At 68.7% G+C, this 55,714-nt stretch carries 51 protein-coding genes (2 of these 51 running past the window's edge); 24 read left to right on the top strand and 27 right to left on the bottom strand.

The genetic code is table 11. From position 1 onward, the window contains the following. The 4 genes from AVME950_RS06085 to AVME950_RS06070 all read left to right on the top strand — a co-directional run. Positions 1 to 611, top strand: partial view of a metallophosphoesterase family protein gene (locus tag AVME950_RS06085; protein WP_284429115.1) — the 3' portion only. 199 nt of this gene lie to the left of the window's left edge; only the last 611 of its 810 coding nucleotides appear in the window; its start codon lies beyond the left edge, outside the window; it ends in the stop codon at positions 609 to 611. 48 nt (positions 612 to 659) lie between these two features. Continuing rightward, on the top strand, positions 660 to 1,631 hold the full coding sequence (gene corA, locus AVME950_RS06080) for a magnesium/cobalt transporter CorA (RefSeq protein WP_284429114.1): 972 nt from the start codon (positions 660 to 662) through the stop codon (positions 1,629 to 1,631). A gap of 199 nt (positions 1,632 to 1,830) precedes the next feature. Next, a complete protein-coding gene (locus AVME950_RS06075; protein ID WP_372588181.1) occupies positions 1,831 to 2,952 on the top strand; it encodes a TRAP transporter substrate-binding protein in 1,122 nt (373 codons plus the stop codon). After that, positions 2,952 to 5,627, top strand: coding sequence for a bifunctional diguanylate cyclase/phosphodiesterase (locus AVME950_RS06070; protein ID WP_284429113.1), 2,676 nt, complete (start codon positions 2,952 to 2,954; stop codon positions 5,625 to 5,627). Before AVME950_RS06075 ends, AVME950_RS06070 begins: the two co-directional genes overlap by 1 nt. A gap of 145 nt (positions 5,628 to 5,772) precedes the next feature. Here AVME950_RS06070 and AVME950_RS06065 read toward each other — a convergent pair whose 3' ends face one another. After that, positions 5,773 to 6,681, bottom strand: coding sequence for a DMT family transporter (locus AVME950_RS06065; protein ID WP_284426497.1), 909 nt, complete (start codon positions 6,679 to 6,681; stop codon positions 5,773 to 5,775). 134 nt (positions 6,682 to 6,815) lie between these two features. Between AVME950_RS06065 and AVME950_RS06060 the strand changes: the two genes are divergently transcribed. From AVME950_RS06060 to AVME950_RS06045, 4 genes are all read left to right on the top strand, one after another. Next, complete coding sequence (locus AVME950_RS06060) at positions 6,816 to 7,802, top strand: quinone oxidoreductase family protein (RefSeq protein WP_284429112.1); 987 nt, start codon at positions 6,816 to 6,818, stop codon at positions 7,800 to 7,802. Continuing rightward, positions 7,799 to 8,620 (top strand): NUDIX hydrolase, encoded by an 822-nt coding sequence (locus AVME950_RS06055; RefSeq protein WP_284429111.1) that lies wholly within the window; start codon positions 7,799 to 7,801, stop codon positions 8,618 to 8,620. Before AVME950_RS06060 ends, AVME950_RS06055 begins: the two co-directional genes overlap by 4 nt. Positions 8,621 to 8,978: 358 nt before the next feature. Continuing rightward, positions 8,979 to 10,208, top strand: a complete 1,230-nt coding sequence (locus tag AVME950_RS06050) for a hypothetical protein (RefSeq protein ID WP_284429110.1) — start codon at positions 8,979 to 8,981, stop codon at positions 10,206 to 10,208. Positions 10,209 to 10,694: 486 nt separating this feature from the next. Further along, the gene (locus AVME950_RS06045) at positions 10,695 to 11,288 is read left to right on the top strand and encodes a hypothetical protein (RefSeq protein ID WP_284429109.1); all 594 of its coding nucleotides are present in this window, start codon (positions 10,695 to 10,697) and stop codon (positions 11,286 to 11,288) included. 51 nt (positions 11,289 to 11,339) lie between these two features. Here the strand turns inward: AVME950_RS06045 and AVME950_RS06040 are convergent, their stop codons facing one another. After that, positions 11,340 to 12,284 (bottom strand): LysR family transcriptional regulator, encoded by a 945-nt coding sequence (locus AVME950_RS06040; protein WP_284429108.1) that lies wholly within the window; start codon positions 12,282 to 12,284, stop codon positions 11,340 to 11,342. A gap of 96 nt (positions 12,285 to 12,380) precedes the next feature. On the opposite strand from AVME950_RS06040, the gene AVME950_RS06035 reads away from it, so the two are divergent. After that, complete coding sequence (locus AVME950_RS06035; protein ID WP_284429107.1) at positions 12,381 to 13,451, top strand: bile acid:sodium symporter family protein; 1,071 nt, start codon at positions 12,381 to 12,383, stop codon at positions 13,449 to 13,451. Between the two features lie 37 nt (positions 13,452 to 13,488). On the opposite strand, the gene AVME950_RS06030 is transcribed toward AVME950_RS06035, so the two are convergent. Then, on the bottom strand, positions 13,489 to 13,644 hold the full coding sequence (locus AVME950_RS06030; protein ID WP_284429106.1) for a hypothetical protein: 156 nt from the start codon (positions 13,642 to 13,644) through the stop codon (positions 13,489 to 13,491). 81 nt (positions 13,645 to 13,725) lie between these two features. Next, positions 13,726 to 14,085: an HPF/RaiA family ribosome-associated protein gene (locus AVME950_RS06025; protein ID WP_284429105.1), complete on the bottom strand. Its 360-nt coding sequence runs from the start codon at positions 14,083 to 14,085 to the stop codon at positions 13,726 to 13,728. A gap of 412 nt (positions 14,086 to 14,497) precedes the next feature. On the opposite strand from AVME950_RS06025, the gene AVME950_RS06020 reads away from it, so the two are divergent. Further along, positions 14,498 to 15,472: a BclA C-terminal domain-containing protein gene (locus tag AVME950_RS06020; protein ID WP_284429104.1), complete on the top strand. Its 975-nt coding sequence runs from the start codon at positions 14,498 to 14,500 to the stop codon at positions 15,470 to 15,472. Between the two features lie 45 nt (positions 15,473 to 15,517). On the opposite strand, the gene arsC is transcribed toward AVME950_RS06020, so the two are convergent. Both arsC and AVME950_RS06010 read right to left on the bottom strand, forming a co-directional pair. Continuing rightward, complete coding sequence (gene arsC / locus AVME950_RS06015; protein ID WP_349816844.1) at positions 15,518 to 15,910, bottom strand: arsenate reductase (glutaredoxin); 393 nt, start codon at positions 15,908 to 15,910, stop codon at positions 15,518 to 15,520. Between the two features lie 80 nt (positions 15,911 to 15,990). Continuing rightward, on the bottom strand, positions 15,991 to 17,661 hold the full coding sequence (locus tag AVME950_RS06010; protein WP_284395241.1) for a Na/Pi cotransporter family protein: 1,671 nt from the start codon (positions 17,659 to 17,661) through the stop codon (positions 15,991 to 15,993). 266 nt (positions 17,662 to 17,927) lie between these two features. On the opposite strand from AVME950_RS06010, the gene AVME950_RS06005 reads away from it, so the two are divergent. Beyond that, on the top strand, positions 17,928 to 19,313 hold the full coding sequence (locus tag AVME950_RS06005) for a hypothetical protein (protein ID WP_284429103.1): 1,386 nt from the start codon (positions 17,928 to 17,930) through the stop codon (positions 19,311 to 19,313). Positions 19,314 to 19,369: 56 nt separating this feature from the next. Here AVME950_RS06005 and AVME950_RS06000 read toward each other — a convergent pair whose 3' ends face one another. From AVME950_RS06000 to AVME950_RS05970, 6 genes are all read right to left on the bottom strand, one after another. Beyond that, positions 19,370 to 20,212, bottom strand: a complete 843-nt coding sequence (locus AVME950_RS06000; RefSeq protein WP_502869365.1) for a phosphodiesterase — start codon at positions 20,210 to 20,212, stop codon at positions 19,370 to 19,372. Further along, on the bottom strand, positions 20,209 to 21,273 hold the full coding sequence (locus AVME950_RS24300; protein WP_349817227.1) for an ABC transporter ATP-binding protein: 1,065 nt from the start codon (positions 21,271 to 21,273) through the stop codon (positions 20,209 to 20,211). Before AVME950_RS24300 ends, AVME950_RS06000 begins: the two co-directional genes overlap by 4 nt. After that, the gene (locus AVME950_RS05985; protein WP_284429102.1) at positions 21,263 to 22,060 is read right to left on the bottom strand and encodes an ABC transporter permease; all 798 of its coding nucleotides are present in this window, start codon (positions 22,058 to 22,060) and stop codon (positions 21,263 to 21,265) included. The genes AVME950_RS24300 and AVME950_RS05985 overlap by 11 nt, the downstream gene beginning before the upstream one ends. A gap of 13 nt (positions 22,061 to 22,073) precedes the next feature. After that, positions 22,074 to 22,892, bottom strand: a complete 819-nt coding sequence (locus AVME950_RS05980; RefSeq protein WP_284429101.1) for an ABC transporter permease — start codon at positions 22,890 to 22,892, stop codon at positions 22,074 to 22,076. Positions 22,893 to 22,896: 4 nt separating this feature from the next. Next, positions 22,897 to 23,910, bottom strand: coding sequence for an ABC transporter substrate-binding protein (locus AVME950_RS05975; protein WP_284429100.1), 1,014 nt, complete (start codon positions 23,908 to 23,910; stop codon positions 22,897 to 22,899). A 67-nt stretch (positions 23,911 to 23,977) separates the two neighbouring features. Then, positions 23,978 to 24,970, bottom strand: a complete 993-nt coding sequence (locus tag AVME950_RS05970) for a LacI family DNA-binding transcriptional regulator (RefSeq protein WP_284429099.1) — start codon at positions 24,968 to 24,970, stop codon at positions 23,978 to 23,980. Positions 24,971 to 25,449: 479 nt separating this feature from the next. Here AVME950_RS05970 and AVME950_RS05965 point away from each other — a divergent pair, with 479 nt between their 5' ends. Next, the gene (locus tag AVME950_RS05965; RefSeq protein ID WP_284429098.1) at positions 25,450 to 26,394 is read left to right on the top strand and encodes a hypothetical protein; all 945 of its coding nucleotides are present in this window, start codon (positions 25,450 to 25,452) and stop codon (positions 26,392 to 26,394) included. A 54-nt stretch (positions 26,395 to 26,448) separates the two neighbouring features. Here the strand turns inward: AVME950_RS05965 and lspA are convergent, their stop codons facing one another. From lspA to AVME950_RS05950, 3 genes are all read right to left on the bottom strand, one after another. Beyond that, positions 26,449 to 26,958, bottom strand: a complete 510-nt coding sequence (lspA, locus tag AVME950_RS05960) for a signal peptidase II (protein WP_284429097.1) — start codon at positions 26,956 to 26,958, stop codon at positions 26,449 to 26,451. Beyond that, positions 26,958 to 29,831 carry an isoleucine--tRNA ligase gene (gene ileS / locus AVME950_RS05955; RefSeq protein ID WP_284429096.1) on the bottom strand — a complete coding sequence of 958 codons (2,874 nt, stop codon included), beginning with the start codon at positions 29,829 to 29,831 and terminating at the stop codon, positions 26,958 to 26,960. Before ileS ends, lspA begins: the two co-directional genes overlap by 1 nt. A gap of 109 nt (positions 29,832 to 29,940) precedes the next feature. Beyond that, on the bottom strand, positions 29,941 to 30,981 hold the full coding sequence (locus AVME950_RS05950; protein ID WP_272564649.1) for a bifunctional riboflavin kinase/FAD synthetase: 1,041 nt from the start codon (positions 30,979 to 30,981) through the stop codon (positions 29,941 to 29,943). Positions 30,982 to 31,147: 166 nt separating this feature from the next. Between AVME950_RS05950 and AVME950_RS05945 the strand changes: the two genes are divergently transcribed. The 4 genes from AVME950_RS05945 (at position 31,148) to AVME950_RS05930 (ending at position 34,743) form a co-directional block, all read left to right on the top strand. After that, positions 31,148 to 31,705, top strand: a complete 558-nt coding sequence (locus AVME950_RS05945; protein ID WP_284429095.1) for an HNH endonuclease — start codon at positions 31,148 to 31,150, stop codon at positions 31,703 to 31,705. 114 nt (positions 31,706 to 31,819) lie between these two features. Next, positions 31,820 to 32,803, top strand: coding sequence for a TRAP transporter substrate-binding protein (locus tag AVME950_RS05940; protein ID WP_284429094.1), 984 nt, complete (start codon positions 31,820 to 31,822; stop codon positions 32,801 to 32,803). Between the two features lie 120 nt (positions 32,804 to 32,923). Further along, the gene (locus tag AVME950_RS05935; protein ID WP_284429093.1) at positions 32,924 to 33,439 is read left to right on the top strand and encodes a TRAP transporter small permease; all 516 of its coding nucleotides are present in this window, start codon (positions 32,924 to 32,926) and stop codon (positions 33,437 to 33,439) included. Between the two features lie 20 nt (positions 33,440 to 33,459). Then, positions 33,460 to 34,743: a TRAP transporter large permease gene (locus AVME950_RS05930; protein ID WP_272564644.1), complete on the top strand. Its 1,284-nt coding sequence runs from the start codon at positions 33,460 to 33,462 to the stop codon at positions 34,741 to 34,743. 77 nt (positions 34,744 to 34,820) lie between these two features. Here the strand turns inward: AVME950_RS05930 and AVME950_RS05925 are convergent, their stop codons facing one another. Next, positions 34,821 to 36,134, bottom strand: coding sequence for a tetratricopeptide repeat protein (locus AVME950_RS05925; protein WP_272548716.1), 1,314 nt, complete (start codon positions 36,132 to 36,134; stop codon positions 34,821 to 34,823). Positions 36,135 to 36,348: 214 nt separating this feature from the next. Then, complete coding sequence (locus AVME950_RS05920; RefSeq protein ID WP_284429092.1) at positions 36,349 to 37,656, bottom strand: glycoside hydrolase family 18 protein; 1,308 nt, start codon at positions 37,654 to 37,656, stop codon at positions 36,349 to 36,351. 176 nt (positions 37,657 to 37,832) lie between these two features. Between AVME950_RS05920 and AVME950_RS05915 the strand changes: the two genes are divergently transcribed. Further along, positions 37,833 to 38,960 (top strand): esterase-like activity of phytase family protein, encoded by a 1,128-nt coding sequence (locus AVME950_RS05915; protein ID WP_284429091.1) that lies wholly within the window; start codon positions 37,833 to 37,835, stop codon positions 38,958 to 38,960. 28 nt (positions 38,961 to 38,988) lie between these two features. Here the strand turns inward: AVME950_RS05915 and AVME950_RS05910 are convergent, their stop codons facing one another. The 3 genes from AVME950_RS05910 to AVME950_RS05900 all read right to left on the bottom strand — a co-directional run bounded on the left by AVME950_RS05910 (position 38,989) and on the right by AVME950_RS05900 (position 42,135). Further along, entirely contained in the window at positions 38,989 to 40,104 is a 1,116-nt protein-coding gene (locus AVME950_RS05910) for an acyl-CoA dehydrogenase family protein (RefSeq protein WP_284429090.1), read from the bottom strand. Positions 40,105 to 40,152: 48 nt separating this feature from the next. Beyond that, a complete protein-coding gene (locus AVME950_RS05905) occupies positions 40,153 to 41,358 on the bottom strand; it encodes an acyl-CoA dehydrogenase family protein (protein WP_284429089.1) in 1,206 nt (401 codons plus the stop codon). 63 nt (positions 41,359 to 41,421) lie between these two features. Then, positions 41,422 to 42,135, bottom strand: a complete 714-nt coding sequence (locus AVME950_RS05900) for a YceH family protein (RefSeq protein ID WP_284429088.1) — start codon at positions 42,133 to 42,135, stop codon at positions 41,422 to 41,424. Between the two features lie 21 nt (positions 42,136 to 42,156). Here AVME950_RS05900 and purN point away from each other — a divergent pair, with 21 nt between their 5' ends. Next, complete coding sequence (purN, locus tag AVME950_RS05895) at positions 42,157 to 42,741, top strand: phosphoribosylglycinamide formyltransferase (RefSeq protein WP_284429087.1); 585 nt, start codon at positions 42,157 to 42,159, stop codon at positions 42,739 to 42,741. A 27-nt stretch (positions 42,742 to 42,768) separates the two neighbouring features. Here purN and AVME950_RS05890 read toward each other — a convergent pair whose 3' ends face one another. After that, positions 42,769 to 43,827: a sensor domain-containing diguanylate cyclase gene (locus AVME950_RS05890; RefSeq protein ID WP_284429086.1), complete on the bottom strand. Its 1,059-nt coding sequence runs from the start codon at positions 43,825 to 43,827 to the stop codon at positions 42,769 to 42,771. A 314-nt stretch (positions 43,828 to 44,141) separates the two neighbouring features. After that, positions 44,142 to 45,209, bottom strand: a complete 1,068-nt coding sequence (gene xopAW / locus AVME950_RS05885) for a XopAW family type III secretion system calcium-binding effector (RefSeq protein WP_284429085.1) — start codon at positions 45,207 to 45,209, stop codon at positions 44,142 to 44,144. 256 nt (positions 45,210 to 45,465) lie between these two features. On the opposite strand from xopAW, the gene AVME950_RS05880 reads away from it, so the two are divergent. Together AVME950_RS05880 and AVME950_RS05875 are read left to right on the top strand one after the other, a co-directional pair. After that, positions 45,466 to 46,194 (top strand): response regulator, encoded by a 729-nt coding sequence (locus tag AVME950_RS05880; RefSeq protein WP_284429084.1) that lies wholly within the window; start codon positions 45,466 to 45,468, stop codon positions 46,192 to 46,194. Positions 46,195 to 46,250: 56 nt separating this feature from the next. After that, positions 46,251 to 47,354, top strand: coding sequence for an ATP-binding protein (locus AVME950_RS05875; protein WP_284429083.1), 1,104 nt, complete (start codon positions 46,251 to 46,253; stop codon positions 47,352 to 47,354). A 107-nt stretch (positions 47,355 to 47,461) separates the two neighbouring features. Here AVME950_RS05875 and AVME950_RS05870 read toward each other — a convergent pair whose 3' ends face one another. Further along, positions 47,462 to 48,127, bottom strand: coding sequence for a hypothetical protein (locus AVME950_RS05870; protein WP_284429082.1), 666 nt, complete (start codon positions 48,125 to 48,127; stop codon positions 47,462 to 47,464). A 192-nt stretch (positions 48,128 to 48,319) separates the two neighbouring features. Continuing rightward, entirely contained in the window at positions 48,320 to 48,586 is a 267-nt protein-coding gene (locus AVME950_RS05865) for a DUF1653 domain-containing protein (protein WP_284429081.1), read from the bottom strand. 39 nt (positions 48,587 to 48,625) lie between these two features. Here AVME950_RS05865 and AVME950_RS05860 point away from each other — a divergent pair, with 39 nt between their 5' ends. The 3 genes from AVME950_RS05860 (at position 48,626) to AVME950_RS05850 (ending at position 53,209) form a co-directional block, all read left to right on the top strand. Continuing rightward, positions 48,626 to 50,482 (top strand): M48 family metallopeptidase, encoded by a 1,857-nt coding sequence (locus AVME950_RS05860; protein WP_284429080.1) that lies wholly within the window; start codon positions 48,626 to 48,628, stop codon positions 50,480 to 50,482. 52 nt (positions 50,483 to 50,534) lie between these two features. Continuing rightward, a complete protein-coding gene (locus AVME950_RS05855) occupies positions 50,535 to 51,857 on the top strand; it encodes an RsmB/NOP family class I SAM-dependent RNA methyltransferase (RefSeq protein WP_284429079.1) in 1,323 nt (440 codons plus the stop codon). Positions 51,858 to 51,994: 137 nt separating this feature from the next. Further along, a complete protein-coding gene (locus AVME950_RS05850) occupies positions 51,995 to 53,209 on the top strand; it encodes a DesA family fatty acid desaturase (protein ID WP_284429078.1) in 1,215 nt (404 codons plus the stop codon). A gap of 64 nt (positions 53,210 to 53,273) precedes the next feature. On the opposite strand, the gene AVME950_RS05845 is transcribed toward AVME950_RS05850, so the two are convergent. Beyond that, positions 53,274 to 53,681, bottom strand: coding sequence for a hypothetical protein (locus AVME950_RS05845; protein ID WP_284429077.1), 408 nt, complete (start codon positions 53,679 to 53,681; stop codon positions 53,274 to 53,276). Between the two features lie 220 nt (positions 53,682 to 53,901). On the opposite strand from AVME950_RS05845, the gene AVME950_RS05840 reads away from it, so the two are divergent. Further along, the gene (locus AVME950_RS05840; RefSeq protein ID WP_284429076.1) at positions 53,902 to 55,407 is read left to right on the top strand and encodes an aminotransferase-like domain-containing protein; all 1,506 of its coding nucleotides are present in this window, start codon (positions 53,902 to 53,904) and stop codon (positions 55,405 to 55,407) included. A gap of 123 nt (positions 55,408 to 55,530) precedes the next feature. On the opposite strand, the gene rpmG is transcribed toward AVME950_RS05840, so the two are convergent. Together rpmG and rpmB are read right to left on the bottom strand one after the other, a co-directional pair. Beyond that, positions 55,531 to 55,701: a 50S ribosomal protein L33 gene (rpmG, locus tag AVME950_RS05835; RefSeq protein ID WP_008904999.1), complete on the bottom strand. Its 171-nt coding sequence runs from the start codon at positions 55,699 to 55,701 to the stop codon at positions 55,531 to 55,533. 11 nt (positions 55,702 to 55,712) lie between these two features. Beyond that, a protein-coding gene (rpmB, locus tag AVME950_RS05830; RefSeq protein WP_087496789.1) for a 50S ribosomal protein L28 crosses the window boundary here: on the bottom strand, positions 55,713 to 55,714 show a 2-nt sliver of it. 232 nt of this gene lie beyond the right edge of the window; just 2 of its 234 coding nucleotides fall inside the window; its start codon lies beyond the right edge, outside the window; its stop codon straddles the right edge of the window (only 2 of its three bases are visible, at positions 55,713 to 55,714).

The raw sequence follows: 55,714 nt of genomic DNA, 5'->3' as shown, positions 1-55,714 counted from the left end.
TCATGCCCGGCAACCACGACGTGCCGCTGTTCGCCTGGTGGGAGCGGCTGGGCCGGGCCTACCGCCGCTACGAGCGCTGGTGGGGGCGCGACCTGGAGCCGGTGTGCGACGTGGACGGCTTCCTGGCCGTGGGGGTGAACACCACGCGACCCTGGCGGCACGAGCGCGGCAGCCTGTCGCATGCCCAGATCGACGCGGTGGCGCAGCGCCTGGCCTCGGCCCCGCGCGACCGCTGGCGCATCGTGGTCACGCACCACCCGCTGGTGGTGCACCCCACGAGCGACACCGAGCACCGGCCCCACCGCGCGGGCGAGGCCCTGGCGCGCTGGCGCGAGGCGGGTGCCCAGCTGCTGCTGTCCGGCCATGCGCACGAACCAGGGCTGGCCGAGGTGCTGCCCGGCCTGTGGGCCGCCCGGGCGGGCACGGCCGTGTCGGTGCGCCTGCGCGCCCATGCGCCCAACAGCCTGGTGACGCTGGAGTGCCCGGCGCCCGTGCGGTCCGGCGCCGAGGTGCTGCCCGCGCGCCACCGGCTGACGCGCTGGGACTACGACGCGCGTCTGCAGGCTTTTTTGCCGCTGCCGCCCAGGGACCTCGGGAGCGCCGGAACGTAGCGCCGGCATGGCAAGATCCAGGCCGTTGCCGTCGACCTGAATTGCCCCATGCTGATCAATTGCGTTGCCTACCAAAACGGTGCCAAGCTGGCCGATATCTCGGTCGACCACATCAGCGATTACGTCTCCCTGCCAGGCTGCTTCGTCTGGGTGGCCCTGGCAGATGCGACGCCGCAGGAGCTTGCAGAGATGCAGCAGGAGTTCGGCCTGCACGAACTCGCCGTGGAGGATGCCCAGCACGGCCACCAGCGCCCCAAGATCGAGGAATACGGCAACTCGCTGTTCGCCGTCCTGCACCTGGTCGAGCCCGACGCGGAGCAGGGCGGCATCAACGTGGGCGAGGTCGATGTCTTCGTCGGCAGCAACTACGTGCTGTCGGTGCGCAACCGCAGCAAGCTCGGGTTCCTGGGCGTGCGCGAGCGCTGCGAGCGCCAGCCGGAGCTGCTGCGCACCGGGTCGGGCTTCGTGCTGTACGCCCTGCTGGACGCGGTGGTGGACCGCTACTTTCCGGTGATCGACGCGCTGGAGGTGGAGCTCGAGCAGATCGAGCAGCAGATCTTCACCAAGGGCGCGCCGCACAACAACATCCAGCGCCTTTACGAACTCAAGCGCCGTGCCATGGTGCTCAAGCGGGCGGTGGCGCCGCTGATGGAAGGGGTGGGCAAGCTGCACGGCGGGCGTGTGCCCCAGGTGTGCATGGGCTCGCAGGATTACTTCCGGGACGTGCTCGACCACCTGAGCCGCATCAACGGCTCGATCGACGCCATGCGCGACACCATCGGCACCGCCATCCAGGTGAACCTCTCGATGGTGACGATCGAGGAGAACGAGATCACCAAGCGCCTGGCGGCCTGGGCCAGCATCTTCGCGGTCTGCACCGCGTTCGCCGGCATCTGGGGCATGAACTTCGAGGGCATGCCCGAGCTGAAGTGGACCTACGGCTACCCGGCGGCGCTGGTGCTCATCCTCAGCGTGTGCGGCTACCTGTACTACCGCTTCCGGCGGGCGGGCTGGCTCTGAACCGCGGGTCGGTGAACGCGTGCCGGCGGCGGCCGGCCGCCGGGCATCCGGTGGCGCACCGTGCCGTGCGCGCGGGTGTTGTCAAACGGATCGCTCCTGGGTCGCTGCCCATTGGTCAAATCGCGGCAAGATGGTACAAAAGCCGGGGAGGGAGAAATCTCTGGCGGCGACACGGCAACAAGAACCACGGCGTTCCTTCATGCAACACCTTTTCCTGACCCGCGCACTGTGCCGACTGGCACTGGCCTGGCTCTGCTGCGCTACTTTGACAGGGCACGCCCAGAGTCCCCCGGCCGCCAGCGCCGGCGGGCCGGGCGCATCGGCACCGGCCCCCACCCCTGCGCCGTTCATGCTGCGCGTGGTCGGCAGCCTGGGTGCCCTGTCGCAGTACACGCAGCGCGAGGCACCGTTCTGGACGCAGGAGCTGGCCCGGCTCAGCAATGGCCGTTTTTCTTCCACCATCGTGCCCTTCGACCGCGCGGGCGTGCCGGGCATGGAGATGCTGCGCCTGGTCGAGCTGGGCGTGGTGCCCTTCGGCACCGTGCTGATGAGTTCCCTCACCGCGCAGTACCCGCAGTACACGGCGCCCGATCTGCCGGGCCTGAGTCCCGACATCGCCAGCCTGCGCACCACGGTCGCCGCGTTTCGACCCTATCTCCAGGCGTCGCTGCGCCAGGAGCGCAACATGGAGATGCTGGCCATCTATGTCTATCCGGCCCAGGTGATCTTCTGCAAGAACGCCATGACGGGCCTGGCCGACCTGTCCGGCCGGCGCATCCGCGTGGCCTCGGCCTCGCAGGCGGACTTCATCAGCGCGGTGGGCGGCATTCCGGTGCACACGGGCTTCGGCCAGATGGTGGCCAGCCTCAAGGCCGGCGACAGCGAATGCGCCGTGACCGGCACCATGTCGGGCAACACCCTGGGGCTGTACGAGGTGACCCAGTACGTCTATCCCATGCCGCTCACCTGGGGCCTGTCGATCTTCGGGGCCAATCGCGACGTGTGGAACTCGCTGCCCCCCGACCTGCGCACCCTGCTGCAGCGCGAGGTGCCCCGGCTGGAGGCCGCCATCTGGGCCGATGCCGAGCGCGAGACGACCGAGGGGCTCGCGTGCAACACGGGCCGGCCCACCTGCGTGAAGGGCGCCAAGGGTTCCATGGTGGTGGTGCCGGTGTCGGCGGCCGACGATGCGCGGCGCGTGGAGATCCTGCGCACCACCGTGCTGGCGAACTGGCAGCGGCGCTGCGGCCCCGCCTGCGTGGATCTCTGGAACCGTACGGTCGGCCCCGCGCGCGGCATCGCCGCCCCACGGGCCCCGTGATGTCCTCCATTTCCAGGCGCATCCGCATCGCCGTGGGCGGCGTCGTGGCCTTGTTCCTGCTGGCCCTGACGGGGGCGGCTGCATGGCTGGTATGGAGCACGCGGCACTCGGCGCTGGCCGAGAGCGAGGCGCAGGTCACGCGCTTTGCCACCGGCGCCGAGGCCGCGGTCAACCGGTCGCTGCTCGGCCTGGATGTGCTGCTGGCCAGCACCGCCGACCTCATGGCGATGCGCGAGCAGGTGCACGAATCCCGCGATCCCGGCGCGGTGAGCCAACTGCTGCGCGCGGCCGCCCGCCAGAACCTCATGGTGCGCTACGTGGCCCTGCTGGATGGGCAGCGCAAGGTGGTCGCCTCGTCGGATGCGGCCGGCGCCCGCGTGGGAATGGAGCTGCCCTCCGGCTTCTTCGAGGAGGTCATGGGCCAGCCCGTGCCCACGCTGGCGATCAGCGTGCCGACCATCAGCTTCGCCAGTTCCGAGCGCGTGGTGTACGTGGCCCGCCACGTGCGCTCACTGGGCGGAGAGCGCCTGATCGCCGTGGCCCAGGTGCCCACCAGCATGCTGGTGTCGGTGCTCACGCAGGCGGTGGACATTGCCGGGCTGGAGGTCACGCTGGAGCGCGGGCAGGGGCAGATGCTGCTGGGGTTCTCGGGCCGGGGCGATGCGCGCCACCGCGCGCGGGTGCATCCGCTGAGCGAGGTCGGCGTGCCCATCAGCGCCTGGGGCCAGGGCGCCCGCATCACCGGCGTGTCGTCGCTGGTGGTCGCGCGGCCCATCCTGTATCCGGATTTCTGGATCTCGGCCAGCCTGCCCGAGGCGGCGGCGCTGTCGTCCTGGCGCAGCGAGCGCACGGCCATCTTGCTCGTGGCGCTGTTCTTCGGCGTGACCGTGGCTGCTGCGGGGCTGTTCACCATCGCCTACCTCACGCGCATGAACCGCGCGCGCCTGGCGCTGGCCAGTTCCAAGGCCACGCTCGACCAGGCGCTGGGCTCCATGGTCACCGGCTTCGTGCTGCTGGGCCGCAACCTGGAGGTGCTGCAATGGAACCGCCGCTTCGAGGACATGTTTCCCTGGCTGCGCGGCGTGATGACCGAGGGCCTGCCGTTTCGCGCGCTGCTGGAGGCGACGGTGCTGCACCACCTGCCCGAGGCCACCGAGCGGCAAAGGCGCGAATGGGTCGACCAGCGCCTGGCGCTGCAGCGCCACCCGGAGGGCACGCATGAGCAGATGCTGCCCAACGGGCACTTCATCCAGATCACCGAGCGCGCCACGCCCGAGGGCGGCCTGATGATTTCCTACCACGACGTGACCGACCTGCGCCTGGCCAGCGCCGAGATCGAGAACCTCGCCTTCTACGACTTGCTGACCGGCCTGCCCAACCGGCGCCTGCTGCTGGACCGGCTCAACCAGGCCGCCGCCACGGCGGCGCGCTCGCGGGAGCTGGGGGCGCTGCTGTTCCTCGACCTGGACCATTTCAAGACCCTCAACGACACGCAGGGCCACGAAGTGGGCGACCTGCTGCTGCAGCAGGTGGCGGTCCGCCTGAAGGACTGCGTGCGCACCACCGACACCGTGGCGCGGCTGGGCGGCGACGAGTTCGTGGTCATGCTGTGCGACCTGGCGCGCGACCCGCAGGAGGCCGCCACGCTGGCGCGGCGCATCGGCGAGAAGATCCTGCTGGCGCTCAGCAAGCCCTACCAGCTGCGGGCGCAGACGCACCACAGCAATTGCAGCATCGGCGCCACCGTGTTCGGCGACTCGCGGCAGTCTGCGGCCGAGCTGCTCAAGCAGGCCGACATCGCCATGTACCAGGTCAAGGCCCGGCGCGGCCACGGCCTGTGCTTTTTCGATCCGCAGATGCAGGTGGTCATCACCCAGCGCGCGCAGCTCGAAGTGGACCTGCAGGTCGCCATCCAGCAGGGCCAGTTCGTGCTGCACTACCAGCCGCAGTTCACCTTGCCCGGCACCATGGTGGGCGTGGAGGCGCTGCTGCGCTGGCAGCACCCCGAGCGCGGCCTGGTGGCCCCCGGCCACTTCATCGCGGTGGCCGAGGAGAGCGAGTTGATCGTGCCCATCGGCATGTGGGTGCTGCGCACGGCCTGCGAGCAGCTGGCCGAATGGCAGCGCGATCCGCGCCTGCGCAACGTGCACGTGTCGGTGAACGTGAGCGCACGGCAGTTCCGCCACCCCGACTTCGTGGCGGGCGTGGTCGAGGTGATCCAGGAGACCGGCATCCGCCCGCACCTGCTGGAGCTGGAACTGACCGAGTCGCTGGTGCTGGACAACGTGGAAGACTCGGTCGCCAAGATGCACCTGCTGCGCACCAAGGGCGTGCGGTTCTCGGTGGACGACTTCGGCACCGGCTACTCGTCGCTGGCCTACCTCACGCGGCTGCCGCTGCACCAGCTCAAGATCGACCAGTCGTTCGTGCGCAATCTGGGCGTGCGCCCCACCGACGACGTGATCGTGCAGACCATCATCGGCATGGCGCGCAATCTGGAGCTGCAGGTGATCGCCGAAGGCGTGGAGACCGTCGAGCAAAAGGACTTCCTGGCGCTGCACGGCTGCGACCTGTACCAGGGCTATCTCTTCGCACGCCCCCTGCCGGTCGGGGAACTGGTGGAGCGCTTTGCCAGCACCGCCGCGCCGAGCGCACCCCTGCCCGGGCCGCTCTGAACCGCTCTAAACCAGCCGCGCCTGTGCTTCGGGCCGGCCGCGTCAGCGACCCGGCCCGCGGGGGAATCGCCGGCTTGCTATATTTTTAATAGCGGTATGCCCTAGTATCGATTGCGCTGGAGGCCGTTTTGCCTCGGATGGCCGGTCAGGCCTTGTGGGGCCGGGACGAGGCGACGATGCCGCCCACGATCAGCAGGAACGCCGCCGCGTGGTAGGGGCGCGGCGTCTCGCCCAGGAACATCGCCGACATCACGGCGGCAAAGAGCGGCGTGAGGTTGATGAAGAACCCCGCCACCGCCGGGCCCGCGCGCTGCACGCCCACGCCCCAGCACCGGTAGGCGAGGATGGCCGGCCCGAGCGCGATGAAGGCCAGCGCCGCGGCCAGCGGCCAGCCCCATTCGATGTGCGTGTGGCCCAGCGCCCATTCGCCGCTGGCGAAGGCGCCCGACCACGCCAGGCCGAACACCATCTGCGCCATCAGGAACGCCGCCCAGTCCGAGCGCACCGTGGCCGGCTCGTGCGTGCGCGACAGCAGCCAGCTGTAGAACGCCCAGGAGATCGTCGCCAGCACCATGAACAGGTCACCGGGCACCAGGCGCAGCGCGAGCAGCTGGCCCCATTCGCCCCGGCTCAGCACCAGCAGCACCCCGGCCATGGACAGCACCGCGCCGATGAGTTGCGGGCGCCGCACGGGCGCGCCGAAGCACAGCGCGCCCACCGTCAGCATCCACAGCGGCAGGCTGGAGCCCACCAGCGTCACGTTCAGCGGCGTGGAGGTCTGCAGCGCCATGTACTGCAGCGCGTTGTAGCAGCCGATGCCCAGCAGCCCGAGCGCCGCATAGCGCCGCCAGTGCGGCCACAGCGGGCTTTGCGGCCCCAGCACGCGGAACGCCAGCGGCAGCAGCACCAGGAATGCCAGCGCCCAGCGCATGAAGTTCAGCGTGACGGGCGGCACCAGCGTGTGGACCAGCCGGCCCACCACCGCGTTGCCGGCCCACAGCAGCGGCGCGGTGGCCAGCAGGGCGATCGTGCCCGGGGTGAGTCGTTGCGTCATGGGCGAGGACTGTAGCGCCTCGCTCCGGCAGGCCGCGGCAAAACATGGCAGGATTCACCCGCTTTCCGTCAGCCGGTCGCCCGCTTTTCGTTCTCTCGTTCCTTCCCCCTTCTCAGCTTGCAGGAGTGTTCCCCATGAGCCTTGCCGTCCAGATCCGCCAGCATGGCGGCCCCGAAGAACTCCATGTCGTCGATGTGGACGTCGGCGACCCCGGCCCGGGCGAGATCCGCATCCGCCACCATGCGGTGGGCCTGAACTTCATCGACGTGTACCACCGCACGGGCCTCTATCCGCTGTCCATGCCGGCCACCCTCGGCATGGAGGGCGCGGGCATCGTCGAAGCCGTGGGCGAGGGCGTCACGCACCTGAAGGCCGGCGATCGCGCGGCCTATGCCAGCAACCCGCCCGGCAGCTACTCCGAAGTGCGCGTGATGCCCGCCAAGACCGTCTGCAAGCTCCCCGACGCCATCGGCTTCGAGACCGGCGCGGCCATGATGCTCAAGGGCCTCACGGCGCAGTACCTGCTCAAGAAGACCCTGCCCGCCGAGGGCCTGCAGCCCGGCGACCACGTGCTCTTTCACGCGGCCGCCGGCGGCGTGGGCCTGATCGCCTGCCAGTGGGCCAAGGCCCTGGGCCTGCAGCTCATCGGCACGGCCGGCAGCGACGAAAAATGCCGCCTCGCGCTCGCCAACGGCGCGGCCCACGCCATCAACTACCGCACCGAGGACTTCGCCGCGCGCGTGAAGGACATCACCGGCGGCAAGGGCGTGAAGGTGGTGTACGACTCCGTGGGCAAGGACACCTGGGAGAAGTCGCTCGACTGCCTGCGGCCCTTCGGCCTCATGGCCACCTTCGGCAATGCCTCGGGCCCGGTGCCTGCGTTCCCGCCCGGCCTGCTGGGCGCCAAGGGGTCGCTGTACGTCACGCGGCAGACGCTCTTCACCCACATCGCCACGCGCGAGGCCACGCAGGCCATGGCGGACGACCTGTTCGCGGTGGTGCAAAGCGGCGCGGTCAAGATCCACATCGAGCAGCGCCACCCCCTGCGCGACGTGCAGCAGGCGCACCGCGACCTGGAGGCCCGCAAGACCACAGGCTGCACCATCCTCACCCTCGAATGAGCGGGCAGCCCGTGCCGGGCTGGGTGCCCGCCGCGCGCCGCCAGGCGCAGCAGCCCCCCGCCGCGCCGCGCCTGCCGTTCGTGGTGGCCGGGCATGCCGTGGGCTCGGTGGCCGAGGGCGTTCTGGATGAAATTGCCCTCACGCCGGGGGATTCTTTGCCCTGTTTGCTATCAAAAAAGGAGCATCACGGTGCGGCTGCATGGCACCTCGATGCCCCGGCCGGCGACGTGACCGCCGCCCTGGCGGCCTTGGCGCAGGCGCTGCGCCAGGCCGGCCGCTGCGGGGCCTGGCGCGACGAGCAGCTCGCCGTGTGCAACGCCGCCGGCGAGCGCATCGGCACCGTGGAGCGTGGCGCCGTGCGCCCCTTGGGGCTCGCCACCCAGGCCGTGCATCTGGTGGGCAGCGCGCCGGGGGGCTGCCTGTGGGTGCAGCAACGCGCCTTCGACAAACCCACCCACCCTGGAAAGTGGGACACGCTCATGGGCGGCATGGTCAGCGCCGCCGACACGCTGGACACGGCCCTGGAGCGGGAAACCTGGGAAGAGGCGGGCCTGCGCACCAGCGCGCTGCACGCCGTGGCGCACGGCGGCCACGTGGACTTCGCCCGGCCCAGCAGCGACGGCGAAGGCGTGGGCTACATGGTCGAGCGCATCGACTGGTTCCACGCCACCGTGCCCGAGGGCCTGGTGCCCGAGAACCAGGACGGCGAGGTGGAACGGTTCGAACTGCTGCCCACCGCCGAAGTGCACGCACGGCTGGCGCGCGGCGAGTTCACGCCGGAGGCGGCGCTGGTGCTGGCGGGGTTCTACGGCTGGTAGCGCGCGAGGGCCCTGGCAGGTCTCGCTTCGGTGCGCCGCAGGCGTTTCGGGCTGGGGTGGGAATTGAGGCCATCCGCTGGTCAGATCGGAAACATGGGCCCAGCCCCGTTTTCCAAGGAAATCACCATGCTCGGTCTCGGTCACATCAAGCGCAAACTCACCGGCGGCTCTTCGTCTTTGGAGCGGCCGGCATCGCCCCCCCGCTTCGCCGCCGCGCACGTCGCCCCATCGGCACGCATCTCCCCATGGAATGCCGCCATCGCGACAGACGGGGGCGGGGCCTGTGGCCGGGCAAATGGGGCAGCCGCGGATTGACCTTCAGGCACAGCGCAACAGAACTGCACGCCTGGATTGGAGCGTGGCTTCCCAACTCTACGATCACCGCGTCATTTCAGCCGAGAGGAACAAGATCGGGAGCCAAATGTTCGCGCAGGCGACTGGCAGCGAGACATTCGTTCCAGATCGCGCGGCCCTTGATAGAGCGGTCAAGGAGAACCTGACGGCGCGCGCCAATGCGAGCAACTGCTCGACCGAAGAGGTTTTCCGACGCACGGCGGCCGACCCGCATCTCAAAGCGGAGTACGAGGCAGTGTGCGCAAAGATGAGCACCATCAACAACCAGGGGGTCAGTTTCCATCGATTTGAAATGCTGCACATTGCCGCTGAGAATCTCGCGGCCCGCCAGCGGGCGGGGCAGCGGCAAAACCTGCAAGGAGGCGCTCACCAGCCGACCGCCAGCACTCCCGCATACCCATCGCAGCGCCTGCGCAGGCAGCGCGATGAAAGTCCGGCGCCCCGGCCCGGGACGTCGAGCGAAGGGGCTGGGCCCTCGCGCCCACAGGAAGCCATTCGCCGGCCGGACAAAGAACCCGTGCAGCCCGAGGCCGCTTTGGAATCCTCCAGTCCGACTTCGCCTTCGGCGACCGGTTGGCGGGCCGCGACGTCCCGAAGGACACGGCCTGCATCACCGCCGCCGCCGGAATCCGTTGCCGCCCCGGTTCCTGCCTCGCCTGCCAGCGCCAGCGCGCCATCCGACGCGACCGGCCCGTCCGTGACGGCAGGGGAGGGGCCGAAGCTCAGCCGCAGCACCCAGTTCCAAGGCCGGCGCTTCAACGCGGCGTACGCAGCGGTCCGGCCGCAAGGTGGCGCCGAGCCGGCCGCTACGGTCGCCGGCGCTCGCCGGAAGGTCCAGTTTGCCGAGTACGCGGTGAGGGAAGGGATCGCTGAGAAAACGGATGGCACGAAGGGAAAGCCCGCACCGCTGCCCGGTGAGCTTCGGGACGGCAGTCTCTCGGAAATCAATCAGCAGATCCAGAGAAATAAGATCATGGAAAGCCAGGGCATGCTCCCGCCCGATGACGAAGACGAGGCAGAGACATCCGCATCGTCCGAAGCGGGCAGTCGCCGCACATCCGAACCCCTGACGCTGGAAAGTTTCGGTTTTTCGCTGGAGCAGGACAGCGATTCGGACACCATCTCCGACCACGGTCTGGCAGACGAAGAAGCCATGGAGGTCAGCGAAGAAGACCGGGCGGCGATTGGATCGATGGGCGGCCGCATGTTCACCCGGCCGGGCGTAGGACGCTGATTGCCGATGCGATGCCCCGTGCATCGCTGAGTGAATCATGCCGCTGTAACAAGCACGTCTCGGTGAACGGGAGCGTGCGGCAGGTTCGCCCCCCGGCCTCGTGGCGGGCGTGGTCGAGGCGATCCAGTAGACCGGCATCCGCCACCACCTGCTGGCACTGACCGAATCGTTGGCGCTGGACAACGTGGAAGACTCGGTTACCAAGAGGCACCTGTTGCGCATCAATTTTCTAATGCTATTGTTTTTATAGCGATATGCCCTAGTGTTTATTGCGGCGGAGGCCTTTCAGGCTCTTCATGCCTCCGGTTGGTGCGCAGCCGGTTCACGGCGGAGGCGGCGCTGGTGCTGGTGCGGTTGACTGGCCGCAGAAGTGAAGGCCAAGGCCAGTCGATTGCGTTTTGCAACGCACTGCTTCGGATGGCTTCGGCGCCCATCTGGCGCATGCCTAAAGTGGAGCCATGTTCCACACTGCACGCAAGGATTCCCATGTTCAACGGCATCACCCATAAATTAGGCATAGGCCGCAGCAAGTCCAGCGACACGCAGGCCCATCCGAAAGAGGGTTCAGGCAAATCCTCGGGGAGTTCGTCAGGAAGGACATCGCGCCATTCGCATGACGCTCCACCCGGAATGCCTTCTTCTCGTGCCCAATCGGGAGCCGCTGCGTCTGAGCAGGGCGCTCGCCGCCGCACGCAGATCGGTGGGGACTCGCCTTCGGGCCGCCCACTCAGCGTCAAGGAACAACGGCATCAGCAATTGATGGCGGATGCGGCCATGGTGGGGGGGCTCTATGCGCAGAGCCGCTACTCGCCCCAACCGAAAACTGAAAAACCGCCAGCCTCTGTGTCTTCTCCGTCCTCGAGCTTCACGCGTCAGGAGTCTTTCCACCCCGACATGCAAACCATGATGTTCAACACGCCCGATGCGAAGGAGTTTTATCAGCACATGGTGAACCCTGGCGCGCAAGCCCAAAGCAGTGCGTCTGCCGACGCTGCCGCGCCACCGAGTGGTCGTGTTTTTGGACGCAGCGGGCCGATCCAGAACCGCGATTACAACGCTGGGCCGGCGCCTCAGCGTTAGGGCGCTGGCGCTAGCCGCTGAGAGCGGGTTTCGAAGGCTTGGCGATGCAAGTTATGACGTCGCTTCGGTCGAGTGCCTTGGCTCTGCACGGGGCGGACTTCTTGTCTGCCGCTCCCGGGCCACCGTCCGTACCAAGTCCCACGCGGCCTGGGCCACCGGCGCCAGCGCCCGGTTGCGGCGGTGGACGAGCACGATTTCGCGGTCCACGCGCGGGCGCAGCGGGCGCACGGCCACCCCGGGCAGGCCCTCTGGCGGCAAGGCCAGCGTGGGCACCACGGTGATGCCCAGGCCCGCGGCCAGCATGCGAAAGATCGTGGTCGGGTGGCCGACCTCCTGCGCCACGGTGGCGGCCACGCCCTGGGCGGAAAACGCCTGGTCGATGAGGCGGCGGCTGCCCGAGGCATGGTCGAGCAAAACCAGCGGTTCGCCCGCCAGATCGGTCCAGCGCACGCTGCGCCTACGCGCCAGGGGATGGCCAGGCGGGCAGGCCACGCAAAAGGGCTCGGTGAGGATGGCCTCGCAGGTGAGTGCCTCGCGCTCGCCAGGGTCGATCACCACGCCGAAATCCACTTCGCCCGACAGCACGCTCGCCAGCACGTCGTTCTGAATGCGGTCCAGCAGCACAATCTGCAGCCCCGGAATCTCGCGCTGGCAGCGGGCGATGCAGTCAGGCATGAGGTGGGCCGAAAGCGTGGGGCTGCTGGCCACGCGCACCCGGCCCCGCCGTTCGGACGCCATGCCGCGAACGTCCAGCAGCACCGCGTCCAGGTCTTCCAGCACGCGCTCCAGGCGGGCGGCGAGGCTGCGGCCCGCCTCGGTCAGCTCGACCTCGCGCGTGGTGCGGTTGAGCAGTTGCAGACCCAGTTGCGCCTCCAGTTCGGTGATGCAGCGGCTCACCGCGGGTTGCGTCAGGCCGATCTGTTCGCCCGCACGGCTGAAATGGCGCGTGGCGGCGACGGCGCGAAAGACATGGAGCTGGCGCAGCGTGACATTCATGATTTCCCATCATAAAACCATCAGATAAATCCATTTCTCTTTGGATCGCGCGGCGGGCCTAATGGCGGCCATCCGATTGCAAAGGTTCCGCGCTCCATGGCCCGCTCCCGTTTCCTTCCCGACAATTTCACCCTCGCGCTGCTCGCCACCGTGGCGCTGGCCAGCCTGCTGCCCGCCTCGGGGCGGGTGGCCCAGGGCTTCGAGCAGGCCACGCTGGCCGCTGTGGCGCTGCTGTTCTTCCTGCACGGCGCCAAGCTGTCGCGGGAGGCTATCGTGGCCGGCCTGTCGCACTGGCGCCTGCACCTGGTGGTGGTGGCCTCGACCTTTGTGCTCTTTCCGCTGATCGGCTGGGCGCTGCGGCCGGTGCTGCAGCCGCTGGTCACGCCCGAGCTGTACCTGGGCGTGCTCTTCCTGTGCGTGCTGCCGGCGACCGTGCAGTCGGCCATCGCCTTCACCGCCATGGCACGCGGCAACATGCCTGCCGCCGTGTGCGCTGCCTCGGGCTCGACGCTGCTGGGCATCGTGATCACGCCGCTGCTGGTGGGCTGGCTGCTGCCGGGCGTTCCCATGGCGCATGGCGCCGCCGGCGCAGCGGGTGGGGGCACGCATGATCTGCTGGCCAGCATCGGGCGCATCACGCTGCAATTGTTCGTTCCCTTCCTGTCAGGCCATCTGCTGCGCCCGTGGATCAGCGGCTTTGTGCAGCGCCGTGCCGCGGTGCTCAAGTTCGTGGACCAGGGCTCGATCCTGCTGGTGGTCTACACGGCTTTCAGTGCGGCGGTGATCGAGGGGCTGTGGCGGCAGATTCCGCTGCCGGCGCTGGCCGGGCTGCTGGTCGTGTGCGCGGTGATTCTGGCCATCGCGCTGACGGCCACGACGTGGATCAGCCGGCGGTTCGGGTTTTCGAAAGAGGACGAGATCACCGTGGTGTTCTGCGGCTCCAAGAAAAGCCTGGCGAGCGGCGTGCCCATGGCCAAGGTGCTGTTTGCCTCGCACGCGGTGGGGGCCATCGTGCTGCCGCTGATGGTGTTCCACCAGCTGCAGCTCATGGTGTGCGCGGTGCTCGCACAGCGTTATGCCCGCCGGCCCGAGGGGCTCGCCCCCGCGGATCGCATCGCCGCCAATGCAGCGACGGCCCGCGCGGCCGAAACCTCGCAGGTCCGGTAGAAGGCCGGGGTCAAGCGCCCCAGAGGGCACCCTGGCCTCAGTCCTGTTCTTCGCCGGGCGGCACCTTCAGGCGGTCGTTGCGGACCTCTTTCATCATGGCCTCGCCCTCGGGGTCTGTGTCGTCCACCGGCACGCTGTCTTCCTGGGTGATTTCCGGCTCGTCGTTACCGGGGGGATGCTTGGGGGTGTTCATCGTGTCTCCTGGGGCGGGGATGCCGGCGGGGCAGTGCCTGACGGGTCTGCCCGGCCTTCGGCGGATGCCGATTTGGATTCATCAAGGCTGCAGCATCTCCGGCTGCGTGCGGATCGAGGTGCGGTCGCGCTGGTCCTTGAGCTTGCCGAGGGCGCTGTCCAGCGCGCGCTGCAACTTGGCTTCGGCGCCTCGGAAGGCTTCATCCACGGTGGGCGCGTTGTGGGTTGCGACAACGGGCGCATGCTGGGGCACCAAAGCCTCGATCACGCAGCGCTTGTCGTCCGCACCACCCCGGTCATGGTTGACGTCCGACAGGTGCACTTCGACGCGCCGCACGCCCTCGGTGAACCGTGACAGATTCTTTCGGATCTCGGCGTCGGCCCAGCGTTCCAGGCTCTCGCGGTTTTCCATGCCATTGCCCGTGTTGATGTGAATTTCCATGAGATCTCCTGATGCAGATAAGAGAGCCCAGAGTGCCTTGGGCGGTCCCGCCGCCCTGTAGGCCGAGGGAGCATGGGGCCGTGCGCAGGGTCCTTTGTCACGTTGCGTGACACCTGGGCTGAAGCTCCCCTCATATCGCTCAGCCGTGGCGCTGTGCCCCGTGGAAATCCAAAAAAAAGCCATGCGGGTGCCTTGGCATGGGGCGGATTCGCCTGTTAAATTTCGTAAGAGGGGTGAGAGGTGCTGCAGGCGTCGAGCCATGCACGCGAAGCGGAAGACGCAGGCCGTTTTCCGGACAACGGCCCCGAATCTTTGCCGCGACCCGAGCGTCGTTGCACGCCCTGTTTCCCGGTTCGGAAAGGGGCATCCGGCAAAGAAGTCGTTTCTCAAAAAAATCAGAACGGGTTGCGCCATGCACACGATTTCCTCTGGCCCGCGGCATGGCCGCCATGTCCTCGCGGCGTTGATCGCCTGTACGGCATCTCTGCATGTCGCCGCAGCGCATGCCGCCGATGTCAGCATCACGCTGCCCCCTGGCGGCGGCTTCAGTGTGCGCAGCAGTGGCGGCGCCGATGAGCGCCTGCGGGTGCAGTCCGATGGCGCGGTCCTGTTGCCTGCACTGCCTGCCTCGCCGCAACAGGGCCAGCTGGCATGTTTCGATGGCGCTTCGGGCCGCCTGGGGAGTTGTTCCCCGGCCGCTGCTTCGGCCTTGGCGGGGCCCACCGGCGCGACCGGTCCGGCCGGGCCCGGTGGGGCGACAGGTGCTACGGGGGCCACGGGCGCGCAGGGGGCGACCGGTGCAACCGGGTCATCGGGTGCGACCGGCGCGACGGGGCCCATCGGATTGGTCGGCGCCACCGGTCCGGCAGGTCCGCAGGGCCTGCAGGGCGTGATAGGGGCCACGGGCCCGACCGGCGCGGCGGGCGCCACCGGTACGGCGGGTGCGACCGGGGCCACCGGCCCTGCAGGCACTGGCGGGGCGGTGAGCGCGGTGTCGATGGCCGCGCACAACACGGCCGGCTCCACCATCGCCGTCCTGCTGGGGGGCACCAATGTGCCGATGCCGCAGGCGCAGAACCTCGGCGGTGGCTTTGTCGCCAATGGTTCCAGCGACGTCTTCACGGTGCCCACCACGGGCCGCTACCGCGTGAAATACGCCATGCGCACCACTGCCGCCACCCTGGCGAGCGCCCGGGTGCTCATCAATGGCGCTTCTTACCCGGCCTTGACCGAGGTGCCCAGCATGTCGACGAACCGGTATCTCGGCGAGACCATCGTGACGCTGATCGCGGGCTCCACCTTGCAGGCCCAGTTCTATGGGATGTTGGGCTCGGTGACCTTGGACGGCGGGGCGGGCGCGACCCTGATCGTCGAGCAGATGGACTGACCCCATCCGATGGGCGCACGGGCGGGCGCCGGGACCACCGCTTCGCTAGCGGGCGGGCAGAAGATCCGCCACCCGTTCGGCGGGCCGGCACAGGCGCACGCCCCGCGGCGATACCACGATGGGTCGGTTGATGAGTGCGGGGTGGGCTGCCATGGCATCGAGCAGCCGGGTGTCGTCCAGGGCCGGATCGGCGAGGCCCAGTTCGGCATGCAGCGGGTGCTTCTCGCGCAGCATGTCGCGCGCCGGCACGCCTGCCCGCGTGACCAGCCATGCCAGCATGGCGCGCGAAGGCGGGGTCTTCAGGTACTCGACCACATGCGGCTCGATGCCGCTCGCACGGATCATCGCCAGCACGTTGCGCGAGGTGCCGCATTCCGGGTTGTGATAGATGACGACGTCGGGTTCGAGGGCACGGTCGGGCAGGGCAGGGGAGGTCACAGGCGGGGCTTTCGGCAAGGGGTCTGGCGGCAGCAATGGCGCGGCACTCGGAAGGGGCACGTGCGTGGGTGGCGAGCCCGTCATTTTCCGATCGTGGCGTCCTGCGCCGCGCCGGTGGCCGAGCGCAGGCGGTTGGGCGCCAGGGCACCGGCCGAGTCCAGGATGGGATAGGCGATCGAGCAGATGTGCGAGTTGATGCGCTTGAGTTCGCTGATCAGGTCGATGTGCAGCGAGCTGGTTTCCATGCTCTGCACCGTCTTGTCCGCCAGGCGCACCAGATGGGTGGCGGCGTAGGCGCGCTCCAGGTCGCGAAAGCGCGCCTTTTCTTCGAGCAGCTTCTGCGCGTCGCGCACCGTGCCGTTGAGGAACACGCTCATTCCCAGGCGCAGGTTGTTGATCAGGCGCTCGTGCAGCTCCGTGATCTCGGCCATGCCGGCGTCGGAGAACTGGCGGCCCTTCTTGATCTTCTTGTCTTCGATGTCCAGCAACACGCGTTCGATGATGTCGCCGATCTGCTCCATGTTGATGGTGAAGCTGATGATGTCGGTCCAGCGCCGGCTCTCGTCCTCGCCCAGCGCCTCGCGGGAAATCTTGGTCAGGTAGTACTTGATGGACGAATACAGCTCGTCCACCTCGTCATCCATCTTGCGCAGGCGTTCGGCCAGTTGCACATCATTTTTCTTGATCACATCGAGCACGCCCAGCAGCATGGTCTCCACCACGTCGGCCTGGTGCAGCGCCTCGCGGGCGGCGCAGGAAATGGCGAGCGACGGGGTGGACAGGGCTGACGGGTCCAGGTGGTGGGGCCGCAGGCTCTGCGCGCCCACGGGCTTGGGCAGCAGACGTGTCACCCAGGTGGCCACCCATTGCGTGAACGCGATGAACCCCAGGCTGATGACCACGTTGAAGCCCAGATGGAACAGCACCACGCCCTGCGCGGTACCTGGCATGTGGGGCTGCACATAGCGCAGCCACAGCCCGGCGAACGGGGCCACCAGCGCCACGCCCATCAGCTTGAAGACGAGGTTGCCCACGGTCACCTGCCGCACCTCCACGGCCGATTTGGCGGTGGTCAGCACGGCCAGCAGGCCGCTGCCTAGGTTGGCCCCCAGCACCAGGCCCAGGGCCACGTCCAGCGGCACCACGTGCGAGGCCGCCATGGCCGAGATGAGCAGCACGATGGCCAGGCTTGAGTACGCGATCACGGCCAGCACCGCGCCCATGACGATCTCCATCACGATGTCGCTGTTGAGCGAGCCGAGCATGGCCTTGATGATGGGGGAGGCCAGCATGGGGCCGCTGGCCTGCACGACCATTTCGAGCGCCAGCAGCATCAGCCCCAGCCCGATGAGCACGCGCCCCACGCGCCCGGCCGAGCTGGACTGGCGGGTGATGAACAACACCACGCCCACGAAGATGAAGAGGGGGGACAGCCACGACAGGTCGGTGGAGAACAGCACCGACATGAGGGCGGTTCCCACGTCGGCCCCGCGCATCACCGCCAGCGCGGCCGGCAGGGTGATGAGCCCCTGGCCCACGAACGACGAGGTCATGAGCGAGGTGGCCGTGCTGGACTGCACCAGGGCCGTCACGCCGATGCCCGACAGTGCTGCCGTGAAGCGGTTGCCCATGCTGCGGGCGAGCATGGTGCGCAGGTTGGCGCCGAACACACGCAGCACGCCCGTGCGCACCAGGTGGGTGCCCCAGACCAGCAGTGCCACGGCGGCCAGCAGATTCAACAGGTGCTTCATGAAAGGGATCGGATGCTTCACCCGGGGGCGGGGCACAGGGCTCCTGGCCTGCCTGCCGTTCCGGGAGTGACAGCATACTCCTGAATCCATAGCAGCCCGCCAGCAACCACGGGCCTGGGCGGGTCGGATCGGTGTGCCGGGTGGCCTGGATGGCACGGGATGGCCCGGGTTTCGCGCGCCGGGCAAGGGCTTCGGGCGCTGCGGCGCGGTGGGTCAGGCCCGTTCCTACCCTCGGCCCTTCCATTAAAGCATTCAAGGGAGAAGCCATGGTCCATCTCAAAGAAATCACGTCTCCGCCGCGCGTTGCCCGCTCCGTTGAGGAGCGCATCCAGGAGGGCGCACCGCAACGCAGGTCCAATTCCATGTCCGCAGCGACACTGGGCTTGCAGGGCAGAGCGCTGGCCCTGCAAACCAAACCCGAGGATTCGGGGCCGCCGCCCACCCGCCGTCCCCCTCCGCCGAAACTTTCCCGACCAGCCGGGGTGCGTCACCGCGAACCGGCCGTATCCGGCACCGCTGCGTCAGCCTCGGCGACCCGTGCGGCGGCGCTTGCCGAGGCGCGTGCCGGCAAGGCCAAGGCTGTCGCCGTCGCCTCTACAGGCCGCTCGGGCCCTCCGCCCGTGGAAAATACCGACGCATGGCGCGACCTCGCAGCCGCAGGGATTCTGAGGATGCAGGGGTATGTCGGCCAACCAGAAAAGTCAGTGGCCGAAAACCCGGCGGCAATGCAGATCCGGATCAAGCGTCTGCAAAGCATGGCGAGCCTCAAAGCCGATTCGCTGCGCTTTCAATCGGAAATGCGCAAGCAGATGAACGGCTTGGACGGGAGCGCGACGCCGGAGAGCTACAAAAAATGGGTGCAGGCTGCATCGGTGAACCTGGAAGCGGTGTTCCAGACAGCGGAGGCTGCGGCGCGCGAGATGCATGCGCGGCTGGAGGTAGAACCTGAATCGGACGCTGACTCCGATACGGACGTCTTCATGGACGCGCGGTCGGATTGGGACGCGGATCTGGAAACGCACATGGAAGCAGAAACAGAAGCGAATGACAGTGTGCAGATCGACGTGGAGGCGAACGTGGCGTCCACCCAGTCGGAATCTCCGAAATCGACTGCCAGCCCCCGTGACGGTGCATTGATCGCATCGACCCTGCCGGTGGCCAGCGCTTCTTCGACCGAGGGCTCCGCGCCAGCTTCCCCCACACATGTTGCCAGCACGGCGGCTGCCGAATCAGCCGCCGCGCTGGCACAGAGAGAGGCAGACGAAAAGCGCCACGAAATGGCGCAGGCCCTGTTGTCGCTCCGCACCATGAACATGAGATATCACGTCAGTGGCGTGCTGGAACTGCTCGGAAACGTCCAGGCGATGGGTAGAAAGATCCAAAACCTGGAGCAGGTGCTGGCGACTAAAGATGAACTGCTTCAAGGCCATGGCGATCTGGTGGAACAACTGGCCGACGAAACGCTGAGCGCCCGGCTGGATCCTCGGCAGCTCAAGCAGTGGCGCGATGCGGCGGCCATGAACCCTGGAGCGAAATTCAGTGAACTGGCGGCATCGATCAGCGACATCAAAGCCCGCATGCGCAACGGTGTGGAGCATCTGACCAGGATCGAGGGCTACTTCATGGAAGAGATTTTTCCGAGGAGCCGATGAGCGAAGCCGTGCCGAGCGGCGCCATCGCGGCGAATGGGTTTCGGTGGACGAGATCCTCAATCGATGAGTTGCCCCGCCTCATGGAACGGATACGGCCCGGGATATGTCCCGCTGGCCGCGATGTGGCTGACCAGCCGCCCGTCCTGCGGCAGCGCATGCACCGCAAAGCCCGCCGGCTCCAGCGTCCAGGCCGAGGCGGCGTCGGGCGCCAGGTCCAGGCACACCTGGTGCGCGGGCGATGGCACGGTCGCTGCCAGCGTGCCGCCGAAGCGCACCTGGATGGCGCGGTGCAGGTGGCCGCAGACCACCCGCTCCACGTTGGCGTGCCGCGCCACGATGGCCTCCAGCGCTTCGGCGCCTTCCAGCAGGCCGATGGCGTCCATGTGGCCGATGAGCGTGCGAAACGGCGGGTGGTGCATGGCGATCACCACGGGCCTGCCGCGGTGCGCTTCCAGTTGGCGCTCCAGCCAGGCGAGCCGTGCCTCGCACAGGCCGCCTTCGCTGGCGCCTGGCACCACGGTATCGAGCGCGATGAGCTGCAGCCCGCCCACCGGCACGCTGTATTGCACGAAGCCTTCTTCGCCCAGGTAGGCGTGCTCGGGAAAGCTGGCGCGCAGTTGCTCGCGATCGTCGTGGTTGCCGGGCAGCAGGTAGAGCGGCATGGCCCCGAGTGGCGCCAGCAGGTCGCGCAGGTGGCCGTATTCCGCAGGCCGGCCGAAGTCGGTCAGGTCACCGGTGACCACGACGGCATCCGGGCGCTGCGGCATGCGCAGCACCGTGTCCACGGCCTGGCGCAGGTAGGGAGCGGTGTCCAGCCGGCCATAGGCCAGCCGGCCAGGCTCGCGGATGTGCAGGTCGGAGAGCTGCAGGAGCAGGGTGGTGGTTTTCATGCGGGTCATGCGCTGAGGCTTTCGGTGACGGACAGCAGGCGGTGCGTGGCGATGCGAAAGCCTACCCGTTCGCCCTCGCGCGCGGGATGGTCGCGGTGCACATCGGCCAGGAGGGGCGCATGCCCCGAAACGGCCAGCGTGAGCTGCACGCGGTCGCCCAGGAAACTGCGGCGCGTCACGGCGGCGCTGCCCCAGTCGGGCAGGGGCGGCCCCACCTCGACGTCCTCGGGGCGCACGAGCAGCGCATCGGCCGGAGCCGAAGGGGCGTCGCAGGCCTGCAGCGCCGTGAGGTGCGGCAGTCCCCGCGCTGCGCTGGGGTCCACGGCCGGCACGATGCGGTTGACCCGGCCCAGGAACGTGGCCACGAACGGGTGGCTGGGCGTGCGGTACAGCGCCTCGCCGTCGCCCACCTGCACGATGCGGCCCGCATGCATCACGGCCAGGCGGTCGGCAATGGCCAGGGCTTCCTGCTGGTCGTGGGTGACGTGGATCGCCGTGATGTGCAGGCGGCGCAGCAGGTCGGCCAGTTCGTCGCGCAGCGATTCCTTGAGCTTGGCATCCAGCGCGGTGAGCGGCTCGTCCAGCAGCAGCACGCGCGGGCGCGCGGCCACGGCGCGGGCCAGGGCCACCCGTTGGCGCTGGCCGCCGGAGAGTTCGGCCGGGCGTTTTTTCTCCAGGCCGCCCAGGCGCACCAGATCGACGAGTTCGCCCACGGTGCGGCGGCACTCGCTTTCGGCCACCCCGCGAATCTTGAGGCCATAGCCGATGTTGGCCTGCACCGTCATTTGCGGAAAGAGCGCGTAGTGCTGGAACACCATGCCCACGCCGCGCTGCTCGATCGGCATGCGGGTCACGTCAGTATTTCCGAAAGCGATGCGGCTGCCCGCATCGGGGGCCTCCAGCCCGGCGATCATGCGCAGCAGCGTGGTCTTGCCGCAGCCCGAAGGTCCGAGCAGGGCCATGACCTCACCGGGCTCCACGGTCAGGTCGGTGGGCTGCAGGCCGCGGGTGCCGTCGGCATAGGTTTTGGCGCACTGGACGACGTCCACGCGCGTGCGTTCAAGTTCCATGGTGTTTCTCGATGAAGGTGCCGATGGCCTGCAGGCCCCACAGCACGGGAAGGATGACGATCAGAAAGACCAGCGTGTAGGCCGAGCCGATTTCGATGCGCATCGAGGCATAGCTGTCGGCCAGCCCCACGGGCAGCGTGCGGGTGAGCGGGGTGTGCAGCATCCAGGTGAGATTGAATTCGCCCACCGAGAGCGTGAACACCATCAGGCTGCCCGCCACGATGGCCGGCAGCACGGCCGGCACCAGCACGCCCAGAAAGCGCTGCGCGAAGCTGGCGCCCAGCGAGCGCGCGGCCTCTTCGAGCGAGCGCAGTTCGTTCTTCTGGAATGCCGATCCCACGGTGCGCACCATGAAGGGCAGCGTGAACACCATGTGCCCCACCAGGATGAAGGCGAAGCTCTGGCGAAAGCCCGAAAGCTGCCCGTAGGCGAGGATGAGCGCCAGCGCGCTGGCCAGGCCCGGCACGGCGACGGGCAGGGTGAGCAGTTCTTCGAACAGCCGGGCCCAGCGGGAGCGGCTGCGCGCCAGAGCATAGGCGCAGGGCACGCCCAGCAACAGGTTGCCCAGCACGCACAGCAGCGCGAGCACCAGGGACCAGCCCACCGTGCCGCCGTAGTTCTCCCACACCTCGCCCAGCCAGCGCAGCGTGAGCCCGCTTTTCAGGCCCACGCTGTAGTTGTGGACCAGACCGGCCACCACCGAGAGGGCGATGGGCGCGATCATGAACAGCGCGACCAGGGCGGTCAGCGCCATCAGCAGCGCCGGGGCCTGTCTTGCGTTTCGCATGGTTTCGGCTCCTTCAGAAAGCGGTGGTGCCGGACACGCGGCGCGACACCCACAGCACCATCCAGGTGATCAGCCCGAGCGTGATCGACAGGCTGGCGGCCAGCGCGAAGTTGGCATAGTTGGTGAACTCGTTGTAGATGGTGATGGGCAGCACCTCGAACTTGGCCGACAGCGTGAACGCCGTGCCGAACGCGCCCATGGCCGTGGCGAAGACGATCGCGCCGCAGGCCAGCGTCGTGGCCGCCAGTTCGGGCACCCACACATCGCGCGCCACGCGCCAGCGCGAGGCGCCCAGCGAGCGGGCCGCTTCTTCCAGCTGCGCATCCATGCTGCCGGCTGCCGCCGTGTAGGTGGCGATGGCCCGCGGCAGCGAGAAATACAGATACGCCAGGAACAGGCCGGTGAGCCCATAGGCGAACGTGGTGCGGCCGGCGCCCAGCGCCTCCGACAGGTCGGCCACCAGCCCCTGCCGCCCGCCCAGCAGGATCATGAAAAAGCCCACGATCACGCCGGGGAACGACAGCGGCAGCGTCAGCAGCGACAGCAGCAGCGCACGGCCATGAAAGCGCTGGCGCGCCAGCGTGATGCCCACCAGCGCACCCAGCACCAGCGTGGCCAGCGTGACGGCGAGCGACAGTCCCAGCGTCTGCAGCAGGCTCTGCAGATAGCGCGCATGGGTCAGCACCGCGAAGTAGGTGTCCCAGCCCTTGGCCGCCGGCAGGGCCAGCAGCAGGGCGACGGGCAGCAGCCAGAACGCCGCGAAGAACGCCACGGCAGGCGCGGCGCACGCCAGCAGCACCGGGCGCGAGGGAGCGGAACCACCGTGGCGCATGGCGTTACTGCACTTCCTTCAGATAGCGGTCGGAGAACGCCTTTTGCGCAGCCGCCATGCGGCCGTAGTCCACGGTCTTGGCGCGCGCGTAGTCGCTGGACGGCAGGAAGCGGGCCTGCACTTCCTTGGGCATGGCGTTGGCGCGCACCGGGCGCAGGTAGGCGTTGGCCCACAGCGCCTGGCCTTCGTCGGACAGCACGAAGTCCAGCACCTTCCTGGCGTCTGCCGCATGCGGGGCATTGGCCACCAGGCTCATCACGTAAGGCACGACCACGGTGCCTTCCGCAGGGATGACGAACTGCACGTTGGCCTGGTCCTTGTACTTGGCGCGGTAGGCGTTGAAGTCGTAGTCCAGCAAGATGGCGATCTCACCCGACAGCACGCGGGCGTAGGCCGTCTGCTTGGGCACGATGGGCTCGTTCTTCTGCAGTGCCTTGAAGTAGTCGATGCCGGGGGCGAAGTTGTCCATGGAGCCGCCGCGCGCCTGGTTGACCGCCACCGCACCCACATAGCCCACGAAGGCCGAGGCCGGATCGAGGTAGCCGATCAGGCCCTTGTAGTCGGGCTTGAGCAGGTCGGCCCACGATTGCGGCACCGGCTTGCCCTTGAGCGCATCGACGTTCACCATGAAGCCGAGCGTGCCCGAGTGGATGGTGAACCAATGGCCCGCCGGGTCCTTGAGGCCTTCCGGAATGTCCTTCCAGCCGGCGGGCTGGTAGGTGCCTACGACGCCGTCTTTCTGCGCCTGGATGGCGAACGTCACGCCGAGGTAGGTCACGTCGGCCACGGGGCTTGCGCGCTCGGCCACCATCTGGGCGAGGGCCTGGCCGGAGTTCTTGTTGTCCGGCGGCACGGTCACGCCCGTGCGGGCCTTGATGGCCTTGAGCTGGCTGCCCCAGTCGGCCCATTCGGGCGGGCAGTTGTAGCAAATGGCGGTTTGCGCCATCGCGGCGGCGCCGGAGGCCAGGCCGAAGGCCAGCACGGTGGTGCGGATCAGGGTTTGCAAGGTGTGTTTCATCGGGGGCTCCAGAAAAGCAGACGAAGGAAGGGATGGGTTGGAGGAAGTGGATTGCGGGATCTGTCGGTCAGGCGCCTGCGCAGGATTCGCCGGCGCGGAAGCGATGGGGCAGCGTCAGGCTGGCCTGTGGCGCCAGTGGCGCATCGGCGGCCATGGCCTGGATCAGCAGTTCCACGCTGCAGCGGCCGATGTCCGCATTGGGCTGGGCCACGGTGCTCAGCACGGGGGTCAGGTCCTGCCCCAGCGCGATGCCGTCGAAGCCCACCACGCTGAGATCGCGCGGCACGGCGAGGCCCGCCTGGTGGGCGGCCCGCAGGCAGCGGATCGCAATCAGGTCGTTGGAGCAGACCAGGGCGGTCGGGCGCTCGGCCCCGCGCAGCCACTGCGCCACGTCCTCCACCGCGGTTTCCACGAAAGGCACTTCGACCACCGGCGCCTGCGTCAGCCCGGCAGCGGCCATGCCGCGTCGAAAGCCGCGGCAGCGCTGCTGTGCGCGGTCCGATGCGGCCAACTGGCCGCTCACCATGGCGATGCGCCGGTGCCCCAGGGCCACCAGCCGTGCCACCAGGTCGGCCACGGCGCCTTCGCTGTCCACCGAGACGCAGGGGTGGCCGGGGTGCCGGTTGTAGGCCAGCACGTAGGGCAGGGCGGCCGCCGCCAGGCGCGCGAGCGCCGTGGAGGACTCGGGCTGCGAGACCACGAGGATCATGCCGTCCACGTCGCCCGCCAGCAGCAGATTCACGGCGCGCTCTTCCTGGGCGATCACGTAGTCGGTGGTGAATGGCAGGATGGCATAGCCCGCCAGCGCCGCGGCGCGCGCGATGCCTTCGAGGCATTCAGCGAACACGGGATTGAGCAGCGTGGGCAACACCACCCCGATGACGCGGCTGCGCTGCGTGCGCAGGGTGCGGGCACTGGCGTTGGGCGCGTAGCCCAGGCGCTCGGCCACGCCGAGCACGAGGTCGCGCGTGGCGGGGGTGACCTTGTCCGGCAGATTGAACGCGCGGGACACGGTGGCGACCGAAACCCCGGCTTCTCGGGCGACGTCCTGGATGGTCATTGGGATGGAATGGGGCTGGAAAAGGCCATGTAATCGATTTCATGGCATTGGAGCGGGGCGGCGTGACGGCGTGATGACAGTGGCGCGCGGTGGGAGCAAAGTCCGCGGGTTCGTCCGCCCACGGGTGTCTTCGCGGCCCGCATGGACGCAGGGCGATGTTGTGCTTAACCTGTGTGTTCCAGTTCCGCATGAGGCGGACTCGGATGGCCGAAGGACGCATGCCCTTGTCCGGCGCCTGCGGCCTGTCCCTTTCAAACCGGGCGCCAGAATCGAGGAGCCGACTTATGGTGTCACCGCTTTCATCCCGGGGCCGTCCGCCTGCCGCGCTGGCCCCCAGTCCAGGTGTCGGACCCCCTTCCACTGGTCGAGACTCCGCCTGCGGGTGCGCGGTAGCTGTCCACGGACTGCATTCGCGTAAAGCCGCCGGTATCGCCGTAATAGAAGGCCTGCTTCGCCCCCGCCAAACCCTGTCCCCCGCAGTGGACCGGCAGTTGCGCGGCTATGTCATGGCACGGGCCATCGATGGCCGGCATGTGGAAGGGCCTGACCTTACGCGCCTGCGCAACGCCACCGCCACGGTCGAGCAGGTCCGAGCGCTGTTGCCGAGCGGTCGCGGCAACGTCAAAGACGACATTGCGCGATTCGGTCACGAAAGCTCCAGGAGGGTCGAAGCGGGCCGGCTTGTGAAGAACATGCTGGTGGAGCACGGCCTGCCGCGAGTTGTGGCCTACGCTGCCGGAGGAATTCTGGCCCAGGCCGGCAATTGTGCAGAGTTCGCTGCCTTGACCATCATGCTGCATGTCCCTCTGTTGAAAGAAGCCAGCTCAGGCACCGACAAGGGGGAGTTCATTTACCTCGTGAAGTCGCAGTGGATCGACCACGACTGGGCAGAGCTGAGGGACGGGCGGGGGCCGGATTACCACATGGTATTGGACCCTTGGCTTCGCGGACCCGCAGTCTTTTCTGCAGACAGCCAATGGGCAGGTGATGCCGGCGACTTCACCCTGAGCCTGGAGCACGGCCATGCCTCGGGCTTGAAAGACAGGGCTGTAATGGAGACGGCTTTGAACGGGAACTCGCCATCTCTGCTGGCCCGCTTCGACCAGGGCTTGCGCGAGGTCGGACCCACGATGCGCTACGCGCCACACACGGTCTTTCCTTCCATGGCGGTGGTGGGCCGGGGGTTCCAGCGGCGAGTGCAACTCAAGCTACAGGCCCCCGTCGATGTTGCCAAGGCCCGCGTTCCTCCTGAAGTGCGGGCCTTGAATCCCAACCTTCGCCGGACCCAGCGCGCTCTGCTCAATGAGGTGCTGGCCGTGGGCGTCGCGCGGCAGATGGACGTCGGCGCAGGCATACGAAGCGCAACGCAGGAAGTGCCCGGGTTGCTGGATGCCGCCAGACGGCTGCGTGACAAAGGCGCCTGACGCTTGCCGCAGCCAGCGTGTTGCTGGGCAGGGCGCGCTGTCGGCGCCCTGTCTTCAGGACGAGCGCTTCACCCGCAGCAGTTCATCCAGGATCAGGCAGGCCGCTCCCACCGTGATGGCCGAGTCCGCCAGGTTGAAGGCCGGAAAGTGCCAGCCCCGCGCGTGGAAGTCCAGGAAGTCCACCACGTAGCCGTGCATCATGCGGTCCACCACGTTGCCCACGGCGCCGCCCAGGATGCTGGACAGCGCGAAGCAAAACAGCTTCTGCCCGGGATGGGCGCGCAACTGCCACACGATGAACAGCGTGGCCGCCACGCCGATGCCCGTGAACACCCAGCGCTGCCAGCCGCCCGCATCCGCCAGGAAGGAGAACGCCGCGCCCGTGTTGTGCGCACGCACGATGTTGAAGAAGCCGGTGATGTAGGTGGCATCGCCCAGCCGGTAGTAGCCCAGGATCAACGTCTTCGTGAACTGGTCTGCGATCAGGATCAGCAGTGCCCAGACGAGCCAGGGCCACATCTTGCTGCCCGCGGAGGATGAAGACGAATAGCTGCTGCGGGCCATCACGCGTGCTCCCGCGCTTCGCCGGCGCCATACAGGTTGCTGGTGCAGCGGCCGCACAGCGTCGGGTGGGCCGGGTCCTGGCCCACATCGCTGCGGTAGTGCCAGCAACGCTCGCACTTGGTGTCGGTACTGGCCTGCACGCTGATCCGCAGCGCATCGCCCGCCACCAGTTCGATCGCGGACGTGATGAAGACGAACTTCAGGTCGTCGCCCAGGCTGGCGAGCAGCGCGTGGTCTTCAGGGGCGGCGGTCAGTGTGACCGTGGCCTGCAGCGAAGAGCCCACCTGGCCGGCCGCGCGCAGCGCTTCGATTTCCTTGTTCACCGCATCGCGGATGGCGCGCAGGCGGGACCACTTGGCCAGCAGCCCTTCGTCGGCGCCCGCGATGGCGCCATAGGTTTCCAGGAAGATCGATTCGGAGGTGCCGAACACCTTCCACGCCTCTTCCGCCGTGAACGACAGGAAGGGCGCCATCCAGCGCAGCATGGCGTGCGTGATCTGGTAGAGCGCGGTCTGGGCGCTGCGGCGTGCCAGGCTCTTGGGCGCCGTGGTGTACAGGCGGTCCTTGAGCACGTCGAGGTAGAAGCCGCCCAGGTCTTCCGAGCAGTACAGCTGCAGCTTGGCCACCACGGGATGGAACTCGTAAACCTGGTAGTGGGCCAGCACTTCGGCCTGGAATTCGGCGGCCCGCGTGAGCGCATAGCGGTCGATCTCCAGCATCTGGTCGAACGGCACGGCGTCGGCCTTCGGATCGAAGTCGCTCACGTTGGCCAGCAGGAAGCGCAGCGTGTTGCGGATGCGGCGGTAGGCGTCCACCACGCGCGCCAGGATCTTGTCGTCGCCCGCGATGTCGCCCGAGTAGTCGCTGGCGGCCACCCACAGGCGGATGATCTCGGCGCCGAGCTTCTTGTTGATCTCCTGCGGATCGATGCCGTTGCCCAGCGACTTGCTCATCTTGCGGCCCTGGCTGTCCACGGTGAAGCCGTGGGTCAGCAGGCCCTTGTAGGGCGCGCGGCCCTCCAGCGCGCTCGCCAGCAGCAGCGAGCTGTGGAACCAGCCGCGGTGCTGGTCGTGGCCTTCGAGGTACAGGTCGGCCTCGGGGCCGGTGTCGTGGTGCACGTTCGGGTGCGTGCCGCGCAGCACGTGGAAGAAGGTGGAACCGGAGTCGAACCACACCTCCAGGATGTCGGTGCTCTTGGTGTAGCAGGCGGCGTCCTCGGCGCCCAGGATGTCTTCGGGCGTCACGCGGCTCCAGGCCTCGATGCCGCCCTTCTCGACGATATCGGCCGCCTTGTCCATGATCTCCATGGTGCGCGGATGCAGCTCGCCCGAGTCCTTGTGCAGGAAGAACGGGATCGGCACGCCCCAGCTGCGCTGGCGCGAGATGCACCAGTCGGGCCGGTTGGCGATCATGTCGTGCAGGCGGGCCTTGCCGTTCTCGGGGTAGAAACTGGTGTGCTCGATGGCTTCCAGCGCCGTCTGGCGCAGGGTCTTGGGCGCCTTGTCCTTCGTGAACACGCCTTCGCCTTCGTCCATGCGGATGAACCATTGCGCGGCGGCTCGGTAGATCACGGGGGTCTTGTGGCGCCAGCAGTGCGGGTAGCTGTGGGTGATGTCCTTGGTGGCCATCAGGCGGCCAGCGTTGCGCAGCGCCTCGATGACGACCGGCACGGCCTTCCAGATGTGCTGGCCGCCGAACAGGGGGAAGTCGGCCGCGTAGGTGCCGTTGCCCTGCACGGGGTTCAGGATGTCGTCCAGCGCCAGGCCGTGCGCGCGGCAGGAGTTGAAATCCTCCAGGCCGTAGGCGGGAGAGGAGTGCACGATGCCGGTGCCGTCGTCGGCCGTGGCGTAGTCGGCCAGGTACACGGGCGACAGGCGCCGGTAGCCATGGCTGCCGTCTTCGCTTTTCACGTCGTAGAGCGGGTGTTCGAACTCCAGCCCGCCGAGCTTTTCGCCCAGCGCCGTGGCGAGCACCTGGCCGGTGAGGCCGTAGCGGGCCATGCAGTCTTCCACCAGCGATTCGGCCAGCACCAGCAGGCCACGCTCGGTGTCCACCAGCGCATAGGTGATTTCGGGGTTCAGGTTCAGCGCCTGGTTGGCGGGGATGGTCCAGGCGGTGGTGGTCCAGATCACCACGAAGGCATCTTTCTGCAAAGCGCTCAATCCGAAGGCGGCGGCCAGCTTCGCGGGCTCGTGCGCCTTGAAGGCCACGTCCAGCGTGGTGCTCTTCTTGTCTTGGTACTCGATCTCGAACTCGGCCAGGGATGAGCCGCAGTCGAAGCACCAGTACACGGGCTTCAGGCCCCGGTACACGAAGCCGCGCTCCATCACGCGCTTGAACGCCCGGATTTCGCCTGCTTCGTTGGCGAAGTTCATCGTCTTGTAGGGGTTGTCCCATTCACCCAGTACGCCCAGGCGCTGGAAGTCGCCCATCTGCTGGGCGATCTGCTCGGTGGCATAGGCGCGGCTCTTGGCCTGCATGTCGTCGCGGCTCAGGTTGCGGCCGTGCTTTTTCTCGATAGCGTTCTCGATCGGCAGGCCGTGGCAATCCCAGCCAGGCACGTACAGCGCGTCGAAGCCTTCGAGCTGGCGCGCCTTGGTGATCATGTCCTTCAGGATCTTGTTCACCGCATGGCCCATGTGGATCTGGCCGTTGGCGTAGGGCGGGCCGTCGTGCAGGATGAACTTCGGTGCGCCGCAGCGGGCGTCGCGCAGCTTCTTGTAGATGCCTTTTTCGTCCCATTCCTTCACCCAGCCCGGCTCGCGCTTGGGCAGGTCGCCGCGCATCGGGAAGGCGGTGTCGGGCAAGTTGAGCGTGGCGCGGTAGTCCGTGCCGGTGGAAGGGGTGGGGGTGGCGTTCGTGTTCTCGGACATGGCAAGACCTAAGGAGCGGGCCGTTCCGGGCCATGGCCTGGAACGCAGGAAGAGAAAGAAGATGAGGGGGCGGACGGGGCCGCAGGGCTGCGCTGCGGCACGGGGACCGTCAAATTCGGTCGCGCGTGGTCTGGCGACGGGTCTCGGCGTGCGTGGAGGCGGAGAAATACGCCCGCGCGTCATCGCAGTCCCTGGCGATGCCGCGGGTGAGGGCGTCGAAGCTGTCGTATTTCAGCTCGTCGTGCAGTTTGTGCAGGAGTTCCACGCGGACGATTTTACCGTACGCCCCTTCGGCCCCCAGATCGCGGGGCCAGTCCAGGCAGTGGGTCTCCAGCAGCACGCGGCCGCCGTTCACGTCCCGGGGATCGAGCGACGGGCGCACGCCCAGGTTGGCCACGCCCGGCAGGGGCTCGGCGGCCAGGCCGTGCACCCGCACCACGAAGATGCCGCCCGCAGCGGGCTTCCAGTGGGCAAAGCGCAGGTTGAGCGTGCGAAAGCCGTCGCCGGCGCCCTCGCGGCTGGCGCCCAGCTCACGGCCGAGCTTGCGCCCGTGCACCACGTGGCCCGAGATGGCATAGGGCCGGCCCAGCAGCCGCGCGGCGTCTTCCATGCGGCCGGCGGCCAGGGCCTCGCGCACGGCCGAGCTCGATACCCGCAGGCCATGCACCTCGTAGCTGTTCATGCGGGCCACCTCGAAGCCCTGGCTGCGCCCGGCGCCGTCCAGCATGGCGTAGTCGCCCGCGCGCTGCGCGCCGAAGCGGAAATCGTCGCCCACCAGCACGTAGCGCGCGCCCAGGCCGCGCACCAGCACGTCCTCGATGAACGCCTGCGGCGGCTGGCTGGCCAGCCGTTCGTTGAAGGGCAGCACCACGGTCTGCTGCACGCCGCAGCGGCGCAGTTCGTCCAGCTTGTCGCGCAGGGTGCCAATGCGGGCGGGGGCCAGTTCGGGGCGCTGGCGGGCGCCGGCGAAATAGTCGCGCGGGTGGGGCTCGAACGTCAGCACGCAGCTGGGCACGCCGCGGTGGGCCGCCTCGTTGTTCAGCAGCGCCAGCATGGCCTGGTGGCCACGGTGCACGCCGTCGAAATTGCCGATGGTGAGGGCGCAGGCCGATGCAATGTCGGGGTGATGGAAGCCTCGAAAGATCTTCATCGGAGTGCTTTACTTTTGATAGCGCCGTGCGCAGGTGTATCAAGCGCTGGACGCCAATTTGTCATGAACGGAGTATATTGTGAGCCACAGGCCGGCCTTGGCACGCCGCCCGTGAGACATCAGCGTTCCGAATCCTTGTGTGCATCGTTGTTCCAGGAGGCGAGTTGTGAAGGTCTTGAAGTTGTCGGCCCAGGGGCTGCCCCAATCGTGGATTTCGCTGGAACAGGCGGTCATTCACTATGCCGCGGGCGAGGTGCGCTGGGAATCCGGCGCGCAGATCGCCCGGTTCCGCGGCGGCCACAACGCCGTGACGGGCGAGCAGTCGGTCATCGGCGTCAACAGCATCATCGGCACCAAGGGCGTGCCGGCCATCAACCCGTTCAACCTCAAGCCCAGCCTGACCAACGGCAAGCTCTTCGCCCGCGACCGCAACGTCTGCGCGTATTGCGGCGGGCATTTCCACGAAGAAGACCTCACGCGCGAGCACATCGTGCCCTATGCGCGCCAGGGCGTGGACCACTGGATGAACGTGGTCACGGCCTGCCGCCCCTGCAACCACCGCAAGGGCCCGCGCACGCCCGAGCAGGCGCACATGCCGCTGCTCTACGCGCCCTACGTGCCCAGCCTGTGGGAGGACTTCATCCTGCGCAACCGCCGCATCCTGGCGGATCAGATGGAGTTTTTGATGGCGCACGTGCCCAAATCGTCCCGCCTGCTGGACTGATCGAAAAAAAGCGCCTGCGCAGGTACTTTCCCCGAGGGCCGGGGGGCGGGGCTGCGGGAATAATCCTGCCTCCTTTGTCACAACGCCCCCTGGGGGCCAGATCGGACCGTTTCCATGCGCATTGCTTCCCGCCGCCTGTTGCTGGCCGCCGCCGTTGCCGGCTTGCCCATCCTTCCCGTGTTCGCCCAGCAGGCCAAGGAAATCAAGGTCGGTTATGCGCTGGCGATCAACTCGCACTACGGCGCGGCCGCCCAGGCCTGGGCCGACACGGTCGAGAAAGGCACCAACGGCGCCTTCAAGTTCAAGCAGTTCCCCTCCAGCGCCCTGGGTGGCGAGCGCGAGCTGATCGAAGGCCTGCAGCTGGGCACCGTGGAGGCGGTGATCGTCTCCACCGGCGCCCTGAGCAACTTCGTGCCCGATGTGGGCGTGGTGGACATTCCCTTCCTGTTCCGCGACACGGCCCATGCCCGCGCGGTGCTGGACGGCCCGTTCGGCCAGGACCTGCTGGGCAAGTTCAAGGGCCGGGGCCTGATCGCCCTGGCCTGGGGCGAGCAGGGCTTTCGCCACCTGACCAATAACAAGCATCCGGTGAGCACGCCGGCAGACCTCAAGGGCTTCAAGATCCGCGTGACCGAGAACCCCGTGCACATCACTGCCTTCCGCACGCTGGGCGCCTCGCCCACGCCCATGTCCTGGCCCGAAGTGATCGGTGCGCTGCAGCAGGGCACGATCGACGGGCAGGAGAACCCGATGTCGGTGATCGTTTCCGCCAAGCTGCCGCAGGTGCAGAAATACCTCTCGCTGACCGGCCACGTCTATGCGCCCATGGCGCTGATCGTGTCGCCCAACCTCTGGTCGAGCCTCAGCGATGCGCAGAAGGCCAGCTTCACCCAGGGTGCCAAGGCGGGTGCGGCGGCCTCGCGCAAGTTCGTGGACGACGTGGAGCAAAAGGGCCTGGCAGACGTCAAGGCGGCCGGCATGCAGGTCGTGGAGTCGGTCGACAAGTCGGCCTTCCAGAAGGCCCTGGAGCCCGCCTACAAGCAATACGCCACCAAGTTCGGCCAGAAGACGCTGGACCAGATCACCAGCACGAAGTGATGGTGGCCGGCGCGGCCGGAGCCTGTCCGGCGTGCGCTTTTCCTCTGCCCGGCCTGGCCGGGCTTTTTCCGTTTTGATCGATCGACCGACAGATTGGCGCCGGCAGGTGCCCTCCCTCCCATGCTGAACCGATTCGAGCGCGCGCTGGTGGCCTGCAACCGCTGGCTGCTCATCATCCTGCTGCTGGCCATGGCCTGCATCGTCTTCGCCAACGTGGTGCTGCGCTACACCACGGGCGATTCCATCGTCTGGGCGGAGGAGGTGGCCCGGCACCTGATGATCTGGGGCACGTTCCTCGGGGCCGGACTGGTGCTGCGCTTCGGCGGGCACGTGGCCATCGACAACCTGCACCACACGCTGGGGCAGACTGGCGCGCGCTGGCTGCGCGGGCTGATCGTGGCGGGGCTGGGCGTGTTCTTCCTGGTGATGGCGTGGTTCTCGGTGCAGTACGTGTGGGCCACGCGGTTCCAGACCACGCCGGCCACCGACATCGCGTTCGCCTGGATCTATTCGGCGATGCCGGTGGGCTTCCTGCTGCTGTTCGTGCACCTGCTGTTCATGGCCCGGGGCTATGTACGGGATGGGCGCTATGTTGAGTCCGACGAGATGGACGCCGAGTCCGCCGCGTCGCTGTGATGTTCCGAAGGACCTGACCCATGGCCATCACCCTCTTCGTTTCCGCCATCGTCCTGATGGCACTGGGCTTTCCCGTCGCATTCGCGCTGGCCATGTCGGCCGCGATCGCGGTGTTCGTGGGCGGGCGCTATCCGCAGCTGATCGTGTTCAAGGAGATGTTCACCGGCATCGACAGCTTCCCGCTGATGGCGGTGCCGTTCTTCATCCTCGCGGCCGAGATCATGTCCGGCGGCGCGCTCACCGTGGTGCTGCTGCGCTTCGCGGCGCAGTTCGTGGGCCACCTGCGCGGCGGGCTGGGGCATGCCAACATCCTGTCACTCACGCTGTTCTCGGGCATCTCAGGCTCGGCCCTGGCCGATGCGGCGGGGCCCGGCTCCATGATGGTAAAGATGATGGACAAGGCCGGGTATTCGCGTGCCTACGCGGCGGCACTCACCGCCAGCACGGCCATCGTGGGCCCCATCATTCCGCCCTCGATCATCATGATCATCTATGCGCTGCAGGACGAGCAGGTGTCTGTGGGGGCGCTCTTCATCGCCGGCTTCGCGCCCGGGCTGCTGATCGCTGCGGCCATGGCGCTCGTCAACTGGCGCGTGTGCGTGCGCCGCGATTACCGATCGCGCGAGCCACGGCCGAGCCGCGCGGAGATGCTGTCCAACAGCATTCGCGCCATCCCGGCGTTGATGCTGGTCGTGCTGATCCTGGTGGGCATCCGCTTCGGGATCTTCACGCCCACCGAGGCGTCGGTGGTGGCGGTGTTCTATGCGCTGATCTGCGGCAAATGGATCTACCGCACGCTGGAGTGGAAGGCGCTACCCCACATCGCCGCGCGCTCGGCCTTGCTGACCGCATCGGTGCTGCTGGTGGTGGCGGCGTCGGCCGCGTTCGCCTGGGTGCTGACGATCGAAGGCATTCCCCAGCAACTGGCGGAGACCATCGTGGGGTGGAACCTGTCGCCCGTCACCTTCCTGATCGCGGTGAACATCCTGCTGCTGCTATTCGGCATCTTCATGGAGCCACTGCCGGGCGTGATGATCCTCGTGCCGATCCTGGCGCCCATCTCGGCGGCGCTGGGCATCGATCCGATCCACTTCGCGATGGTGGTGATCGTCAACCTCACCCTGGGCATGATCACGCCGCCCGTGGGCGGGCTGCTGTTCGTGACCTCGGTGGCCACCAAGGTGCCGCTGGCGGCCCTCACGCGGGAGTTGCCGCCCTTCCTGCTGGCGCACCTGGCGGTGCTGATCCTGTTGACTTTCGTGCCGGCCATCTCGACCTGGCTGCCGCACGCGCTGGGGTTCTGACCCCGTGCACGAGGGCATGAAAAAAGCGCGGCAACGGCCGCGCTTTTTCTTTGGGGGGCGCCGTGGGCGCCCCGCCGTCAGACCGCCTTGCGCGCCGTGACGATGAAGCCCTGCACGGGCGCGTTGTTCTCGTAGCGCAGCACGGTGTCTTCCACTTCCACGGTTTCGAAGCCCGCCGCCTTGCACAGAGCCACCACGTGGCTGCGCTTGTGGGCGTAGCGGCCGCTGGGCTGCAGCACCATGTCCGGACCCGCTTCGTCCGAGGTCTCGCAAGAGAAGATCAGCTCGCCCTGGGGCACCAGGATGCGCAGGGCGTTGGGAACGGTTTCGGTGAGGTCGCCGGTGTAGATGAACACGTCCAGCGCGGCCAGCACGTCGTAGATGGCGTCGGGCGTTTCCTGCAGGGCGTCGAGCAGGTTGACGTGGTGGAAGCGGTCGTACACGTTGTGGCGGCCGGCCTGCTCGATCATCTTCATCGAGATGTCCACGCCGATCAAAAAGCCGTCCAGCCGGCCCAGGCACACGCCAAGCAGGCCCGTGCCGCAGCCCAGGTCCAGCAGGTTGAGCTTTTTGTCCGGAAAGCGTTCGAGGATCTTGTCCGCCACGCGCTTGGGCAACTGGTAGCGCAGGCCGCGCACCATGTGCTGGTCGTACATCTCGGCCAGGCTGTCGAAGAGGCCGCGGTTCAGCTCCGGTGGCTGGTGCTTCGGCGTCACGCCATGGGCCAGCGCGGCGTAGTAGGCATAGACCGAGTCGCCAGGGGCCAGTTCCAGCAGCGTCGTCGTGTCGGCGACGGCACGGGCGGGCGTGCCCGCGGCGAGGTGCGCCTTCACGCGGCCGAGCAGCGATTCGGTGTCGGCCGGGTTCTCGGCGATCAGGCCGCTCCACAGCTCGACGGATTCGGCGTGCGCGCCCTGGCCGCTCAGGTCGCGTGCCAGCTGGCGGCGCAGCTGCGCATCGCCGGGCACGAGTTCCAGCCCGCGGCGCAGGTGGCGCACGGCCATGTCCAGGTGGCCCGCGCGGTGCGCGACGTCGATCACCCCGGCCAGTACCACGAGGTTGTTGGGTTCGATCCGGGCGACCTTCTCCGCAGTGCTCACTGCTTCGTCGAACTGGTTCTGGCGTGCCAGCAGCAGGGCCAGTTCCAGCAGGCCAGGGCCCCAGTCCGGCGAGATCGCCACGGCATGGCGCAGCGCCTCGAACGCCTTGGGCAGGTTGCCGGCCTTCTCCGCCATCAGGCCCGCCAGCATGAACACGCGCGGATCGTTGGGGGACTGCTGCTGGGCCTTGTTCAGCGTCAGCGCGGCTTTCTGGAGTTCGCCCTGGGCGATCTGCGTCCTGGCGGTTTCAAGGTGTTGGCGGTTGGGGTCTGCGAGGGGTGTTGCGCTCATGTCGGGAGGGGCAAATAGGGGAGGCGCGCATGCTTGGCGCCTTCAGGATGGGTGGACGATTATCCCGGATTCGCTGCGGGCCCCGTTCGTGCATTGGCCGCGCTGCGACGAGGGCGTTGCACCATGCCTGCGCGGGGCGGGCACGGGCCTGAAAAAAGGCCGCTGCGACCCAAAGGGCGACAGCGGCCTTCCACCTTTGGCGAGCAGTGATCGTTCAGCGCGAGAGTTCGTTGCCCACGGCGCGCACCAGCTCGCCGCCATCGCCCGACAGCTCCCAGAACATCATGCCGCGCAGGCGGGCCAGCTTCACGAAGCGCGCTTTCTCGCGCAGGGTCTGCGCATCGTCGAAGGTCCAGAACGTGGTGCCGTCGAACAGCCAGGCCGCGCGTGCATGGGCATCCCAGTAGCGGCTGAAGCCCGGCTTGGCCTGGAGGGTCTGGTAGTCCTCGATGCCCGCCTCGTACGTGCCGGCGGGAATGCCCGTGGCCGCCTGGTACAGGCCGCGCTGGGCGTTGGTCACGCCCGTCCAGCCGCGCGAATACAGCGGCGCCCCGACGACGATCTTGTGCGCGGGCACGCCCGCCTGCAGGTATCGGCCCACGGTCTCGACCACCGAGAGTTTCTGCGCGCGGGCCGGGTCGTTCGGGTTCGGCGCGAGCGCGGCCTGGTGGTTGGTGGTGCTTTCCCAGGCGCCGTGCAGGTCATACGCCATCACGTTGATGAAGTCGAGCGACCGGGCCACTTCGGCCAGTTCGATCTTGGCGGCGGTCTGCGGGCCGGCCGGCGCGGCGATGGTCAGGCGCAGCTGCGGGTCGATCGCATCGAGCTGGCGGCGAAACTCCTGCAGGAGCAGCGTGAAGTTGCGGGTGTCTTCGGGCCGCACGGTGTTGCCCTCGGCGCCTTCTGCCGCCGGGTATTCCCAGTCGATGTCGATGCCGTCGAACACGCCGGCGGCCGGCCCGTTGCCCGTGGTGCTGCCGTCGGTCCGGCCCTTGATGAACAGGTCGATGCAGGAGGTGACCAGCGCGCTGCGGGATTCGGCGGTGAGCGCGGCGTCGGAGAACCATTTCGACCCATTCCAGCCGCCCAGTGCGATCAGGACCTTGGTGCCGGGGTAGGCCCGCTTGAGTGCGAGCAACTGCTGGAAGTTGCCGCGCAGCGGCTGGCTGGCATCGACCGCTTGGCCGTCCACGCTCTCTTCGGCGGCCCAGGCGCGCTCCACATCGGCGTAGGCATCGCCCAGCTGGCAGACCACCGGGCCGGCGCCGCCGGCCTGCGCGGGCCGAACATTGCCGAACGCGTAGTTGATGGTGGTCACCGCGGGAACGCCTCCCTGGGCGACCAGATCCTTGACCTTGAAGTTGCGCGCATAGATGCCCCACGAGGTGAAGTAGCCGACGACTTCGCGCGGCGGGCTGCCGTTGCCTCCGCCAGGGCCGTGGCCCGGTCCGTGGCTCCAGGCGCTGGTGGCCATGAGGGCCATCAGGGGAATGGCCGCAATCTGTTGGATCAAGGTGCGCATGGCGGAAAAACCTCCGAGATGTTGTTGGGGCGGCCACTATAGCGAAATTCCATCTTTCGGAATGTGTGAAATTTCCCCGCCAAATGCCGGGCCGTGAGTGCCATCAGCCTGTCATGCGGGCCCGCTAAGGTCCGGCGCTGTCCACCCCTGCCATCCCCTTGACCGAAGAGCCGTCCATGTTCAGACCCCTTGCCTGCGCTGCCATCCTCTCCGTGTGCCTTGCCGCCTGTGGGGGCAGCGACGGCGGTGCCCGCGACATCAGCGTGCGCCTGATCGGCGAGCAGACCGTGCCGAACACGCTGCAGGTGGGCGGCACCCTGGTGGGAGGGCTCTCGGGCATCGACTACGACGCCGCGCGCGACACCTGGGTACTGGTCAGCGACGACCGCTCGGACAAGAACCCCGCGCGCTTCTATACCGCGCGCCTGCAGTTCGACCCATCCACATTCGCACCCGTGCAGTTCCTGGGCACCACGCCCTTGCGCCAGGCGGACGGCAGCGTGTACCCCGCGCGCACGGCCTCCACGGCGACGAGCCCCGTGCCCGATCCGGAGGCGATCCGCATCGATCCGCGCGACGGCAGCCTGTGGTGGACCAGCGAGGGCGACCGCAGCCTGGGCCTGGACCCGTTCGTGATGCATGCCGATGCCAGCGGCCGGGCCCTGGGCGCGCTGCCGTGGCCCGCGGCTTACCGCATGTCGCCCACGCAGGCGACCGGCGCGCGCAACAACCTCACGCTGGAGGGGCTCAGCTTCTCGGCCGATGGCGCATCGCTGTGGGTGGCCATGGAGGCGCCGCTCTATCAGGACGGCCCGGTGCCCACGCCCACGGCGGGCGCGTATTCACGCATGCTGCAATACAACCGCAGCGGTGCGCTGCTGCGCCAGGTGGCCTATCCGGTCGATCCCATCCAGGCGGTGCCCGGCACGGGCAAGAACGCGGACAACGGCGTTTCGGAAATGCTGGCGGTGGACGACCACCGCTTCCTGGTGCTGGAGCGCTCGGGCGTGCAGGGCAGCGACGATCTGTACCGCATGCACATCCGCCTGTACGAGATCGACACCGAAGGCGCCAGCGACGTGAGCGGCATGGCCTCGCTGGGTTCGGGCGGCTTCACGCCGGTGCGCAAGCGCCTGGTGCTCAACCTGAACACGCTGGGCCTGCGCACGCTGGACAACATCGAGGGCATGGCCTGGGGGCCGCGTCTGGCCAACGGCCACCGCAGTCTGGTGATGGTGTCCGACAACAACTTCAACGATACGCAGATCAGCCAGTTCCTCGCATTCGAGGTGCTGTCCGAATAGCGCGCTGCGCCACGCCAGGCCCGCCCCGTCAGGCGAAGACGCCGGCCGTGTCCTGCATGCGCGCCGATACCTCGCCCAGGTGGTGCAGCGTGTCGCCGTAGGTCATCTCCAACTGGGTGAGCGTCTTGAAGTAGTGGCTGCCGATGTATTCGTCGGTCACACCGATGCCGCCGTGCAGCTGTACCGATTGCTGGCCCACGAAGCGCATCGACTGGCCCAGCTGCACCTTGGCGCGGGCGATGGCGCGGCGGCGCTCGTCCGCCGGGGCGTTGAGCTTGAGGCTGGCGTAGTAGCTCATCGAGCGCGCCAGCTCCAGCTGCATCTTCATGTCGGCCACGCGGTGGCGCAGGGCCTGGAAGCTGGCGATCACCACGCCGAACTGCTTGCGCTGGTTCATGTAGTCCACGGTGAGCGATACGGCCTGGTCCATCACGCCCACGGCCTCGGCGCACACGCCGGCGATGCCGGTGTCCACCGCCAGGGCCAGCGCGGCCAGCCCGTCGGTGGTGACGAGCGTGGCGGGTGCGTCGGCCAACTGCACCTCGGCCGCGCGGCTGCCGTCCTGCGTGACGTAGCCGCGCGTGGTGACGCCCGGCGCGCCGCGTTCGACCAGGAAGAGGGCGATCGCGCCGTTCCACTGGGCGGGCACCAAGAAGGCATCGGCCTGGTCGCCGGCCGGAACGATGCTCTTGAGGCCTGTCAGCGCATGCCCTGATGGCGCCGCCGCCGCGGTGGCTTCGCACACGTCGAGGCGATAGCGGGCTTTGCGCTCCTGCTGCGCCAGCACGACCAGGGCCTCGCCGCTGGCGATGCGCGGCAGCCAGTCGGCCTGAACGGATTCGGGTGCGTACTGGCCCAGCACGCTGCTGGCGATGAAGGCCTGGGCGAGCGGCTCCAGCACGATGCCCCGGCCCAGTTCCTCCAGGGCCACCATGGCGTCCACCGGGCCCTGGCCCAGGCCGCCGTGCGCCTCGGGCACGGTCAGGGCCGTGAGGCCCAGCTCGGCCAATTCGTTGTAGGCCGCGCGGTCGAAGCCGCCGGCGGCCACGATGCCGCGGCGGCGCTCGAAGGTGTAGCCCTTGTCCACCCAGCGGCGCACCGCGTCGCGCAGCGATTGCTGGTCGTCAGAGAAATCAAAGTCCATTTTTTTCACTCCTGGCGAAGTTCTCGCCCTGGCGGGAGGGGGTGGGGTTCAGCCCAGAACGGTCTGGGCGACGATGTTGCGCTGCACCTCGTTGGAGCCGCCGTAGATGGTGGTCTTGCGCAGGTTGAAGTAATTCGCGGCCAGCGGTGCGTTGACCGCCTCGCCGCCCGGGAATCCGCTCAGCGCGCCGGCGCCCGCATCGCCCTGCCAGCCGGCCTCCATCGCCTCTTCGATGAAGGGCAGGCTGAAGGGGCCGGCGGCCAGCATCATCAGTTCGGCATAGCGCTGCTGGATCTCGCTGCCGCGGATCTTGAGCAGGCCCGCGATGTCCAGTGAGTTCTTGCCGGATTTTTCGGCCGACAGCACCCGCAGCACCAGCATTTCCAGCGCCACGATGTCCACCTCCAGCAGGGCGATCTGGTCGCGAAAGCGCAGGTCGTCGTACAGGCCCTCGGCGCGGGCGATGCGCTTCAAGCGCTCCAGCTCGCGCTTGCTGCGGTTCACGTCGGCGATGTTGGTGCGCTCGTGGCTCAGCAGGTGCTTGGCATAGGTCCAGCCCTTGTTCTCTTCGCCGATCAGGTTCTCGGCGGGCACCTTCACGTTGTCGAAGAAGACCTCGTTGACCTCGCACTCGCCGTCCAGCAATCGGATGGGACGCACGGTGACGCCGGGCGACTTCATGTCGAGCAGCAGGAACGAGATGCCGGTCTGCGGCTTGCCTTCCGTGCTGGTGCGCACGAGGTTGAACATCCAGTCGCCGTACTGGCCCAGCGTGGTCCAGGTCTTCTGGCCGTTGACCACGTAGTGGTCGCCCACGCGCTCGGCGCGCGTCTTGACCGAGGCCAGGTCCGAGCCCGCGCCGGGCTCGCTGTAGCCCTGGCTCCACCACACCTCGCCGCTGGCGATGCCGGGCAGGAAGCGCTTTTGCTGTTCGGCATTGCCGAAGGCCATGATGACGGGCGCCACCATCACCGGACCGAAGGGGATGATGCGCGGCGCGCCGGCCAGGGCGCATTCCTCTTCGAACAGGTGCTTTTGCACGGCGGTCCAGCCCGGGCCGCCGAACTCCTTGGGCCAGCCGAAGCCCAGCCAGCCCTTCTTGCCCAGGATCTTGGCCCAGCCCTGCATGTCGCCCCGCGTCAGGCGCAGGGCGTTGTGCACCTTGTGGGAAATCTCCGGGGGGAGATGCTCTTTGACCCAGGCGCGAATCGTTTCGCGGAAGGCCTGTTCTTCGGGGGTGAATGCGAGATCCATGCGGTGTGTCTCCTGGGGCTGCCGGTTCGAGCCGATCCGCCGGTTGTAGCACGGTCGTGCTTTTTACTCCTGTCCGGGCGGCGACACGGGCGCAGCGCCTTGCGGCTGCGCTGCCTCCAGCCCCAGTTCCTGGCACAGGCGCTGCACCGTGGCGCGCAACTGGGCCACTTCGGCCTCCAGCGCGGCCACGCGCGGGGCCAGTCCCTGGGCGGCGGGGGCCTCGGCGGCCGAGGCACCGGCGGCGTACTGGCTCGCATCGACCGGGCCGCACAGCAGGTGGGCCCAGCGCTGCTCGCGGGCGCCGGGCGCGCGCGGCAGCTGCACCACCAGCGGGCCGCCTTTTTCTTCGCTGCGCGACTGCAGCTCGTCCAGGAAGGCCTCCACCGAGGAGATGTCGGCGAACCGGTGCCAGCGTTCCGAGTTGATGCGCAACTCGCCCGCGGTTTGCGGTCCGCGCAGCATCAGCAGGGCCAGCAGCACCGCCGACTGGTCGGGCACGCCGATGCCGCGCGGGAAGTTGTGCTCGAACTTCGTCGCCCGGTTGCCGCCGATCTCGACCGCCAGTGTGCGCAGGCGCAGTGAATCGAGCGCCTCCTGGGCTTGGGACTCGGTCAGCTGCATCACCGGGTCGCGGCTGCTCTTTTGGTTGCAGCCGGTCAGCACGCCGTTGAGCGTGAGGGGGTAGCTGTCGGGCACGGTGCGGGCTTTTTCCATCAGCGTGGCGAGCACGCGGGCCTCGGTGGGCGACAGGGGGCGGGTGCGGGGATCGAAGGGCATGGCGGGGGATAATTTCCGGCAATGAAGAACATCGTGATTTTGATCTCCGGCAGCGGCTCCAACATGGCAGCCATCGTGAATGCTTCGCGCCAGCAGGATTGGGCCGGCTGCCACGGCGCCCGGGTGGCGGCCGTGCTGAGCAACAAGGCCGACGCCGCGGGCCTGGCCTGGGCCCGGGCCGAGGGGATCGCCACGGATTCGCTGGACCACCGGGCGTTCGATTCGCGCGAGGCCTTCGATGCGGCGCTGGCCGAGCGCATCGACGCCCATGCGCCGGCGCTGGTGGTGCTGGCGGGGTTCATGCGCATCCTGACGCCCGGGTTCGTGGCGCGCTACGCCGGGCGGCTGGTCAACATCCATCCCTCGCTGCTGCCCGCCTTTCCGGGGCTGCACACGCACCAGCGCGCCATCGATGCAGGCTGCGAGGTGGCCGGCGCCACCGTGCACGAGGTGACGGCCGAACTCGATTGCGGCCCCATCCTCGCCCAGGGCGTGGTGCCGGTGCTGCCCGGCGACACGGCGCCGGCGCTGGCCGCGCGCGTGCTGGCGCAGGAACATGCCATCTACCCCCGCGCCGTGCTCAAACTGCTGCCCCGGCTGGGCTGATCCGGACCGCCGGGCGGCGGCCCCCGCTCAGGACCAGCCGTCGAACACGCAGACCCGGTTGCGTCCCGAATCCTTGGCCACGTAGAGCGCCCGGTCGGCCCGCGCCAGCAGTGCGTGGGGATCGCTCACCTCCTCGAACCCCGCCGTGGCCACCCCGAAGCTGGCGGTGACCGGCCGGTGCGGCCAGGTGCTGGCATTCAATGCCGCATGCAGCTTCTCGGCCACGAGGCGGGCGCCGGTGGCGTGCGTCTGGGGCAGCACCACGCAGAATTCCTCGCCGCCGAAGCGGGCCACGAAATCGCCCGCCCGCACATGGCTGCGGACCACTTCGGCCGCATGGCGCAGGATGTCGTCCCCGGCCTGGTGGCCCAGTTCGTCGTTGACGCGCTTGAAATGGTCCAGGTCCACCATCACCAGGCTCAGCGGCTGCCCCGCCTGCTTGCCTTCGTCCCAGCTGGTGCGCAACTGCCGGTCCAGGCAGCGCCGGTTCCACAGCCCGGTGAGCCCGTCGGTCATGCTCTCCAGTTCGAGGCCGGCCATGGCCTGGCGCAGCTCCAGCTGGGTCACCACCTGGCGGGCCAGCGATTCGAGCGCGCGGCGCTCGGCGTCCGTCAGGGTGCGGGGCTCGCGGTCGATCACGCAGACGGTGCCGATGGGCATGCCATCCGAGGTCACCAGCGGCGCACCGGCATAAAACCGGATGCCCGGCTCGCCGGTGACCAGCGGGTTGCCGGCAAAACGCGGGTCCAGGTGCGCATCGGGCACCTCGAACACGTAGTCGGGCTGCAGGATGGCATGGGCGCAAAAGGCCAGCTCGCGCGGGGTTTCGGGGGTGTCCATGCCGGTGCGCGACTTGAACCACTGCCGCTCCGCGTCGATGAGCGAAATCAGCGCGATCGGCGCCTGGCACACCGCTGACGCCAGCATGGTGAGGTCGTCGAAAGCCTGTTCGGGGCGGGTGTCGAGCACGCGCAATTTTTCCAGGGCTTCCAGGCGCTGCGGCTCGTTGAAGGGCAGGGGGGCACCCTGGGATGGGGGCGATTGCGTGGCCCCGGCGGGAGCGTCGGGTTTCTGGATGGGGGGCATCAATGGCTTCACTGAAGGAACGACAGTGAGTGTGTACGCAGCATCCGGTCATTCCGTTGTATCCATTTGATACGGCCAGGGTCTTTGCCCGCGGATACAGACGGCAGCGTGGCAGGCATGCCAATGAGTTTGCTATAAAAAATATAGCTATATGCCCTAGATGATATTGCGCTGGAGCTGTTTTTTGCTCCAATGCCATCGGCGCGGGGTGCCGGTCCACGCAGCTCGTCCACTGACGGGCTGTGCAGCACTGCGTGGACCGGCAAAACCAGGGGCCGGGCGCCCGGTGCCTGCGGGCGCGGCCGGCGGCCCTCTCAGGCCAGGGCGCTCAAGGTGCTGGCGTTGCCGCTGGTGGTCCACGCGCTGGCGGCCGCCGCGTATTGCCGGCGTGCCTGTTCGGCCAGCTGGGTCAAGTCCAGCCGCTGGCCGCTGCGGGAGGCGCTGGCGGTGCTGTCGTCCTGGCCGGTACTGCTGCTGCTGCTGCTGCTGGCCGTGCCGGTGGCATTGGCCGTCGCCCACTGCGTCAGCTGGTCGATGAACGACGACGACTCGCTGGCGCTGAGCTGCTGGTCGCCGTCGGTGTCGATGGCATTGAACAGCGCGGTGACCGCATCCGTCGTGCCGCCGGATGTGCTGGTGGTGCTGGCTGCCGCCAGTTCCGAGGCCGACACGACACCGTCTTCGTTCGTGTCCAGCACGTCGTAGGTGGTGCTGCCGGACGATGCGCTCGCGCTGCTGGCGCCCCCCGCTCCGCCGGGCCCGCCCGGACCACCGGGTCCACCCGGGGGTGGGGGCGGCATGCCGCCCGCCTGCGGTCCGCCCGCGCCGCCCTGGCCCGAAGGCCGGCCCGCATCGAACTCCGCCTGCGACAGGCTGCCGTCACCATCCGCATCCAGCTGGCCGAACAGCTCGTCGCTGCTGGTGCCGGTGGCGCTGGTGGTGCCGCCGGAGATTTTTTCCAGGAGGGTTTGCAATTCCGCCTGGCTCACCTTGCCATCGCTGTCGCCGTCCACCTTGCCGAACAGGTCGTCGCCGGCCTGGCCGGTGGCGCCGCTGCTGGCGTCGCTGCGCGACTGGGCGAAGTCCATGGTGGAGCGCTGCGGCAGCACGCTCTCCAGCGTCTTGGACAGCTCATCGCTGCTCAGGCTGCCGTTGCCGTCGCTGTCGTACTTCTGGATCAGGTCCGAAGCGCTGGTGCTGCTGTCCACACCGCTTTTCTTCGCCACCTTGTCCAGCAGCCCCTGCAGCTCGGTGCCGTCCACGCCGCCGCTGCCATCGGCATCCAATTTTCCGAACAGGCGCTCCGGCGAAGGTCCGGGGCGCGAAGCCCGCTGGACGCTCGCACTGGACCACGCGCTGCCGACACTACTGATGGTCGTCATCATCGTTCCTTTCGTTCCAAGGGTTGGCGGCTGCCGCGCCGTCGTGCGTCCCGGGAGCGGGGCGCGCGCACCGGCAGCAGCCTGCAGCCCATTCTTGGAAGCGCCGGTAACGGCGGTTTGTCCCGTTTGTATCGGGCCTGGTACGAAAGGGTTGGCCAAGGCGCGAACAGCGGGGAAAAAGCCCGCCAGTTCCCGCGCAACGCCGCGCGGGCGCTGCGTACACTGGGGCGGCAACCCCGCTTTTCCGCCCGCTCCCATGCAACACATCCTGGTGGTCGATGACGACGACGACATCACCGTGCTGCTGACGCAGTACCTCGCCCGCTTCGGCTATGCCACCCATGCGGCGCGCGATGCGCAGACCCTGCGCGAGCGCATGGCCGCGCAGGCCATGGACCTCGTCGTGCTGGACATCATGCTGCCCGGCACCGACGGCATCACCCTGGCGCGCGAGCTGCGCGAGCGCTCGGCCGTGCCCATCATCATGCTCACCGCGCGCGCCAATCCGTACGACTGCGTGCTCGGGCTGGAAATGGGCGCCGACGACTACATGAGCAAGCCCTTCGAGCCGCGCGAGCTGGTCGCCCGCATCCAGAACGTGCTGCGGCGCGCGGCGGGCCGTCCCGCGGCCGAGCCCGCGGTGCCGGACGACGTCGTGCGCTTCGACGGCTGGGCGCTGCACAGCGTGGAGCGCCATCTCGTCTCGCCGTCCGGCGTCACCGTGCCGCTCACCAATGCCGAATACCGCCTGCTGTGCACCTTCCTGCGCATGCCGCGGCGCGTGTGCAGCCGCGACCAGCTCATGGAGCATGCGCGCGGCCGCACCATGGATTCGTTCGAGCGCAGCATCGACCTGCTGGTCTCGCGCCTGCGCCACAAGCTGTCGGACGACCCGCGCGCACCCGCCTTCATCCGCACGGTGCGCGGCGTGGGCTACCTGTTTCACACCCAGACCGTGCAGGGGCTGGCGGGCAGGGCGCAGTGACGCAGGCCGCGGCCACCGCGCCGATGGCGCCCGCGCGCACAGGGTGGAGGCGCTGGTTGCCGGACACCCTGTTCGGCCGGCTGGCGCTGCTGCTGTTCGTGGCCGTCACGGCCAGCCACGTGCTGGCCCTCACGCTGATGTTCGAGCTGCGCCCGGCCGGCATGGGCCCGCCGCCGCCACCCGGGGCCGCCATGGACGGCGATGCCGCGCGGCGCCCGCCACCCGCCCGGCCACCCGAACCCGGTGGCCCCTCGCGCGAACGCCGCCCCGGCTTCCTGCACGCGGGCCTCGCGCTGGACATCGGGGTGCGGCTGCTGGCCCTCATGCTTGCCGCCTGGTGGGGGGCGCGCTGGCTGTCGCAGCCCATCCACCGGCTGGCCCGCGCCGCGCGCGATCTGGGCGGCGATCTCCACGGCCCGCCGCTGCCCGAGGATGGCCCCGCCGAATGCCGCGAGGCCAGCCGCGTCTTCAACCAGATGCAGGCGCGCATCCGCCAGCAACTGGCCGAGCGCGACGGCTTCGTGGCCGCGGTGTCGCACGACCTGCGCACGCCGCTCACCCGGCTGCGGCTGCGCGCCGAAACCCTGCACGACGACGGCGAGCGCGAGCGCTTTTGCCGCGACATCGGCGAGATGGACGCCATGATCACCGCCACGCTCGACCACCTGCGCGGCGTGGCCCATGCCGAGCCGGTGGCGCCGCTGGACATCGGGGCGCTGCTGCAGAGCCTGGTGGACGACGCGCAGGACTGCGGCCACGCCGTCACGCTGCAGGGCAGCGCGCGGCCGCTGCCGGCGCGGGTGGGCGCGCTGCGCCGCTGCATCGGCAACCTAGTGGGCAACGCCGTGCGCTACGGCGGCGGCGCCGAGATCACGCTGAGCGACGATGGCGCCGCGGTGCGCATCGCCGTGCGCGACCACGGGCCCGGCCTGCCCGAGCAGGAGCTGGACCGGGTGATGCAGCCCTTCTACCGCGTGGAGGGCTCGCGCAACCGGCACAGCGGCGGCGTGGGCCTGGGGCTGTCGATCGCGCACGACATCGCGCAGCGCCACGGCGGCAGCCTGCAGCTGGGCAATGCGCCAGGCGGCGGTCTGGTTGCCACCGTCATGCTGCCGCGCGGGGACGGGAACGGGGACGGCCAGGCAATGCGTTTGCTATAAAAACAATAGCTGCGGAGGCAATCAACCTTCTGGCGCTGGCACGTCGGCGCATCGAATTGCTCTGGCGGGGGCCGGCAGGGGATGGCCCGCGTCGCCCCCCGCTCCGGCTAAGACCGTTGGAAGAAATGGCGCAGCCGCTGCGCGATTCCCCCGGAGGGGGCATGCGCCGGCGCGGTGGTGGCCGCCGCCGCGGTCGGCAAGCGGGCTTGCGCCTTGGCCTGGGCCTTGGCCCGCGCCTTGTCCTCGGCATCGAACAGATCCTGCAGGGTGACCCTCGTCGCTTGTGCCTCCAGCTCGGGCTCTTCGGCGATGGTGAACAGGGTCCGGCCTTGCAGTCGGGCCATCGCGGCTTGCACCTCGGTGCTCTCGTCGGCCTGGATCTCCTCCGCGTGTGCCGAATCCGGTACGGGCTGCGCTGCGGGCGGCGGCTCCTGCCGGATCTCCGGGTGCGCCCCGGAAGGGGCTTGCGCCGCCGGCGGTTCCGCTGCGGGGCGGGGGAGCGGGGCGGCAAAGGCCGGTCCCGCGCTCGCGTTCATGTAGCGGATGGCGGAGGCCACGTCGGACGCCCGCTGGCTGGCAGTGCCGTCCAGGGGCTGGCGCGGCCGGGGCGCCGTTTGTGGCTTGGAATGGCGCCCCACCAGGCCGGACAGCAGGCCGCCACCGCCGTGGCTGCTGCTGGCTTTGGGCGCCGTACCCACTGTTTTCCCGGGCGAGGTCGACGGGGCCGCGTTCGGGGTGGGACGGGAGTGCGGCAGCAGTTTGGAAAATTTCACGGACCAGACCTTCGTTTCAACTGGCACAGACCAGAGGATGAAACAGGATGGTGTTCCTGGTGCAGTGGAATTCGCTTTGCCGCACGAACGCGCCGTGGCCCATCCGAAGCTGGCGTATTGCAACGGATTAGAATTAATTTGCTATAAAAATAATAGCTACAAAGGCAATCGGATCTAGGGCGTTCGGCACTTCTATGGCTTGGCCGCGGGCACGGCTTCCGGCGATGCCTGCACCCGCTCGAAGCGCGGCTGCGCCCGTCCGTCGATCACCACGGTTTCCTCGAACATCGCGGCGGGCCGCACCCACAGCCCCCGCTCGCCGTAGAGCGCGCGGTACAGCGTCATGGGCTCCAGCGTCTCGCTGTGGCGCGCGGTGTCGATCACCTCGTACAGCAGGCCCTTGTAGTGGCGATAGAGGCCGGGCGGGGTGGGGCGCAGGGCGGGAAGGTCGTCGGTCATGGATACGATAGGGGATTGGCAAACGGGGGATGGCGGGACATGGACCAGGCGGATTTCGTTCACATGGTGCGCATGAGCGAGCACGCGAGCGCTGAAGACTCCAGCGCGTACCGGCGCAGTGTCGCCGCTTTCGCGGCCCTGGGGTACGCCTGGGTGGTGGGTTGCCTGCTGCTGTCGGCGGGGCTGCTGGCCTGGGTGTTGCCCCAGTTGTGGCATGGCCGCTTTCGCGTGGCCTACGTGTGGGTGGTGCTCGGGGCGGGCGGCCTGCTGTGGACCTGCCTGCGCGCGCTCTGGGTGCGCATCGACGCGCCCGATGGCCTGCCCATCACGGCGGCCGATGCGCCCGGCCTGTTCGAGGCGCTGGAGCGCATCCGCACCAAGGTCAAGGGCCCGGCGCTGCACGGCGTGTACCTGGACGGCGACTTCAACGCCAGCATCCGGCAGACGCCGCGCTGGGGCCTGTTCGGCGGCGCGGTCAACCACCTCACCATCGGCCTGCCGCTCGTCATGGCGCTGGACAAGCCGCGCCTGATGGCCGTGCTGGCGCACGAATATGGCCACCTGCGCGGTGGCCACGGCCAATTCACCGCCTGGATCTACCGCACGCGGCTGGGCTGGCTGCGCCTGCACGAGGGCCTGCGCGATGGCAGCGGGCCGGTGGCGGCGGCCACGCAGGCCTTCCTGCGTTGGTACTTCCCGCGCTTCGCCGCGCGGACGTTCGCCCTGGCGCGCCAGGACGAATACGAGGCGGACCGCATCGCCGGCCGGTTGCTGGGCCCCGACGTGGCGGCCGCTGCGCTGGCCGAGATCGAGATCAAGGCCGCCTGGCTGGCGGACGAGTTCTGGCCCGGGCACTGGCGCACGGCCGTGGCCCACCCGCTGCCGGTGGGTCCCTACGGCGCCCTGCGACGCCTGCTGGCGATGCCGGTCGAGGCCGGCTTCGCCCAGGAGGCGCTGCGCCAGGCCGTGCGGCGCATCAGCGGCGTGGACGACACCCACCCGGTGCTGCGCGACCGGGTCGAGGCGCTCACCGGTGCGCGACCTGCCCTGCCCGAGGGATCGCGCCGCGGCGCCCTGTCGCTGCTGGGCCGCGATCCGCAGCGCTGGATCGACCATTTCGACCGCCTGTGGTGCCAGGAAAACGCCACCGGCTGGAAGGAACACCACGCCTGGCTGACCCGGGTGCGCGAACGGGCCGAGGCGCTGAAAGCCAGCGCGGCCCGCCACAACGCCGACGAAACCGTGGAATGGGCCACGCTGCTGCGCCAGCTGGACCCCGCCGCCGATGTGCGCCCTCTGTACGAGGCGGCCCTGCAGCGCAGCAGCGAGCACGCCGGCGCGCTGCAGGGGCTGGCCCGCTGCCTGCCGGCCCCCGACCGGGAGGCCCGCCTGGCCGTTCTGGCGCGGCTGTGGGATGCGGCGCCGGCCCGGCGCTGGTGGGCGGCCAATGCCGCCGTCGCCGAACTGGAGACGACGCGGCCGGGCCTGGAATACGACGCCGAGGGCCTCAAGCACTGGCGTGAGCGGCTGCGCCAGGCGGGCGAGGCCGAGGAGCGGGCGTGGGAGGAGCTGTCCACCCCGCCATACTTCAGCCGGGTGGCGCGGCAGGATCTCTCGCCGTTCGAACTGAGCGAGGTGCAGTCCGAACTGGCCCGCTGCCGCCCGGTGGCGAAATGCTGGATCGTGTGCAAGGCCCTGCGGGAGTTTCCGCAGCGGCGGGCCTACCTCGTCTTCGTGCTCCTGCCGGCCATGGACGATGAGGACCGCTACCGGCTGTGCCGCTGGCTGGAGCGAAACCTCAGCCTGCCCGGGCCCGCGCTCGTGCTGTGGGCGGGGGAGTCGCCCACGCTGCAGGAGATCGAGCGCTCGGCCTTCGCGCCGGTGCTGTCGAGATAGCACCGGCGAGGGCCCCGGCGGGCCGGGGTGGCGCCAGTGGGACAATCGGGCGATGCACCCCAAAGCCCTTCTGGACGCCTGCGCTGAACTCGTCAGGCTGACCTTGACCCTCGAACACCCCGCCGACGCGGTGGTGTCCCGTTTTTTCCGTGACAACCGCTCCCTCGGCCCGCGCGAGCGCGCCACCCTTGCCGAGACCGCCTACACGGTGCTGCGCAAGAAGCTGCTGTTCGAGCAGCTCGCCCGTTCGGGCAGCGGCCCCAAGGAGCGGCGCCTGGCCATCCTCGGCTTCGCGCACAGCCAGGACGAGCAGGCCCGCCGCGCAGGCGCAGGCAATGCCTCCGGTGCGCGCGACTTCCTGCGCGGCGCGCTGAACGATCAGGAAAAGAACTGGCTCGACCAGTGCGATGCCGTGCCGGCGGACGACCTCATGGACCGCCACCGCCACAACCTGCCCGAGTGGCTGGTGGCGCCGCTCAAGAGCCAGCTGGGCGATGGCTTCTGGCCCCTGGTGGACAGCCTCTCGCAGAGCGCGCCGCTCGATCTGCGTGTGAACGCGCTGCAGGAAAAGCGGGCCGATGTGCAAAAGGAACTGGCCAAGGCCGGCATTCCGGCGCAGCCTACCCCGTACTCCCCCTGGGGCCTGCGCGTGGACGGCAAGCCCGCGCTCACCAAGCTCGATGCCTTCACGCGCGGCGCCGTCGAGGTGCAGGACGAAGGCTCGCAGTTGCTCGCGCTGCTGCTCGATGCCAAGCGCGGCGAGATGGTGGTCGACTTTTGTGCGGGTGCCGGCGGCAAGACGCTGGCCATCGGCGCGGCCATGCGCAACACCGGGCGCCTCTATGCCTTCGACGTGTCGGCCCACCGGCTCGACGCGCTCAAGCCCCGGCTGGCCCGCAGCGGCCTGTCGAACGTGCACCCCGCCGCCATCGCGCACGAGCGCGACGACCGCATCAAGCGCCTGGCCGGCAAAATCGACCGCGTGCTGGTGGATGCGCCGTGCTCCGGCCTGGGCACGCTGCGCCGCAACCCCGACCTGAAGTGGCGCCAGAGCCCCCAGGCGGTGCAGGAACTGGTGGCCAAGCAGACGGCCATCCTCGCCAGCGCCGCGCGCCTGCTCAAGCCGGGTGGCCGGCTGGTGTACGCCACCTGCAGCGTGCTGCCCGAGGAGAACGAGGCCATCGCGGAGGCCTTCGGTGCCGCGCACCCCGACTTCGTGCCGGCCGATGCAGGCGAGCTGCTCACCCAGCTCAAGGTGGAGCAGGCCGGCGCGCTGTGCAGCGGCGGGGAATCGGGCACTGGTTATCTGCGCCTTTGGCCCCATCTGCACCAGACCGACGGTTTTTTTGCCGCCGTGTGGACGCGCAAGCCCTGAAAGCCCTGCCGCACACCCCCGCAAGACAACGGCGGTGTTGCGGGTATGCACGGCATCGTGCCTGCATCGCCCCCTAAAATCATTCAGCTGCCCTGAACGGGCCGCGATTTCATCTTGTTCGCTAGCGAAGGCTCCCTATGCTGTTACCCGACTGGGCTGTTCTGAACGCCGCCATCGACTGGCTGGGCCACGGCCTGTGGAACCTGTCGTGGTGGCAGGTGGTGCTGTACACGCTGTTCACCACGCACATCACCATCGCAGCGGTGACCATCTTTTTGCACCGCGCGCAGGCGCACCGCTCGGTGGAGCTGGGCCCGGTGCCTTCGCACTTCTTCCGCTTCTGGCTGTGGCTGGGCACCGGCATGGTGACCCGCGAGTGGGTGGCCATCCACCGCAAGCACCACGCCAAGTGCGAGACCGAGGAAGACCCCCACAGCCCGCAGACCCGCGGCCTGGACACCGTGATGTGGCGCGGCGCCGAGCTCTACCGCGCCGAGGCGAACAATGCCGAGACGGTGCGCAAGTTCGGCCACGGCACGCCCGACGACTGGGTGGAGCGCAACGTGTACAGCCGGTTCGCCTGGCAGGGCGTGGGCCTCATGCTCATCATCAACCTGGTGCTGTTCGGCGGCCTGGGCGCCACGGTGTGGGCCGTGCAGATGCTGTGGATTCCCTTCTGGGCGGCCGGCGTGGTCAATGGCATCGGCCACTTCTGGGGCTACCGCAACTTCGAGGCGCAGGACGCCAGCACCAACCTCGTGCCCTGGGGCGTGGTGATCGGCGGCGAAGAACTGCACAACAACCACCACACCTATCCGACCGCGGCCAAGTTCTCGGTCAAGCCCTATGAATTCGACATCGGCTGGATGTACATCTCCCTGATGCGCGCCGTCGGCTGGGCCACCGTCAAGAAGGTGCCGCCCAAGCTGCGCCTGGGCGCCGTCAAGCCGGTGGCCGACGAGCACACGCTGGAGGCGCTGATCGCCAACCGCTACGAAGTGATGGCCGGCTACGCCCGCGGCGTGCGCCAGGCCTGCCGCGAGGAGCTGGCGGCGCTCAAGGCCCGCAAGGCCGACGTCTCCGTGCTGCGCGCCGCGCGCCGCTGGGCCCACCGCGATGCCGAGAAGGTGCCCGCCCGCGCCAAGCCGCACCTGGCCCAGGCCCGCGCCGCCCATCCGGTGCTCGACAAGATGATGACCATGCGCGAAGAACTGCGCCAGCTGTGGCTGAATACCTCGCAGTCGCGCGAGCAGCTCACGGCCGACCTGCAGGCCTGGTGCCACCGCGCCGAGGAAAGCGGCGTGGCGGCGCTGCGCGAGTTTTCGCTGCGGCTGCGCGCGGCGCAGGTCTGACCCTCAGGGACTGCCGGGTCGGCAACGCTTCGGCGTCCCAGGGCCGACCCGTGTCGGCTGCGGCTCAGTGCGCTGCGCCGACCTCGCTGGACGCCCGCGCTCTGCTGGCCGCGGCAGCATGCCACCGGGCCTTCATCCATCCCCAGGCCTGCGCCAGGGCGCCGGGCTGCGGCACCGCTTCGATCAAGACAGCGCGCACCGGCCGGCGGCCCGGGTTGCCCAGGCGCACCCAGGCGGTGGGCGCACCGCTGTCCTGGGTGAGCGCCTGCCCGGCCACCAGCGTCTGCTGGCCCCCATGCAGCACCTGCCCGCAGACCAGCGGGCCGAAGCTCAGGGCGATGTCGCCCTCCAGCGCCCGGAGCGTGCTGGCCGGGGGCAGGCAGGCCAGCACGTGCTGCCCCGGCGCGATGTCCAGAACAAGGCGCAGGGCAGGGGGGGTGGCAGTGGCGGTCGGGCGGGTGGCTTGCGTCATGGCGGACTCCTTCGATGAGGGCTCCAGCGTAAGAAAAGCCGGCCTTTTGGGGCAGGTACAAGCGCCACCGGCGGCAGGTAGAACAGCCGCAATCGGCACGGGGCTGTTATGGTTCGCCATGTTCCATCCTGTATCTGTTCCGGTGCACCGTGCCGGGGCATGATGGGATTCCCGCTTGCCGCGCGCGGGGCCTGGCGCGCGGGTTCTTCCGATGCCTGCCATGTCCCGCCCTGCCGATCCCCGAGAGACTATCCCCCTGTACCGCCAGCTGGCGGCCCTGTACGAGCAGGCGATCGCCGCCGGCAGTTTGCGGCCGGGCATGCGCATGCCGTCGGTGCGCGAGCTGTGCCAGCGCCACCAGGTGAGCTTGACGACCGCGCTGCAGGTGCTGCGGCACCTCGAATCCCAGGGCAGCGTGGAGGCCCGCGAGCGCGTGGGCTACTTCGTGCGCGAGCCCGGTGGCATGGCGCTGCCCGGCGCGCGCGAGCCCGAATTGCTGGAGCCGCTGCCGGACGACCCGAGCGTGTTCGCCGGCATCAACGAGCGCATCTCCATGTTCCTGGAAAAGGCGCGCCGCGCCGGCCGGGTGCCGCTGGACCTGGGCAGCGCCATGCCGGCGCCCAGCCTGTTCGATGCCCGGGCGCTGAACCGGCTGGCGCAAAGCCTGCTGCGCGAGCAGCCCGACATCCTCGTCTACGGGCCCTCGGCGCCCACCACCCACGTGGAGTTCCAGCAGGCGATGGCCCGCCATGCGCTCACGTTCGGAGTGTGCCTGGCGCCCTCCGACATCGGTGCCACCCATGGCAATTCGGAGGCGGTCACGCTGGCGCTGGATGCCATCGCCGAGCCGGGCGACGTGATCGCGGTGGAGTCGCCGACGTTCTTCGGCATCCTGCAGGCCATCCAGGTGCGCGGCCTGAAGGCGCTGGAGATTCCCTGCAGCCCGCACACCGGCATTTCGCTGGAGGCGCTGGAACTGGCGGCGCGCAACGAGCCACGCTTGAAGGGCGTGGTGGTGGTGCCCCACCTGCAGATGCCGCAGGGCAGCGTGATGCCCGATGCGCACAAGGAACGCCTGGTGGCGCTGTGCGTGGAATACGGGCTGGCGCTCGTCGAGGACGACATCTACCGCGAGTTCGTCGAGTCGCCCCGCGCGCTGCGGCCCGCCAAGGCCTGGGACAAGGTGGGCGATGCCGGGCAGGTGATCTATTGCGCCTCGCTCAGCAAGAGCTTCGCGCCCGGCCTGCGCCAGGGCTGGATGAGCGCCGGGCGCTGGCAGGCCCGGGTGCAGATGCTCAAGTTTGCCCGCACGCGCAACATGCAGACTTGGTCCCAGTTGCTGGCCGCGCGCAGCGTGGACTCGCCGGCCTACGAGCGCCACATGCGCCGCATGCGCACCCAGTTGCGTGTGCAGCGGGAGCATTCGGCGCGCGCGGTGGCGCGGTATTTTCCGGTGGGCACGCGCCTGAGTTTGCCGCCGGGCGGGATCAGCCTGTGGCTGGAGCTGCCCCCCGACATTTCCACCACGCGCTTGTACGACCAGGCCCTGCAGTGCGGCATCCGCATCGCGCCGGGCCCGATGTTCTCCAACACCGGGCGCTACGAGAACTTCCTGCGCCTGAGCTGCGGCATGCCGTTCACGCCCGAGGTGGAGGAGGCCTACCGCACGCTGGGCACGCTCATGGCCCAGCAGCGCGCCGAGCCGGCCCTGCGCCGCGCGGCCTGACGCGCCCGCTGCCGGGGCAGGCGCCTATAAGGAACACACCGGCCAGCGAACATGCACGGCGCAGGCGGGCATAAAAAAACCGCCCGGGGTGCCGGGCGGTTCTTGAAGGGGCCTGAGGCTGAATTACTTCAGCTTCATTTCCTTGTATTCGACGTGCTTGCGAGCTTTTGGATCAAATTTCATGATCAGCATCTTCTCGGGCATCGTCTTCTTGTTCTTGGTGGTGGTGTAGAAGTGGCCGGTACCCGCAGTGGATTCCAGCTTGATCTTGTCGCGTCCGCCTTTGCTTGCCATGGTGCTTCTCCTT

The sequence above is a fragment of the Acidovorax sp. SUPP950 genome (assembly GCF_030158935.1).
Classification (GTDB): domain Bacteria; phylum Pseudomonadota; class Gammaproteobacteria; order Burkholderiales; family Burkholderiaceae_C; genus Paracidovorax.
This window is presented reverse-complemented; position numbering and strand designations above follow the sequence as displayed.

Bases quoted from the DNA above. Each gene is read 5' to 3' on its own strand.
- corA (WP_284429114.1), top strand. From the start codon at position 660: ATGCTGATCAATTGCGTTGCCTACCAAAACGGTGCCAAGCTGGCCGAT.
- AVME950_RS06075 (WP_372588181.1), top strand. From the start codon at position 1,831: ATGCAACACCTTTTCCTGACCCGCGCACTGTGCCGACTGGCACTGGCC.
- AVME950_RS06070 (WP_284429113.1), top strand. From the start codon at position 2,952: ATGTCCTCCATTTCCAGGCGCATCCGCATCGCCGTGGGCGGCGTCGTG.
- AVME950_RS06065 (WP_284426497.1), bottom strand. From the start codon at position 6,681: ATGACGCAACGACTCACCCCGGGCACGATCGCCCTGCTGGCCACCGCG.
- AVME950_RS06060 (WP_284429112.1), top strand. From the start codon at position 6,816: ATGAGCCTTGCCGTCCAGATCCGCCAGCATGGCGGCCCCGAAGAACTC.
- AVME950_RS06055 (WP_284429111.1), top strand. From the start codon at position 7,799: ATGAGCGGGCAGCCCGTGCCGGGCTGGGTGCCCGCCGCGCGCCGCCAG.
- AVME950_RS06045 (WP_284429109.1), top strand. From the start codon at position 10,695: ATGTTCAACGGCATCACCCATAAATTAGGCATAGGCCGCAGCAAGTCC.
- AVME950_RS06040 (WP_284429108.1), bottom strand. From the start codon at position 12,284: ATGAATGTCACGCTGCGCCAGCTCCATGTCTTTCGCGCCGTCGCCGCC.
- AVME950_RS06035 (WP_284429107.1), top strand. From the start codon at position 12,381: ATGGCCCGCTCCCGTTTCCTTCCCGACAATTTCACCCTCGCGCTGCTC.
- AVME950_RS06030 (WP_284429106.1), bottom strand. From the start codon at position 13,644: ATGAACACCCCCAAGCATCCCCCCGGTAACGACGAGCCGGAAATCACC.
- AVME950_RS06025 (WP_284429105.1), bottom strand. From the start codon at position 14,085: ATGGAAATTCACATCAACACGGGCAATGGCATGGAAAACCGCGAGAGC.
- AVME950_RS06020 (WP_284429104.1), top strand. From the start codon at position 14,498: ATGCACACGATTTCCTCTGGCCCGCGGCATGGCCGCCATGTCCTCGCG.
- AVME950_RS06010 (WP_284395241.1), bottom strand. From the start codon at position 17,661: ATGAAGCACCTGTTGAATCTGCTGGCCGCCGTGGCACTGCTGGTCTGG.
- AVME950_RS06005 (WP_284429103.1), top strand. From the start codon at position 17,928: ATGGTCCATCTCAAAGAAATCACGTCTCCGCCGCGCGTTGCCCGCTCC.
- AVME950_RS06000 (WP_502869365.1), bottom strand. From the start codon at position 20,212: ATGACCCGCATGAAAACCACCACCCTGCTCCTGCAGCTCTCCGACCTG.
- AVME950_RS24300 (WP_349817227.1), bottom strand. From the start codon at position 21,273: ATGGAACTTGAACGCACGCGCGTGGACGTCGTCCAGTGCGCCAAAACC.
- AVME950_RS05985 (WP_284429102.1), bottom strand. From the start codon at position 22,060: ATGCGAAACGCAAGACAGGCCCCGGCGCTGCTGATGGCGCTGACCGCC.
- AVME950_RS05980 (WP_284429101.1), bottom strand. From the start codon at position 22,892: ATGCGCCACGGTGGTTCCGCTCCCTCGCGCCCGGTGCTGCTGGCGTGC.
- AVME950_RS05975 (WP_284429100.1), bottom strand. From the start codon at position 23,910: ATGAAACACACCTTGCAAACCCTGATCCGCACCACCGTGCTGGCCTTC.
- AVME950_RS05970 (WP_284429099.1), bottom strand. From the start codon at position 24,970: ATGACCATCCAGGACGTCGCCCGAGAAGCCGGGGTTTCGGTCGCCACC.
- lspA (WP_284429097.1), bottom strand. From the start codon at position 26,958: ATGGCCCGCAGCAGCTATTCGTCTTCATCCTCCGCGGGCAGCAAGATG.
- ileS (WP_284429096.1), bottom strand. From the start codon at position 29,831: ATGTCCGAGAACACGAACGCCACCCCCACCCCTTCCACCGGCACGGAC.
- AVME950_RS05950 (WP_272564649.1), bottom strand. From the start codon at position 30,981: ATGAAGATCTTTCGAGGCTTCCATCACCCCGACATTGCATCGGCCTGC.
- AVME950_RS05940 (WP_284429094.1), top strand. From the start codon at position 31,820: ATGCGCATTGCTTCCCGCCGCCTGTTGCTGGCCGCCGCCGTTGCCGGC.
- AVME950_RS05935 (WP_284429093.1), top strand. From the start codon at position 32,924: ATGCTGAACCGATTCGAGCGCGCGCTGGTGGCCTGCAACCGCTGGCTG.
- AVME950_RS05930 (WP_272564644.1), top strand. From the start codon at position 33,460: ATGGCCATCACCCTCTTCGTTTCCGCCATCGTCCTGATGGCACTGGGC.
- AVME950_RS05925 (WP_272548716.1), bottom strand. From the start codon at position 36,134: ATGAGCGCAACACCCCTCGCAGACCCCAACCGCCAACACCTTGAAACC.
- AVME950_RS05920 (WP_284429092.1), bottom strand. From the start codon at position 37,656: ATGCGCACCTTGATCCAACAGATTGCGGCCATTCCCCTGATGGCCCTC.
- AVME950_RS05915 (WP_284429091.1), top strand. From the start codon at position 37,833: ATGTTCAGACCCCTTGCCTGCGCTGCCATCCTCTCCGTGTGCCTTGCC.
- AVME950_RS05910 (WP_284429090.1), bottom strand. From the start codon at position 40,104: ATGGACTTTGATTTCTCTGACGACCAGCAATCGCTGCGCGACGCGGTG.
- AVME950_RS05905 (WP_284429089.1), bottom strand. From the start codon at position 41,358: ATGGATCTCGCATTCACCCCCGAAGAACAGGCCTTCCGCGAAACGATT.
- AVME950_RS05900 (WP_284429088.1), bottom strand. From the start codon at position 42,135: ATGCCCTTCGATCCCCGCACCCGCCCCCTGTCGCCCACCGAGGCCCGC.
- purN (WP_284429087.1), top strand. From the start codon at position 42,157: ATGAAGAACATCGTGATTTTGATCTCCGGCAGCGGCTCCAACATGGCA.
- AVME950_RS05890 (WP_284429086.1), bottom strand. From the start codon at position 43,827: ATGCCCCCCATCCAGAAACCCGACGCTCCCGCCGGGGCCACGCAATCG.
- xopAW (WP_284429085.1), bottom strand. From the start codon at position 45,209: ATGACGACCATCAGTAGTGTCGGCAGCGCGTGGTCCAGTGCGAGCGTC.
- AVME950_RS05880 (WP_284429084.1), top strand. From the start codon at position 45,466: ATGCAACACATCCTGGTGGTCGATGACGACGACGACATCACCGTGCTG.
- AVME950_RS05865 (WP_284429081.1), bottom strand. From the start codon at position 48,586: ATGACCGACGACCTTCCCGCCCTGCGCCCCACCCCGCCCGGCCTCTAT.
- AVME950_RS05860 (WP_284429080.1), top strand. From the start codon at position 48,626: ATGGACCAGGCGGATTTCGTTCACATGGTGCGCATGAGCGAGCACGCG.
- AVME950_RS05855 (WP_284429079.1), top strand. From the start codon at position 50,535: ATGCACCCCAAAGCCCTTCTGGACGCCTGCGCTGAACTCGTCAGGCTG.
- AVME950_RS05850 (WP_284429078.1), top strand. From the start codon at position 51,995: ATGCTGTTACCCGACTGGGCTGTTCTGAACGCCGCCATCGACTGGCTG.
- AVME950_RS05845 (WP_284429077.1), bottom strand. From the start codon at position 53,681: ATGACGCAAGCCACCCGCCCGACCGCCACTGCCACCCCCCCTGCCCTG.
- AVME950_RS05840 (WP_284429076.1), top strand. From the start codon at position 53,902: ATGTCCCGCCCTGCCGATCCCCGAGAGACTATCCCCCTGTACCGCCAG.
- rpmG (WP_008904999.1), bottom strand. From the start codon at position 55,701: ATGGCAAGCAAAGGCGGACGCGACAAGATCAAGCTGGAATCCACTGCG.